Here is a 54378-nt window from a genome sequence, read left to right as displayed (position 1 = left end):
CCAGCGGCAGCAGGAGCAGCTTCGGGACCATCGAGCAGGCGAGCACGAGCGCGAGCGCGGAGGTGGAGCCGGTCGCCTTCAGGACCGCGAGGGCGAGGGCGGCGGGGATGACGGCGTCGCCGAGGAGGGAGAGCGCGCGGCCGGCGAAGAGCAGTCGGAAGGAGCGGGTGCGCAGGGGATGGGGGGCGGGCGTGGTGAGGGCAGCCATGGGCGGAGACTATTTCGGTACCGAATAATTCGTCAACGAAATACTTTGCGGGCGTCCTCGGGTGGCGGCCCGCACCGCGACGTACGATCACTTCATGGCACCCCCCGAGGAACCGCGCGCGACCCCGCGCGAGGCCCCCCGCGACTGGACCGACGAGCACGTGGCCCGCTGGCGTCCCGTCCTGCCCGGCCTGGACCCGGTCGTCGAGGGCGCCGTCACCCGCATGAAGAAGCTCTCCGTCCACCTGCGCCGGGTGCGCGAGCAGTCCCTCGTCGACTTCGACCTCGAACGCCACGAGTTCGACACGCTCCACAAGCTCGCCGGCCGCGGCGGCAGCGCCGCCCCCTCCGAGCTCGCCCAGGACCTCGATCTCGCCCCCGCCTCCGTCACCGGCCGGCTCGACGCCCTGGAGAAACGCGGTTTCGTACGGCGCACGCAGTCCACGACCGACCGCCGCCGTGTGATCGTCGAACTCACCGCCGGTGGCCGTGAGACGTGGCTCGGCGCCATGGACGTCCTCGGCCACGAGGAGGAACGCCTCCTCGGCGTCCTGCGGCCCGAGGAGCGCGAGAAGCTCAACGACATGCTCCGCCGCATCATGGTCGTCGCCGAGCAGGACCCCTCCGTCCCGCCCTGGCACGGCTAGGGCCTGGCTTTCGGATCATGCCGGGCTCGCGGCGTGATCCGAAAGACAGACCCTAGGCCCCACCCCGGTCCGCGCGGCCGGCCAACGGGCCCTGTGCGCCCGGGGGTTCGTCACGGCTCACGGCTCCGCGCGGCCGGGCCCCCGGACCCCCGGGGACGCCCCTGGCGCCCCGGAAGGCGAGGGGGAGCCCACCCGGAGCCCTCGGGCCCCGGGCCCATCGGGGCCCTGAGTGACCCTCAGACGCTCAGCGAGCGCGCGTAGTTCAGCTGTCCCATCACCCAGTGGATGGTGTCCGGTCCGGTCGCCGGGACCATCGTCGCGTGGTGCCGGCCGCCGCTGGTCACCGTGACCTGGATGAAGCCGGTGGTCTGCTTCTCCTTCATCAACAGGAACAGCAGACCCAGCAGACAGAGCACGAAGAAGATGATGGCGAGCACGATCGCGACCGTCGGGATCTTCTCCTCGGTCCGCGACATGTCCATCGCGTTCCACACCGCGCCCTTCAGCGGCAGCGCCCCGGCCGGCGTGATGATCTGGTCGCCGACCACGGTGATGTCCCCGAGGCTCAGCAGTGGTGCCCCGGCGCCGCCCGCCGGCAGGCCGGCGCCCGGCCCGTACTGCGGCGGCACCGGCACCCCGCCCGGCAGGGTCGGCTGGTACGGGGGCGCCTGCGGGTAGCCGTAGCCCGGCCCCGCCTGCGGATAGCCGTAGCCCGGCGTGCCCGCCTGCTGTCCCGGCCCCCACTCGTAGGAACCCGAGTCCTCCGGCTTGTAAGGGTTCGGCTCGCTCATCAGTCCCCGTCCTCCACTGCGTACGCATGCGAAAAGCCCGCCTCTGCACGTCGCAGCGTACAGAAGCGGGCTCGGCCGCAGTGACCAGGCGTCAGAAGCGACGCGTGATCAGCGCGCGCTTCACTTCCTGGATCGCCTTCGTGACCTCGATGCCACGCGGGCAGGCGTCCGTGCAGTTGAACGTCGTGCGGCAACGCCACACGCCGTCCTTGTCGTTCAGGATCTCCAGGCGCTGCTCGCCCGCCTCGTCACGCGAGTCGAAGATGAAGCGGTGCGCGTTGACGATCGCGGCCGGACCGAAGTACTGGCCGTCGTTCCAGAAGACCGGGCAGGACGACGTGCACGCGGCGCACAGAATGCACTTGGTGGTGTCGTCGAAGCGCTCGCGGTCCTCGGCGGACTGCAGGCGCTCACGGGTCGGCTCGTTGCCCTTGGTGACCAGGAACGGCATGACGTCCCGGTACGCCTGGAAGAAGGGCTCCATGTCGACCACGAGGTCCTTCATCACCGTGAGGCCCTTGATGGCCTCGACGGTGATCGGCTTCTCGGGGTTGATGTCCTTGATCAGCGTCTTGCAGGCGAGCCTGTTCTTGCCGTTGATCCGCATCGCGTCCGAGCCGCAGATGCCGTGCGCGCACGAGCGGCGGAAGGTCAGCGTGCCGTCCAGGTCCCACTTGATCTTGTGAAGGGCGTCGAGCACACGCTCCTTCGGGTCGATCTCGATCTGGAAGTCCTCCCAGACCGCCGCGTCCGAGATCTCGGGGTTGTAGCGGCGGATCCGGAGGGTGACCGTGATGTACGGGGAGGCGGCGGACTCCGCCTCGACCTTGTCCAGTACGGGGGTAGCCATCAGTACTTACGCTCCATCGGCTGGTAGCGGGTCTGGACGACCGGCTTGTAGTCGAGACGGACGGTCTCGGAGCCGTCCTCGCCGACCTCGCGGTACGCCATGGTGTGGCGCATGAAGTTGACGTCGTCGCGGTTCGGGTAGTCCTCGCGGTAGTGACCGCCGCGGGACTCCTTGCGCGCCAGGGCCGAGACGGCCATGACCTCGGCCAGCTCGAGCAGGTTGCCCAGCTCGATGGCCTCCAGGAGGTCCGTGTTGAAGCGCTTGCCCTTGTCCTGGATGGACACGTTCTTGTAGCGCTCGCGCAGCTCGGCGATCTTCTCGACGGCCGTCTTGATGGTCTGCTCCGTACGGAACACCATCACGTTGGCGTCCATCGTCTCCTGGAGCTCACGGCGCAGGTCGGCGACCCGCTCGTTGCCCGTGGAGTTGCGCAGGTTCTCGATCTGCGCGACGACGAAGGCCTCGGGGTTCTCGGGCAGCTCGACGAAGTCGGCCTTGGCCGAGTACTCGGCGGCGGCGATGCCGGAGCGCTTGCCGAAGACGTTGATGTCGAGCAGCGAGTTGGTGCCGAGACGGTTGGCGCCGTGCACGGAGACACAGGCGACCTCGCCGGCCGCGTACAGGCCCGGGACGACGGTGGTGTTGTCCGACAGGACCTCACCCTCGACGTTGGTCGGGATGCCGCCCATGGCGTAGTGCGCGGTGGGCTGGATCGGGATCGGGTCCGTGTAGGGCTCGATGCCGAGGTAGGTCCGCGCGAACTCCGTGATGTCGGGCAGCTTGGCGTCCAGCTGCTCCGGCGGGAGGTGCGTCAGGTCCAGGTAGACGTGGTCGCCCTCGGGACCGCAGCCGCGGCCCTCGCGGATCTCCGTGTAGATGGAGCGGGAGACGACGTCACGGGACGCGAGGTCCTTCATGACCGGCGCGTACTTCTCCATGAAGCGCTCGCCGTCCTTGTTGCGCAGGATGCCGCCCTCACCGCGGGCGCCCTCCGTGAGCAGGATGCCCATGCGCCAGATGCCCGTCGGGTGGAACTGGAAGAACTCCATGTCCTCCAGCGGCAGACCGCGGCGGTAGCACGCGGCCTGGCCGTCACCGGTCAGGGTGTGGGCGTTGGACGTCACCTTGAAGAACTTGCCGGTGCCGCCGGACGCGTAGATCACGGCCTTCGCCTGGAAGACGTGGATCTCGCCGGTGGCCAGCTCGTAGGCGATCACACCGGCGGAGTGCTTGACCCCGTCGACCTCGGTGATCAGCTGGTCCAGGACGTAGAACTCGTTGAAGAACTCCACGCCCTCCTTGACGCAGTTCTGGTACAGCGTCTGGAGGATCATGTGGCCGGTGCGGTCCGCGGCGTAGCAGGACCGGCGGACCGGGGCCTCGCCGTGGTTGCGGGAGTGACCGCCGAAGCGGCGCTGGTCGATGGTGCCGTCCGGGGTGCGGTTGAACGGCAGGCCCATCTTCTCCAGGTCGAGGACGGCGTCGATGGCCTCCTTCGCCAGGATCTCGGCGGCGTCCTGGTCGACCAGGTAGTCACCGCCCTTGACCGTGTCGAAGGTGTGCCACTCCCAGTTGTCCTCCTCCACGTTCGCCAGCGCGGCGGCCATGCCGCCCTGCGCGGCGCCCGTGTGGGAGCGGGTGGGGTAGAGCTTCGTCAGCACGGCGGTGCGGCTGCGCTTCGTCGCCTCGATGGCGGCGCGCATGCCGGCGCCGCCGGCGCCGACGATGACGGTGTCGTACTTGTGGAACTTCATGACGTGGTTACCTCAGCCCCGTGCCTAGCGGATGTTCGGGTCGAAGGTGAAGATCACCAGCGTGCCCAGAAGGATGGTGAACACCGTGGCGGTGTACAGCAGGCCCTTGAGCCACAGGCGCGTGTTGGCGCGCTCCGCGTAGTCGTTGATGACCGTGCGGAGGCCGTTGGCGCCGTGCAGCATCGCGAGCCACAGCATCAGCAGGTCCCAGACCTGCCAGAACGGGGACGCCCAGCGGCCGGCCACGAAGGCGAAGCCGATCTTGGAGACGCCGCCGTCCAGGAAGAGCTGGATCAGCAGGTGGCCGAGGACCAGCACGACGAGGACCACGCCCGAGAGGCGCATGAAGAGCCACGCGGCCATCTCGAAGTTGCCGCGGGTCGCGCGCGGGGTCTTCCCGGTGCGCTTGCGGGGGGCCTCGATGTAGGGGGCCGGGTTGTCCACGCCGTAGGCAGCGCCCTCGACGGGACCGATGGCGGAAGTGGTGTCAGCAGACATGTCTGGCGTCAGCTCCCGAACAGTTCACGTGCGGCGTGGCCGAGGACGGGGTACAGCGAGCCCGCCATCAGCACGACCCAGATGCCCACGACGGTCCAGAGCATCTGCTTCTGGTAGCGCGGGCCCTTGGACCAGAAGTCCACGGCGATGACACGGAGACCGTTCAGCGCGTGGAAGAGGATGGCGGCGACGAGGCCGTACTCGAGGAGTGCGACGATCGGCGTCTTGTACGTCGCCACGACATCGTCGTACGCCTCGGGGGAGACGCGGACGAGAGCGGTGTCCAGCACGTGTACGAACAGGAAGAAGAAGATGAGGACGCCGGTGACTCGGTGAGCCACCCAGGACCACATTCCTTCCCGGCCGCGGTACAGCGTTCCAGCCGGCACGGAAAAACCCTCCGGGAGCGGGGATCAGGGCCGGCCGGCTTCTCTGTCGGTCAGACCCGGCCGGGTACGGTCCACCGGCCCCGGTCATCGTAGCGACGACTCGCCGGTTCGCTCGCGCGGGGTCCATCGGTGTGATCAAACAGGCACGGACGGGCTAGCGTTCGAACCCGAATCGCCGCATTAAGGACGAACTCACCGTCCGGCGATCGAACGGGTGAGCCTCGTACGGGCGAGTCGGCGGAGTTCGTCGGCGGCGACGACCCTTTCCTCCTCCCTTTCGTTGCCGAGACGTGACCGGATGCCCGCGAGGACCCGGTCGAGCCGCTCGCCGGCCGGCACGCCGTCCAGGCTGATCACGAAGGCGTGCCCGAAGCTGCTCTCGTACGCGGCGAGGGCGGCGCGCAGCGCGGTCCGGGCGGCCGGCGGCGCGTCCGGGTGCGGCAGGTCCGAGGTCTCGTGCGCGAGCGCCTCGTCGAGATCGGGCCCGGACAGGTCGTACCCCGCCTCGTCGGCCGCGGCGAGCAGGGCGTCGAGGGTCGGATAGGGCCGGTGGGCCGCCACGCGCTCGGCCCAGCGGCGGCTGCCGCAGCAGTCGAGCAGCAGGCCCTCGGCGAGCTCGGGGGCGGCCGCGTTGAAACGCACGAGGCCGGTGAGGTGCCGTACGGTGCCCTGCTGGGCAGGTAAGGCGGGGGAGGCCGGGGTCTGACAGGGGGCGGCGTGGATGTCGCTGGTCAGCGGGGACTCCGGAGCGCTGGCGAGGAGGGAAACCGATGGGGTGGATGTGACGCCACGCTATCGGCGGGAAGGGGGAAGCGTCCGACGGATGCGCGAATTTCACCTGGACGAGTGGGTTTCGTCCACGGGGTGGACGGAAGAGCCGGAAAAACCCGGGATGCCGTGATTCGCGCGGTGAGGGAGGATTTCCGAGTGATGCGGTACTCCATACGAGGGCCCCTCAGGGGCCCTGCACTGATGGCGGCAGCGTTGGCACTGGTCACCGTGGCGGCCTGTTCCGACGGTTCCTCCCCGGCGACGCCCGCCGCTTCCGGCACGGGCTCCACCGCCTCGACGGCCGCGCCCACCCAGGCCGCGCCGCCGCCGAGCCCGACGCCCACGAGGACCTACCCCCTCTCCACCGCGCCCCGGGTGATCCCGGCCGTGCGCGCCCACGAGGCGGCCCGCGGCCCCGGCTGGAAGCCCGGCCCGGACGCCGGCGTCGTCGTGGCGGCGAAGGACGAGGCCGCCCTCGCCGACGAGGCGCGGCTGATCGCGGGCGAGCTGCGCGTCCCGTACCGCGGCACCGCCGCGGCCCGCCCCGGCGACGTCGCCCTGGCCCTCGGCGGACCGGGCGCCCGCGAGTCGTACACCCTGACCGTCCGCGACGGCGGCGTCCGGATCACCGGCCCGGACCAGGCCGGCGTCTTCTACGGCACCCGCACGCTCAAGCAGTCCGTCAGGTCCACCGGCGCGATGCCCGAGGGCGTGGTCACCGACGCCCCGGCGAAGCCCGAGCGCGGACTGTTCGTCGACATCGCCCGCAAGTACTTCACCGCCGGGTGGATCGAGGCCCGGGTGCGCGAGATGGCCGACCTCAAGCTCAACGAGCTCCAGCTGCACTTCTCGGACGACCAGGGCTTCCGCATCGCCTCGGACAGCCACCCCGAGGTGGTCTCCGCGAAGCACCTCAGCAAGGCCGAGGTGCGGCGGATCGTGGATCTCGCCGCGAGCCTGCACATCACGGTGGTGCCCGAGATCGACTCGCCGGGACACCTGGGCGCGGTCATCGACGCCCATCCCGAGCTGCAGCTGGTCAGCGCGAGCGGGCGCACCCCGCGCGGCGCGGTCGACATCTCCAAGCCCGCCTCGGCGAAGATCGTCGACGATCTGCTCCGCGAGTACCAGGGCCTCTTCCCCGGCGCCTTCTGGCACCTGGGCGGCGACGAGTACGTGGCCCTGATGTCGAAGAACCCCGAGGCGACCTATCCGCAGCTGGCCCGCGCCGCGACCGCGAAGTACGGCGCCTCCGGCCGCGTCCAGGACCTCGCGACCGGGTGGCTGAACGACCGCGCCGCGGTCGTCCGCCCGAGCGGCAGGGCGCTGCGCGCCTGGAACGACGGCTTCTTCACCGGCGGCGTGGTGAACGCGGCCGGGGACCTCCAGGTCGCCTACTGGACCGGCAGGGAGATCGGCGCCCGCCGGCCCGACTCGTACCTGAGCGCGGGGCGGAAGCTGCTCAACTACAACGACGAGTACCTCTACTACGTCCTCGGGCAGCCGAACGGCTTCACCTACCCGACCGGCCGCCGCATCTACGAGCAGTGGACCCCGCTCGTGGTGCGCGGCAGCACCCCCGTCCCCGCGCGCTACGACTCCCAGATCCTCGGCGGGAGCTTCGCGGTCTGGTGCGACTTCCCCGGCGCGCAGACCCAGAGCCAGGTGGCGGACGGCATCCGCATGCCCCTGACGGCGACGGCCCAGAAGCTGTGGGACGCGCGGAAGCCGGCGCTGACCTGGACGGCCTTCCGGGACCTGGCGGGGCAGGTGCGCTGACGTACCCAGGGGTACTCAGGCCCGCCTGGGTGTTTTCGCCGTGGTGGCGGGTTCCCGGCGGCCCGTACGTTCCGGCCATGCACCGAACGAACGCGGGCGGCCGGGTGTACGCCGTCGCCCCCCTGCTCCTCGCCGTCGCGGCCGCCGACGTCCTGGCCGCGTGGGCGGCCTTCGACGTCCGCGCCCTGTTCCTCGGCCCGCTCGCGGACCACTCCGACCCGGCGGGCTTCGGCGACCTGGACCTGGCGATGGCCGGGACCGCCCAGTGCGTGGTGCTGCCGGCGACCGCCGTGCTCTTCGCGCTCTGGTTCCGCGGCCGGGACCGCAGCGCGCGGGCGGGCTGGACCGGGCGCGTGTGGTGGGCGTCCCTCGCCCTCGCCGCACTCGTGCTGGCCGCCGGGACCTGGCGCTACGCCTCCGCCACGACGGTGCCCGGCTTCGTGACGGGCTCGACCTGGCTGGGCGTCGCCGACGCCCTGAACGCCGCCGTCGCCCTCTTCGGGATCCTCTACGTGCGCCGCCTGACCCCTATGCAGGGCCGGAGCGGCACTGGCATGATTCCGGCCGCGCAGTGACGAAAAAGCGTCGGGCGGCGCAGTAGGGGAAGTACGGCGTCCGCAGCGTTGGCGAGGAGGCGTCCATGACGTCCGTGACGAGCACGACCCTGCAGGAACTGATCGACCGCGCCGATGCGCGGGGTCTCGCGGCCGCCGGGCTCGCGTGCCTGGACCGCTGCCTGCCGCTGCTCGCGCCCGAGCGCTCCGAGGCGCTTCGGCCGGTGTGGGCCGCGGTGGCGCGCGGGGACGGCGGGGCCTGGACCGAGGCGGTCGGCAAGGCGCGGGTCGAGCTGGACGGCGCGGGCGACGCGTCGGACGAGGCCGCCGTGCTGGTGCGCGGGATGCTGGACGGCGTGCCCGGCGAGTGGGCCGAGGGCCCGCTGCGGGTCTGGGCCGGGCAGTGCGCCGCGGCGGCCCTCGCGGCGCACGCGCGCTACGACGCGACCGAGGCCGGCCCGCTGCACGCCGGCGAACTCCGCCGGCAGCAGGCGGTCCTCGAAGCGGCCGCTCACGGGCCGACCGGTCTGCGCCGGGCCCGCGAGCTGTCCATCGAGGGCGGGCGGGTGCTGCGCGCGGTCGTCTCGCGCCGGGCCCGGACCGCCTGAGCCGTGCGGCGGCACGGCCCGTCCGGGCCGTGCCGGTCCTCGCACGAAGAAGCGGTCGGCCCCGGTCGCTTCTTTCCCCGGCCGCAATCCGGGTGTCAGGCCTCCGGCTCCGGCTCCCGGAGGTGCAGCGAGGCGATCGCCTCGGCGATCTCCCGCTCGGCCCTGGCCTTGTCGAGACCGAGGCCCGTGAGCGGGCCCTCGCCGTGCTCGAACTCGAGCAGGGCGAGCAGGATGTGCTCGGTGCCCACGAAGTTGTGCCCGAGGCGCAGGGCCTCGCGGAAGGTGAGTTCCAGGACCTTCTTGGCGTCCGCGTCGTACGGGACGAGCGCGGGCACCTCGTCGGCGGCCGGCGGCAGGGTCGGGGTGACCGCCTCGCGGAGCCGCTCCGGGGCGACGCCCTGACCGGCGATCCAGCGGCCGGCCAGCCCGTCGGGCTCGGCGAGCAGGCCGAGGGCCAGGTGGGCCGGGACCGTCTTGTCGTTGCGGGCCGCGGAGGCCTCGTTCTGCGCGGCCATCACGACGTTCCGGGCCCGCGGGGTGAAGCGGCTGAAGCCGGCGTTCGGGTCCATCCTGGCCGCGTCCGCCTCCTTGTCGTCCTTGGGGACGAAGCGCTTCTGGGCGGCCTGCCGGGTGACGCCCATGCTCGCGCCGATCTCGGTCCAGGAGGCGCCGGCCCGGCGGGCCTGGTCCACGAAGTGGCCGATGAGGTGGTCGGCGACCTCGCCGAGGTGGTCCGCCGCGATGACCGCGCCGGAGAGCTGGTCGAGGGCGTTCGGGTGGGACTTCTTGATTGCGTCGATCAGGTCGTCGAGGCGCACCGGGTGGGTCATGCCGAGAGGATTCGTCATGAGGCAACCCTAGGTTGACACCCCGAGGGTGTCAACCCGTGGTTGACACTCGACGTCGTACGCGCCGGAGGGTGCGGGAGGGAAAACGGGGGTGATCGGCGGGCCAACGGGGGCAGACGGAAAAAGGGCGCCCCTCAGGGCGCCCGAAAAGGAAGACGACCGGGGCCGCCACCCCCCACAGGAGAGGCCCCGGTCGTCGTCCGCGGAGCCGCAGCACGGCCCCGTATTCCTAACAGCGCCGCGCATGCGTTTTCTGTCACACCACCGTGGGCCCCGGTGAGGGGTACGAAGTTGCGAGTTGTACAAAGAACCGGACCCGCGTGGACGCGGCGCCCGAAAAGGACGTAGCGTTCTGCTGCGCCCAGGCGGCGTGGCGGTGGCGACCAGCCGCGATGAGCGTGACGACGAACAGGTGTGGGGAGTGCTGGGGGACGAGGCGGAGCTGACGGCCGCAGTGCTCGCCGCGCAGGACGGTGACGAGGACGCCTTCCGCGCCGTGTACCGGGCGGTGCATCCCCGGCTCCTCGGCTATCTGCGCACCCTCGTCGGCGAGTCCGACGCCGAGGACGTCGCCTCCGAGAGCTGGCTGCAGATCGCCCGCGACCTCGACCGCTTCGCCGGCGACGCCGACCGCTTCCGCGGCTGGGCGGCCCGGATCGCCCGCAACCGCGCCCTCGACCACCTCCGGATGCGCGGCCGGCGTCCCGCCGTCGGCGGCGACGAGACCGAACTCACCGACAAGCCCGCCGACTCCGACACCGCGGACGAGGCGCTGGAAGCCCTGGCCACCGGCCGCACCATGCACCTCATCGCACAGCTTCCGCAGGACCAGGCCGAAGCCGTCGTCCTGCGGGTCGTCGTCGGACTGGACGCCAAGACCGCGGCCGACACGCTCGGCAAGCGCCCCGGCGCCGTCCGCACCGCCGCCCACCGCGGCCTCAAGAAGCTGGCCGAACTCCTCGGCGTGCCGGGTCCCGACGAGGACGCCTCTCCCCTGGACGGTGTCCCTCCGCAGCGCGGCCGACGCCCGGGGGTCACGGCTCCCGGCAGTGTGACGCAATCGCGCGCGTGGACGCAGAAGGACATGTGATGGCCGACGAGCGGTACCAGTGGCTCGACCAGGAGGCCGCGGAGCGGCTGCTGCGCGGAGAACCGGTCGACCCCGTCGACGACGCGTCCCGCGCGCAGGCCGAGATCCTGGCGCGGGCCCTCGCCGCGGCCCGGACGCCGATGGCCGCCGCCTCCGACGGCGAACTCCCCGGAGAGGCCGCCGCCCTCGCCGCCTTCCGCAAGGCCGTCGCCGAGCGCGCGGCGGACGCCGTCCTGCCCGGACCGGCGGGCCGCGCCCCGACCGACCTCGGCGCCGTCCGTCTCGTCCCCGTCCACGGCGGCCGCCGTTGGGGCCGCTCCCTGCGGTACGGCCTCGCCGCCGCGTTCGCCGCCGTCACGGTCGGGGGAGTCGCCGTCGCCGCGGGTACGGGCGTGCTGCCGCTGACCGCGGAACCGGCACCCGGAGGCTCGGTCACGACCGTCGACACCGGCACGCCCGCCGCGTCCGGCTCGCCGACCGCCGGCACCGGGGTGCCCGCCGTGCCCACCGGCCCCGGGGTCCGCACCACCACCCCCGGCGCCACCGGCGGGCCCACCACCGCCACCGCGGGGCCGGGCGGGAAGGACGGCGCGACCGCCACCCCCGGCGGGACCCCGAGCGAGTCGCCCAGGACCAGGGACGAGGAGCGCCTCAAGGTGGTCAAGGCCTGCCAGGACTTCCGGTCGGGCAAGCTCTCCGGCAGCGGCCGGGACCGACTCGTGAACGCGCTCCGCAACGGCGAGACCGTGAAGCGCTACTGCGACCGGATCCTCTCCGGCGTCCCGGCCACCGCCACCACCCGGCCCACCTCCGGCCGCACGCCCTCGGGCGGCGGGTCCGGAAGCGGCGGGTCCGGCGGAGGCGCCGACTCGGGCAGCTCCGACGGCGACGACAAGAGCGATCGAGGCGGCAAGGACCACGACCGCGACAAGGGCCGCGGACACGCGGACCGGGACCGGGGGCAGGGCTCCCAGGCACCCGGGAAGCACGGCACCGACCGCTCCCGTTCATAGCGCCGAAAGGCGGGTGTGACACTTTTCGACCCGCCGACGCTGTACTGAGTGAGCCGACTGGTCATCGGCGAGCGCACAGAGCCGGGGTTCCCCCCGTACCTTCGGCTCGGCGCACCGGCGCGGGTGGGACACGTTCCCCCGGTCCCACCCGCGCCCTCTCCGCTCTCCTCCGCGTGCGGCGCCTACCAGTGCACGACGACCTTGTCGCCCACCTTCACCGCGTCGAAGAGCACCGCGAGCTTCCCCTTGTCACGGACGTTGACGCAGCCGTGCGAGGCCCCCGCGTAGCCGCGGGCCGCGAAGTCCGCCGAGTAGTGCACGGCCTGGCCGCGGCCGAAGAACATCGCGTACGGCATCGGCGTGTGGTAGATCGTCGACGTCCACTCGCGGGCCTTCCACTCGACCTTGAACTCGCCCTCGCGGGTCGGCGTGTTCTCCGAGCCGAAGCGCACGTCGAGCGAGGACACGACCTTGCCGTCGATCATCCAGGCCAGCGTCCGGCTCTCCTTGCTGATGCACAGGACCCGCCCCGTCAGGCAGCGCGGGTCGGGCGCGTCCAGCTTGTTGGTGGTGGCCGGACGCAGTTCGTCGGCGGTCGGCTCGTGCGTCAGGGCGACGAGCTTCCGCCAGGTGGTCTCGTCGACCGTGCCGGTCTGCGGCAGGCCGCGCTTCTTCTGGAAGCCCTTCACCGCGCCCGCGGTCATCGTCCCGTAGAAGCCGGTGGGCGCCCGGTCGAAGTAGCCGACCTGGCGCAGCCGCGCCTGGAGCTCGCGCACCTGCGTGTTCTCGTCGCCGTCGTCCATCAGCACCTTGGCCCCGGGCGGCTCGCCGGTGGCCGGGTCCGAGGCCGAGGGCGTGCCGGTGGACGGCGTGGCGGACGAGGACGGCTTGTCGTCGCCCGTCGCGCTCTCCGTGGGCGCCGGCGCGGCGCTGGTGGGCGCGGGGCTGACCGTGCCCTTCCCGGTGTCTCCGGCCCGGGCCGTACAGCCCGCGGCCAGGACCACGGCCGTGGCCACCAGAACGGCTCTGCGTATGACGGACGAACTCTTCATCGGTGCCCCCCGGGAACGACGTGTGTACCCAGGGGATGTCTGCCCGTGCCCGGGTGGTTGCGCACGTGACCGAAAAGAGACGTGCATCCTGTGAGGAAGGTCCCAGCGGACTGCACTCCTCCGCGCCGTACGGGCGCCACTACAGTCCGTCGCGAGGGTCGGTACCGCTCAGAGCAGGTCTTCACGGGAGGCACACCATGGCGCGCGAGTCGGAGTCCGGACTGCCCATCGAGCCCGTCTACGGGCCGGCGGCCCTGGAGGGCTGGGATCCGGCGGAGAAGCTGGGCGAGCCGGGCGCCTACCCCTTCACGCGCGGCGTGTACCCGTCGATGTACACCGGACGCCCGTGGACCATGCGTCAGTACGCCGGTTTCGGCACCGCCGTGGAGTCCAACGCCCGCTACAAGCAGCTGATCGACAACGGCACCATGGGCCTCTCGGTCGCCTTCGACCTGCCGACCCAGATGGGCCACGACTCCGACGCGCCGATCGCGCACGGCGAGGTCGGCAAGGTCGGTGTCGCCATCGACTCCCTCGACGACATGCGGGTCCTCTTCGACGGCATCCCGCTGGACAAGGTCTCCACGTCGATGACGATCAACGCCCCCGCCGCGCTGCTGCTGGTGCTCTACCAGCTCGTCGGCGAGGAGCAGGGCGTCCCGGCGGACCAGCTGACCGGCACGATCCAGAACGACGTGCTGAAGGAGTACATCGCCCGCGGCACGTACATCTTCCCGCCCCAGCCCTCCCTGCGGCTGATCGCCGACATCTTCAAGTACTGCAGGGCCGAGATCCCGAAGTGGAACACGATCTCGATCTCCGGTTACCACATGGCCGAGGCGGGCGCCTCTCCCGCTCAGGAGATCGCGTTCACCCTGGCCGACGGCATCGAGTACGTCCGCACCGCCGTCGCCGCGGGCATGGACGTGGACGACTTCGCTCCGCGCCTGTCCTTCTTCTTCGTGGCCCGGACGACCATCCTGGAGGAGGTCGCCAAGTTCCGTGCCGCGCGCCGGATCTGGGCGCGGGTGATGAAGGAGGAGTTCGGCGCCAGGAACCCGAAGTCGCTGATGCTCCGCTTCCACACCCAGACCGCCGGCGTGCAGCTCACCGCGCAGCAGCCCGAGGTCAACCTGGTCCGCGTCGCCGTCCAGGGGCTCGCCGCCGTCCTCGGCGGCACGCAGTCGCTGCACACCAACTCCTTCGACGAGGCCATCGCCCTGCCGACGGACAAGTCCGCCCGGCTGGCCCTGCGGACCCAGCAGGTCCTCGCCTACGAGACCGACGTCACCGCCACCGTCGACCCCTTCGCGGGCTCCTACGTCGTCGAGAAGATGACCGACGACGTCGAGGCCGCCGCCCTGGAGCTGATGGCGAAGGTCGAGGACCTGGGCGGCGCGGTCCACGCGATCGAACGGGGCTTCCAGAAGAACGAGATCGAGCGCTCGGCCTACCGGATCGCGCAGGAGACCGACTCCGGCGAGCGGGTCGTCGTCGGCGTCAACCGCTACACGGTCGACGTGGAGGAGCCCTACGAGCCGCTGCGCGTCGACCCGGCCATCGAGGCCCAGCAGGCCGAGCGTCTCGCCAGGCTGCGCGCCGAGCGCGACGGGGCGGCCGTGGAGGCGGCGCTCGCCGAGCTGAAGAAGGCCGCCGAGGGCACCGACAACGTGCTCTACCCGATGAAGGCCGCGCTGAAGGCGCGGGCCACGGTCGGCGAGGTCTGCAACGCGCTGCGCGAGGTCTGGGGCACGTACGTCCCCACCGACGCGTTCTGACGCCCGACGCGTTCCGGCGCCGCGCGGGCGCGTTCCGGTGCCCGGTCCGCGCGGCGGATCTTCCGCGATGCGAAACACCCGAGCGGAGTGTCGTACCCCCGTGCGACACTCCGCTCCATGCTGGGTGTCATCGATCTGCCGACCTATCTCGCGGGCCTCGTCCTCATCATTCTGCTGCCGGGGCCGAACTCGCTGTACGTGCTGTCCGTCGCCGCCCGCAAGGGCACGCGCACGGGATACAAGGCCGCGGCCGGGGTGTTCACCGGCGACACGGTCCTGATGACCCTCGCCGCGCTCGGCGCGGCCTCGCTGCTGCAGACCACCCCGCTGCTCTTCATGATCGTGAAGTACGCGGGCGCGGGCTATCTGGCCTGGATGGCCTACGGGATGCTGCGCTCCGCCCACCGCATGTGGCGCTCGCGCGGGCAGGCCGTGGCCGACGAGCCGGCGGCCGCCGGGGAGACCGGGCCGGTGGAGCGTCCGTACCGCCGGGCGCTGGTCATCAGCCTCTTCAACCCCAAGGCGATCCTCTTCCTGATCTCCTTCTTCGTGCAGTTCGTGGACCCGTCCTACGCCTACCCGGCGCTGTCCTTCCTGGTCCTCGGCACCCTGCTGCAGCTCGGCAGCTTCCTCTACCTGACGACCCTCATATTCGGCGGCACCCGCCTGGCCGCCGCCTTCCGCCGCCGCAAGCGCCTCTCGGCGGGCGCGACCTCGGCCGCCGGCGCGCTCTTCCTCGGCTTCGCGGTGAAGCTCTCGCTCAGCAGCGCCGCCTGACCGTTGACCCTCCCACCGTGTGAGGCCGTTGGGTAGGAGGCGTCATGTTCACCATCGGAGACTTCGCCCGGCACGGGCGGGTGTCGGTCCGCATGCTGCGTCATTACGACGCCATGGGACTGCTGCGCCCGGCCCACGTCGACCCGCACAACGGCTACCGCTTCTACTCCGCGGACCAGCTCGCCCGGCTCAACCGTGTCATCGCGCTCAAGGACCTCGGCTTCACCCTCGAACAGGTGGGGGCGATCCTCGACGAGCAGGTGGGCCCGGAGCAGCTGCGCGGGATGCTGCGGCTGCGGCAGGCCGAGCTGGAGACGGCCGCCGCGGAGGCGGCGGCCCGGCTCGCCCGGGTCGGTGCGCGGCTCCGAGCCATCGAGAGCGAGGGACGCATGTCCGCGCAGGACGTCGTCGTCAAGGAGATCCCCGCCGTCCGGCTCGCCGAGCTGAGCGGCATCGCCGCGAGTTTCGGACCGGCCGACATCACTCCCGTCATCGGCCCGCTGTACGACGAGCTGTGCGCCCGGCTTGAGGGCGCCGGGCTGAAGCAGTTCGGGCCCGGCATCGCCCACTACGAGGACGCCGGCCGCGGTGACGGCTCGGTCGTCGTGCACGCCGGCATGACCGTTCCCGAGGGAACGCGGGTCGACGGCGTCGACGTCCTCGTGCTGCCCGGCATCGAGGAGGCGGCCACGGTCGTGCACCGCGGCTCGATGGACGAGATCCTGCCGACCGCCCAGACCCTGGCGAGCTGGATCGACACCAACGGCTACACCTCCGCCGGGTACGCCCGCGAGCTGTACCTGGAGGCGCCGGACGACCCGGCCGGCTGGGTGACCGAGCTCCAGGAGCCGGTCATCCGCGCCTGACCGGCGCCGTCCCCGCCGTCACCGGCCGCCCAGGGCGCGCCGCTTCAGTTTCAGCGCACGGCGGGCCAGGCGGCGCAGACCCGGGTGCCGGGGGACCGGCAGGCCGCCCGGCAGGCCGAGCGAGGTGAGCCGACGGCGCGTGAAGTGGTGCCGGGTGGGCGCGGCGAGCGGGCCGGACAGATGCCGTACGGCCGCGTCCCGCAGGTCGGGCCGGATCCTCGGCTGCATCGCGAAGCCGACCGCGGTGACCAGGCTCTCCAGGTGGGGCAGCTCCATCGGTCCCCGGCCGGGCTCCTCCAGGCCGGGGATCAGCGCGTCCACGAGGACCAGCGGCACCCGGTTGCTGTTCTGGTACGGCGAGAGCCGGGCGAGCAGGGGCCGGGTGCCGACCCGGGCGGCCTCGATCCCGTAGAAGGCGCTCGCGGTGAACAGGGCGGTGGAGAAGCAGCCCACCACGAGCGCGGGCCGCACCTCCCGGTAGAGCACCTCGGCGAGCACCGGCCGGTCCAGCACCGTCAGTTCGGCGCCGAGCGCCTCGGCCTCCCGTGCCAGCGCCGTCGACCAGGCGTCGGGGGCGGTCGGATGCGGCTTGAAGACGAGCCGGCGGTGGCCGCGGGCGACCGCGCCGCGGACCATGCGCAGATGCAGTTCTCCCTCCTCCTCGGGGGTGAGGAGGGAGAGCGCCGCCAGGTACTGGCCGAGCAGCAGGGCGGGGCCGGGCTCCGGAGCGGGCTCTGCGGGGGCCGGCCCCGACAGCTCCTCGACCACCTTGGTGAAGGCCTCCGTCGGCACGGTCTCGGCGACCGCCCCGAACTCGGCCAGCAGCAGCGGCGCGAGCCCCGGCACCAGGTCCAGGTGGAGCAGCCGGCGCACCCGCTCGCCCACCAGCGGGTCGATCTTGTTGCGGGTGGGGCCGTAGCTCATCAGCCCGTCCGCGTACACGTCGATCGGTGCGTCCGGGAAGAGCCGGGCGATCGTGAGGGCGGGCGCCACCTGGAGCGACTCCACGACGAGTTCGACCCGGTCGGTGCCGAGGGCCCAGAGCCGCCGCAGGTGCCGCTGGAGCAGCGGCAGGTCGTCCGGGCGGGGCGTCCAGCCGCCCGGGTGGAGCGGCTCGATCGTCTCGTTCCAGTCCAGCACCTCGTCGAAGCGGCCGCGCAGCCGCTCGAAGCCGGGCATCCGGTGGAGCGGCGTGGTCGTCTCGGGCACGGCCGCGTTGGTGGAGACGAGCAGGACGCGCCGTTCCGCCGGGCGGAAGCAGCCGCTGTCGATCGCGGCGGCCAGGGTGGCCGCCCCGTAGAGGGTGGAGGCGTAGAAGAGCTGCGTGGTGCCGCCGTTCATGCCGCGCTCACCTCGGAGGAGTTCGAAGCCGCACCCGGGGCCGAGCCGGAAGCCGTACCCGGAGCCGGGCCGGTGGCCGAGCCCGGAGCCGGGACGGAAGCCGCGGCCGCGCCCGCGAGCGGGTGCGCCTCCGGGGCGGTCGGGGCCGGGGCCGGGCGGCGGCGCTTCAGCCGGCGCAGCGGGGCGGCGCGGTCCTGGCCCATCGCCGTCAGCGCCTCGGCGAGCACGTCCTGCGGCATCCGCCGCAACGCCCCCGCGCTCATCGCCCGCAATGTCCGGCCCACTTCCGGTTCGAATTTCGTCATGTTCCCGATGTGGTGAGAAATCACGGCGCAATAGGTCCGCACGGCCTTCGGCAGCAATCGGTCCGCATCCGGATCTCTCTTCGTCTCCTCGATCACCTGGTCGAATGCCCGAATGAAATCGAGTTGCCGCACGTCCCCGATCTGGGTCAGTGAGGTGGCGATCCCGCGCCGGTAGAAGATTCCGAGATCACCGGTGACCGCGAAGGATTCCGCCTCGCGGTGCAGCCGCCAGATCCACGGCCGGTCCTCGGCCGTCCGCAGCCCGTGCGGGAAGTGCAGCAGGCCCCGGTCGAGCAGCCGCCGGTGGTACATCCCGGCCCAGGCGTACGGATAGTCCACGGAGGTGGTCCGGTCGGCCGGCAGGATCGCGTCCCGCGGCCGCAGCAGCTCGTTCCGGCGTCCGACCGGCGCCCGCCGCACCGACCTGTTCCGGCCGGTCACCCGGACGTGGTCGGTGCGCAGGAAGTCGCAGTCGAGCTCCTCCATGGTGGCGACCAGGCCCGCGTAGAAGCCGGGGGAGAGCCAGTCGTCCCCGTCGAGAAAGGCCAGGTAGGTGCCGCGGGCCGCGTCCAGGCCGGTGTTGCGGGCGGTGGCGAGGCCCTCGTTGCGCGGGTGCCGGATCAGCCTCGCTCCCGGGATCTCGCGCTCCGCGCGCGCCAGGAGCTCCGGGGTCCCGTCCGTCGAACAGTCGTCGACCAGCAGGAACTCGAAGTCCTCGCGGGCGTTCGCGCGCAGGCTTCTGAGGGCGTCGGGGGCGTATGTCTGCACGTTGTAGAACGGCACGACGACGGAGAGCTTGACCACGCGACCGACGCTAGGCGCCGCCCCGGCATTCGTCCTGACCGACAAGGGGATGCGCGGTGAACACGAAGCGGCGGGCCCCTTAACCACCCCGGACCCCTTCCCCTTTCTGTCCGTTTCCCGCAATGCGTCATGGTGCTGTTAACCATTTGTTGTGGCCCAGTTGGGCCGCGAATCCCCCGGCCCTCCTAGCGTCCTCGACGTGCCATCACGTACCGAACGAGCGGCGCGGGTCGCCGTACTCGCCGACTCCGACACCCGGTGGAAATGGGGCGTGCTCACCGCACGCAGAATCACCGCGGAATCCGCCGCGAAAGACGCTCCCCGCGGATTCGTGCTGCGCGGCCGCGCCACCCCCACCGCCCGCCAGCTCGCCGAGACCGCGGTGTCCGACACCGCCCCGCGCGAGGTGACGGGCGCGGAGTTCCTGCGCGAGGTCCGGGACGCCGCGGCGCGCGGCGAGGGATACGACGTCGTCGTCCTCGCCCTGGTCGGCGGCACCGTCCGCGCCATGCTCCACGGACTCGCCGAACTCTCCCTCGACCGCCGCCCGGTGCTCGTCACCGGCTACGTCGGCGTCGTCTACGAGAAGCTCGCCGACGGACTCCTGCTGCGCCACGGCGCCGACGTCGTGCTCGCCAACTCCCGCCACGACGCCGAGCGCTTCCGTGCCGTGTACGAGGGCGTCGGCGCCGACCCGGACGCCGTCGTCGAGGCCGCGCTGCCCTTCCTGGGCGGCGCCCCGTACGCCCCCGAGCCCGGTCGCGACACCCTCGTCTTCGCCGCCCAGCCCTCCGTGCCCGTCACCAGGGCCGAGCGCGTCTACGTGCTGCGCCGGCTGGTCGAGCACGCCCGGGCCAACCCGGACCGCGAGGTGCTGCTCAAGCTGCGCTCCCGGCCCGGCGAACACACCACGCACCTGGAGGAGTTCCCGTACCAGAAGCTGGTGCGCGACCTGTCCGTGCCGCCCAACTTCCGTCTGGTGTACGGGCACATGGGCGAGGTCCTGGACCGCACCGACCTGCTGGTCACCGTCTCCTCCACCGCCGCCCTCGAAGCCCTGCACCGGCGGATCCCCACCGCGATCCTCACCGACCTCGGGATCCGCGAGGCGCTCGGCAACCACCACTTCCTCGGCTCCGGCCTCCTCACCTCCTTCGACCGGCTCGACCGGGGCGGCGCACCGGTGCCCGACGAGGAGTGGCTGGCCCGGCAGGGCGTCGGCGCCGACGGCGGCTACGAGAAGGCCTTCGACGCCGCCGCCGAGCGCGTCGCCGCCCTCCTTGCCGGCCCCGCGCTGCCGCCGATCGCCCCCTACTACACGGCCGGGACCGCCGGGGGCTACCTGCCCGGCATCCTCGCCCGCCACCGCCTCGACGTCACCGCGCCCGAGCCCCGCGAGAGCCGGGCGCGCCGGGTCGTCCGCGAGGCCGCGCGCGGCGCCTACCGCCACGGCGTGCAGCGCGTCGCCCCCGTCATCCGCCGCCTGGGAGAACTGTGATGCCCACCCCGACCGTGCTCGCCGTGATCCCCGCCCGGGGCGGATCCAAGGGCGTCCCCGCCAAGAACACCGCTTCCGTGGCCGGCATCCCGCTGGTGGGCCGCGCGGTGCGCGCCTGCCTCGCCGCCCCGCACGTCACCGACGTCGTCGTCTCCACGGACGACCCGGGCATCGCGGCGGCCGCCCGCGCCTTCGGCGCGGAGGCGGTCCGGCGTCCCGCCGAGCTCTCCGGCGACACCGCCACCAGCGAGTCGGCCGTCCTGCACGCGATGGACGCCTTCGAGGCCACCCACGGCCGCGCCGCCGACGTGGTCCTCCTCGTCCAGTGCACCAGCCCCTTCCTGACGCCCGGCGAGGTCGGGGAGACCGCCGCGAAGGTCGTCTCGGGCGAGGCCGACACGGCCTTCACCGCCGCGCCCAGCCACGGCTTCCTGTGGAAGGACACGGCGCAGGGCGCCGTCGGGGTCAACCACGACGAGGCCCACCGGCCGCGCCGCCAGGACCGCGAGGCCGAGTACCTGGAGACGGGCGCCGTGTACGGGATGGCCGCCGAAGGCTTCCGCACCGCCCGGCACCGCTTCTTCGGCCGCACCGCGCTCGTCGTCACCGACCCGGCCCGCGTCCTGGAGATCGACGACCCGCACGACCTCGCCCGGGCCCGCGCCCTGGCACCGCTGCTCGACGCCCCGGCCACGCCGGCGCTCGCCGATGTCGACGCCGTGGTCCTCGACTTCGACGGGACCCAGACCGACGACCGCGTCCACATCGACGCCGACGGACGCGAGTTCGTCTCCGTGCACCGCGGCGACGGCCTCGGCATCGCGGCCCTGCGCAGGGCCGGCGTCCCGCTGCTGATCCTCTCCACCGAGCAGAACCCCGTCGTCGCCGCCCGCGCCCGCAAGCTCCGGATCCCGGTGCTGCACGGCGTGGACCGCAAGGACCTCGCCCTCAAGCAGTGGTGCGACGAGCAGGGCATCGACCCGCAGCGGGTGCTCTACGCCGGCAACGACGTCAACGACCTGCCCTGCTTCCACCTCGTCGGCTGGCCCGTCGCGGTGGGCAGCGCCCACGACTCCGTACGGGCCGCCGCCCGCGCGGTCACCGACACCCCCGGCGGCTCCGGAGCGATCCGCGAGATCGCCGCCTGGCTCCTCGGACCCGAGCTCCGCATCCCCGAGCCCCACACCCCCGACGCATAAGGAACCACCATCATGAGCAACCGCCTCCGCACCCTCGGCAGCAAGACCGCCGGCCCGGGCCGGCCCGTCTACATCACGGGTGAGATCGGCATCAACCACAACGGCGACCTGGACAACGCCTTCGCGCTCATCGACGTGGCCGCCGAGGCGGGCTGTGACGCCGTCAAGTTCCAGAAGCGCACCCCCGAGATCTGCACCCCGCGCGACCAGTGGGACATCGAGCGCGACACCCCCTGGGGGCGGATGACGTACATCGACTACCGCCACCGCGTCGAGTTCGGCGAGGACGAGTACCGCGCCATCGACGAGCACTGCAGGAAGCGCGGCATCGACTGGTTCGCCTCCCCGTGGGACACCGAGGCCGTCTCCTTCCTGGAGAAGTTCGACCTCCCCGCCCACAAGGTGGCCTCCGCCTCCCTCACCGACGACGAACTGCTGCGCGAGCTGCGCGCGACCGGCCGCACGGTGATCCTCTCCACCGGCATGTCCACCCCGAAGCAGATCCGCCACGCGGTCGAGGTCCTGGGCAGCGACAACATCCTGCTCTGCCACGCCACCTCCACCTACCCGGCGAAGGCCGAGGAGCTCAACCTGCGCGTGATCCAGACGCTGCAGGAGGAGTACCCGAACGTCCCGATCGGCTACTCCGGCCACGAGACGGGCCTGCAGACCACCCTCGCCGCCGTCGCCCTCGGCGCGACCTTCGTCGAGCGCCACATCACCCTCGACCGCGCCATGTGGGGCTCCGACCAGGCCGCCTCCGTCGAGCCGCAGGGCCTGCAGCGCCTGGTCCGCGACATCCGCACGATCGAGGCCGCGCTCGGCGACGGCGTCAAGAAGGTCTACGAGTCGGAGCTCGGCCCGATGAAGAAGCTCCGCCGGGTTCCGGGACTCGTCGCCGCATGACCGGCCAGCTGGCGTTCGTCGAGAGTCCGGTCCAGCTCCTGAACGTCCTGGAGTGGGCCCACGCCGCGGCCCTCCGGGGCGCCCCGGCCCGCCTCGGCGCGGTCCCGCCCCAGCCGGACCGGCGCCACGGCGCGGCCGCGCCGGTCCCGCCGGCCGTCCCCCCGCTCGCGCACGCCGGCCTCACCGTGGTCGTCCTCTCGCCCACCGACCCCATGTCCCGTGGCCAGCTGCGCAGGATGGCGCAGCTGGCCAGGGACGAGGGGGTCACGGTGCGGTGGCAGGACGCGCGGCAGGGCAGGGGAGCCGTGGCGAGGACGCTCAGAGAGCTCTCGGGGCCCCTGCGGACCGCCGAGCGCGTGATCGTCGGGGACCCCTTCTCGCGCTACGTCCAGCTGCTGCTCAGCCTCTTCGGCCCCCGCCGGGTCACCGTCGTCGACGACGGCACGGCCACCATGGAGTTCGCCGCCCAACTCGCACGCGGCGAGCGGCTGGTGCGCTGGCACCGGCGGGGCGGCGGGGGCCCGCGTGAGCTGGTCCTCGCCCCCGTGACCTCGCTCGCCCGCCGCAAGCTCGCGCCGGGCCGGCACCGGACCGTGGAGATCTTCACCTCGCTGCCGGTCGAGCCGCCGCCTGGCACCACCGTCACGGCCAACGACTTCGCCTGGACCCGCTCCCGCTTCGGCCCGCCCCGGCTCACCCGCGGCGCCGACCTGGTCGGCACCTCGCTCGTGGAGACCGGGGTCGTGGATCCCGACGAGTACCTGCGGGCCGTCGCCGTCCTCGCCGGCACCCACGGCGCCACCCGTTACTTCGCCCACCGCCGCGAGAGCGCCGAGAAGCTGCACCGCATCGCCGTGGAGACCGGCCTGGAGGTGGTCCGTCCCGATCTGCCGCTGGAGCTGATCGCCCGCCGCGGCCCCATCGGACGCACGGTCGTCAGCTTCCCGTCGACCGTCGTGCACACCCTGCCGCTGGCCCTGGCCGGCACGGGGGTGAAGGTCGCGGTCTGCGAGATCGCCCCCGAATGGCTCCGCGACAACGCGTCCCCCCGCGCGCAGGGCTTCCTGGCGGGCGTCGCGGGCTCCGCGACCCTCACGGAAAGGCTCGAATTCGGCTAACCATACCCACAGAGGGTGACGGTCATGCCCGGGAAACAAGATTTCTTTCCCCTAACGGGCTGAACTTTTCGTGATCAACGGGCAGTTGATCTCCCTGGGGGCCTACCCTTCAAAAGGTGAACCAGTTGAAGTCCCGTGAGCCCGGCCCCGGGGCGGCGCCCGCAGCGCTGCCCGGAACGCTGTCCGAACCCCTGCGTGCCGAACTGATCGCGTTCCGCAGGGACTTGCACATGCATCCCGAGCTCGGCAACCAGGAGTTCCGTACCACCGCCGCGCTCAAGGCCCGCCTGGAGGCGGCCGGGCTGCACCCGAAGGTGCTCCCGGGCGGCACCGGGCTCATGTGCGACATCGGGACCTGGGACGGCGTCCGGCCCGTGCTGGCGATCCGCGCCGACCTCGACGCGCTGCCCATCCCGGACGTCAAGACCGTCTCGTACCGGTCCACCGAGCCGAACCGCGCCCACGCCTGCGGCCACGACGTCCACACCACGGCCGTTCTGGGCGCCGGACTGGTGCTCGCCGACCTCGACCGCCAGGGCCGGCTGCCCGCGGCCGTACGACTGGTGTTCCAGCCCGCGGAGGAGGTCCTTCCGGGCGGCGCCGCCGACGCCATCGCGGCGGGCGTCCTGGACGGCGTCGGGCGCATCATCGCGGTGCACTGCGACCCGAGGGTCGACGCCGGGAAGATCGGCCTGCGGGTCGGGCCCATCACCTCCGCCTGCGACCGCCTGGAGATCACGCTCGACGGCCCCGGCGGCCACACCGCCCGCCCGCACCTGACCACCGACCTGGTGACGGCCGCCGCCCGGGTCGCCGTCGACGTCCCGGCGGTGCTGGCCCGCCGGGTGGACGCCCGGTCCGGCCTCTCGGTCACCTGGGGCCGCATCGAGGCCGGTCACGCGCCGAACGTCATCCCGCAGCACGCCGAGCTGTCCGGCACCGTCCGCTGCCTGGACCTGCCGTCCTGGCGCGACGCCCCCGACATGGTGCACGCGGCGATCGACGAGGTCGCCGCCCTCCACCGGGCCAAGTCGACCGTCGAGTACGTCCGCGGCGTGCCGCCGGTCGTCAACGACCCGGTGATCGTCGAGCTGCTCCGCGACGCCATGACCGCCCGGCGCGGGCCGTACGCGATCGAGGACACCGAGCAGTCCCTCGGCGGCGAGGACTTCTCCTGGTACCTGGAGCACGTCCCCGGCGCGATGGCCCGGCTCGGCGTCCGCGCTCCGGGCGACACCCGGGTCCGCGACCTGCACGCGGGCGACTTCGACGTCGACGAGCGGGCCATCGGGGTCGCGGTCGAGCTCTTCACCGCCGCGGCGCTCATCGACGCCGAGCCGAAGCGCTGATCCGGACGACGCGCCGCTGATCCGACGCGCCGATCCCGTGTCGAAGCAACCGTCGAAATCCGGACTTTAAGTACGACTTTTAGGTGGCCGGGCGGCGTTCATCCGTCCGGCCCCTCACTCGGCGTGTCGATTCGGGGCCCGGTCCGCGGGCCCGCACCAGCGTGTATGACGGGCCGTATCGGGCCGGACGCCGGGGGTGGTCCCCTGGCTGGTTCGCGTCGATCCGATAACGACTCATGAACGGGTCTTTAACTGACATCTACGCGCGTTACGATCGCCGCGAAACCAGCGCCGGAAGAGGCGCTTTCGGTCAGTCTTGAAGGGACCCTCCTCTTGCGCCGGATCACCAGGATCACGACCGTGGGCATCGCCTCCGCGGCGCTCGCCCTGTCCGCCACCGCGTGTGGCAAGTCGTCGTCGGACGCCGGCTCGAGCTCCAGCAGCTCCAGCGCCGGCGCCACCAAGGCCGCCATCGCCTACGACATCGGCGGCCGCGGCGACCAGTCCTTCAACGACGCCGCCTACGAGGGCCTGAAGAAGGCCGAGGACGAGCTCGACGTCAAGGGTGCCGAGGCCGAGCCGTCCGCGGGCGAGGGCGACGCCGACAAGGTGCAGCGCCTCACCGCGCTGGCCCGCGCCGGCAACAACCCGGTCATCGGCGTCGGCTTCGCCTACGCCCCGGCCATCGAGAAGGTCGCCAAGGCCTACCCGAAGACCACCTTCGGCCTCATCGACGACACGTCGAAGACCGGCAAGAACATCGCCAACCTGGTCTTCAACGAGGAGCAGGGCTCCTACCTGGCCGGCGTCGCCGCCGCCAAGGCGACCAAGAGCAACAAGGTCGGCTTCATCGGCGGTGTCGAGGTTCCGCTGATCAAGAAGTTCGAGGCGGGCTTCACCCAGGGCGTCAAGGACACCAACCCCAAGGTCCAGGTGCTCACCCAGTACCTGACCCAGCCGCCGAACTTCGACGGCTTCTCGAAGCCCGACCTCGGCAAGGCCGCCGCGCAGGGCCAGCTCGACCAGGGCGCCGACGTGATCTACGCGGCCGCCGGTCTCGCCGGCTCCGGCGCGATCGAGGCCACCGCCAAGGCCGGCAAGTGGGCCATCGGTGTGGACTCGGACCAGTACAACCAGAAGGGTCTGGCCGCCTACAAGGACCACATCCTGACCTCGGTCACCAAGGACGTCTCGGACTCCGTCTACAACCTGATCAAGTCGGTCAAGGACGGCAAGCCGCAGAACGGTGAGATCCGCTACGGCCTCGCCACGGACGGCGTCGGCCTGGCCACGTCCAACCCGGCGTACTCCAGCATGACCGACATGGTCGCCGCGGTCGAGGCCGCGAAGAAGAACATCGTCGACGGCAAGATCACCGTCAAGACCACGCCGTAAGGGCGCCCAGGTCCTGACCTGAGCCCAGGGCCCGGCGGCGGTGGGAGCCCCCACCGCCGCCGGGCCCCGGCTCCATTCCCGTACGGGTTTTCAATTTTCGGCAGTGCTACGCGTGTAGATGTCCCAGCGGCACGATAACTTCGCCCCGCCCTGCCCGTCCGCTCCCGCTCCTTCCGGCCAAGGAGAGTGCGCCATCAACGCGTCCAGCCCCCCTGCCGTAGAACTTCACGGCATCACCAAGCGATTCCCCGGCGTCGTCGCCAACAAGGACATCGCCATCACCGTCCGCAAGGGCACCGTGCATGCCCTCATCGGCGAGAACGGTGCCGGCAAGTCGACCCTGATGAAGATCCTCTACGGCATGCAGAAGCCGGACGAGGGCACCATCGCCATCGACGGGGAGCAGGTCACCTTCTCCAGCCCCGGCGACGCCATCGCGCGCGGCATCGGCATGGTGCACCAGCACTTCATGCTCGCCGACAACCTCACCGTCCTGGAGAACGTCGTCCTCGGCGGCGAGAAGCTCCACGGCATCGGGGCCAAGGCCCGCAGGAAGATCAAGGAGATCTCCGAGGCGTACGGCCTGGGGGTCCGCCCCGACGCGCTGGTCGAGGACCTCGGGGTCGCCGACCGGCAGCGCGTGGAGATCCTCAAGGTCCTCTACCGCGGTGCCAAGATCCTCATCCTCGACGAGCCGACCGCCGTGCTCGTGCCGCAGGAGGTCGACGCGCTCTTCGACAACCTGCGCGAGCTCAAGGCCGAGGGCCTGACCGTCATCTTCATCTCGCACAAGCTGGGCGAGGTCCTGAAGGTCGCCGACGACATCACCGTCATCCGCCGCGGCACCACCGTCGGCACCGCCGACCCGAAGACCGCCACCACCAAGCAGCTCGCCGAGCTGATGGTCGGCACCGAGCTGCCGTCGCCGGAGACCCGCGAGTCGACCGTCACCGACGTGCCGATGCTCCAGGTCGAGCGGCTGACGCTCACCGAGGCCGGCGCCGCGGCCGCCGTCCCGCTCACCACCGCCGCCCCGCCGGACCCGTCCGGTTCGGTCGGTCTCCAGGAGGTCGGCGAGGGCCGCAAGCTCCTCGACGACATCTCCCTGACCATCCACAAGGGCGAGATCCTGGGCATCGCCGGCGTCGAGGGCAACGGCCAGACCGAGCTCATCGAGGCCCTGATGGGCATGAACAGCCCCGACGCGGGCGTCATCACCCTCGACGGCGAGGACATCTCCGCGGTCTCGGTGCGCAAGCGCCGCGAGGGCGGCATCGGCTACATCCCCGAGGACCGCCACCGCCACGGCCTGCTCCTCGAAGCCCCGCTCTGGGAGAACCGCATCCTCGGCCACGTGACCGAGGCGCCCAACTCCCGGCGCGGCATCCTCGACCCGAAGGCCGCCCGCAAGGACACCGAGCGGATCGTGCGCGAGTACGACGTGCGCACCCCCGGCATCGACGTCACCGCGGCCTCGCTGTCCGGCGGCAACCAGCAGAAGCTGATCGTCGGCCGCGAGATGAGCCACGGCCCGAAGTTCCTGATCGCCGCCCACCCCACCCGCGGTGTGGACGTCGGCGCCCAGGCGCAGATCTGGGACGCGATCCGCGACGCCCGCCGCGAGGGCCTGGCCGTGCTGCTGATCTCCGCCGACCTCGACGAGCTCATCGGCCTGTCCGACACCCTCAAGGTCATGTACCGCGGCAGGCTCGTCGCGGACGCCGACCCCGCCACCATCACGCCCGAGCAGCTGGGCTCCGCCATGACCGGCGCCGCCACCGGCCAGCTCGAAGGCGCCGAAGAGCAGTCCGAAGACGGTGACGCCCGATGATGAAGATCGACAAGGACAAGCTGATCATCGGGGCCGCGGGCCCCGTGCTGGCCCTGGTCACCTCGTTCGTGCTCACCGTGCTGGTGCTGCTCGCGACCGGCCTCGACCCCATCGAGCCGATCCGGCTGATGATCGAGAACGCCGGGTACTCGGACATCCAGGTCCTGATCGTCAACTACACCGGAATCCTCTACCTGGCGGCGCTCGCCGTCGCCATCGGCTTCCGGATGAACCTCTTCAACATCGGCGTCGACGGCCAGTACCGGCTCGCGGCGATGGTCTCCGCGGTGATCGGTGCCTCGATCGAGCTGCCCGGCCCGCTGCACATCCTCGTGATCGTGCTGGCCGCCATGCTCACCGGCGCCTTCTGGGCCGGCATCGCCGGCATCCTGAAGACCACCCGCGGTGTCTCCGAGGTCGTCTCCACGATCATGCTCAACGCCATCGCCACCTCGCTGGTGGCCTGGCTGATCCTGCCGAAGAACTTCGGCGTCCAGCCCGAGGGCTCCAACAACCTGACCACCGGTGAGATCGCCGAGTCCGGCTGGTTCCCCGGCCTCGACATGGGCGAGGGCAACGGCGAGATCTACGGCTTCACCTTCGTCGCGCTCGCGCTCGGCGTCGTCTACTGGTTCGTCCTCAACCGCACCAAGTTCGGCTTCGACCTGCGCGCCACCGGCGCCAGCGAGTCCGCCGCCCAGGCGAGCGGTGTCGACGCCAAGAAGATGGTCCTCACCTCGATGCTGCTCTCCGGCGCCCTCGCCGGCCTGTCCGGCATGCCGACGCTGCTCGGCGAGACGCACACGTACAGCCTCGACTTCCCCGTCGGGGTCGGCTTCACCGCCATCACCGTCGCCCTGCTCGGCCGCAACAACCCGGTCGGCATCCTCTTCGCTGCTCTCCTCTTCGCCTTCCTGGAGAAGGCCTCGTCGTCGCTCGACATCGCGGGCTACCCGAAGGAGATCACGCAGATCATGCAGGGCATCATCGTGATCGCCGTGGTCGTCTCCTACGAACTCGTCCGCCGTTACGGCCTCCGCCGCCAGCAGCAGAAGGTCGGCGAGCAGCTGGCCGCCGGCGGCGCCCTCAAGACCGACAAGGAGGTTGCGGCATGAGCACCGGCACCGCCACCAAGCCGAGCGCCGCGCCCAAGAAGGCGGGCGGCCGCCGCAAGCTGACCTGGCCCTGGATCCTGCTGATCGTCGCGGCCGGTCTCGTCCTCTTCTCGCTGGTCCGGGTCATCTCCGGGGCCAACGACCTCACCTCGGTCGGCCAGGTCTCCGGCGCGCTCCAGCTCGCCGTGCCGATCGGACTCGCCGGTCTCGGCGGTCTGTGGTCCGAGCGCGCGGGCGTCGTCAACATCGGTCTCGAGGGCATGATGGTCCTCGGCACCTGGTTCGGCGCCTGGGCCGGCTACCAGTGGGGCCCGTGGACCGGTGTCGTCGTCGGCATGCTCGGCGGCGCGCTGGGCGGCCTGCTCCACGCGATCATCACCGTCACGTTCAACGTGAACCACATCGTCTCCGGTGTGGCGATCAACATCCTCGCGGTCGGCTTCACCCAGTACCTGTCGAACTTCACGTTCGCCGAGGCCGAGGGCGGCTCCTCCAAGCAGTCGCCGCGCATCGACCAGATCACCGACATCACCGTCCCAGGGCTCTCCAGCGGGCTGGCGGACCTCCAGGGCAAGCACTGGTTCCTGATCTCCGACCTGGCCGGCATCCTCGGCGGCCTGGTGACCAACCTGTCGCTGCTCACCATCGTCGCGATCCTGCTGATCCCGCTCACCTGGTGGGTGCTGTGGCGGACGGCCTTCGGCCTGCGGCTGCGCTCCTGCGGTGAGAACCCGGTGGCGGCCGAGTCCCTCGGCGTCAACGTCTACAAGTACAAGTACATCGCCGTCGTGATCTCCGGTGCCCTCGCGGGCCTCGGCGGCGCGTTCCTGGCGATCGTCTCCACGGGCATCTACCAGGAGGGTCAGACCGGCGGCCGCGGCTACATCGGTCTCGCCGCGATGATCTTCGGCAACTGGATGCCGGGCGGCATGGCGATGGGCGCCGGACTGTTCGGCTTCACCGACAGCCTCAAGCTGCGCGGCGGCGCCGAGAACGTCCACGCCCTGCTGCTGCTGGTCGCGCTGCTGCTGGTGATCGCCGCGCTGTGGCAGATGTACCGGAAGAAGTGGGTGGTCGCCGCGATCGGCGCCGTCTTCGCCGTCGGCTTCTTCTTCTGGTACGTGCTCACGGACGAGGTCCCGAGCCAGTTCGTCGACGCCGCCCCGTACGTCACCACGCTGCTCGTGCTGGCCCTGTCGGCGCAGCGGCTGCGGATGCCGAAGGCGGACGGTCTGCCGTACCGGAAGGGCGAGGGCAAGTGACCCCGGCGCCCGCCGAGCCGGACTGGGAGCTGCTGCGGAGGACGGCGCGCGAAGCGATGTCCCACGCGTACGCCCCGTACTCCGGCTACCCGGTCGGCGCGGCGGCCCTCGTCGACGACGGGCGGGTGGTCTCCGGCTGCAACGTCGAGAACGCCTCGTTCGGACTGGGGCTGTGCGCCGAGTGCGGCCTGGTCTCGGAGCTCCAGGCGACCGGCGGCGGCCGGCTGACGCACTTCGTGTGCGTGGACGGCAGCGGCGGCCCGCTGGTGCCGTGCGGCCGGTGCCGGCAGCTGCTGTACGAGTTCGGGGGACCCGAGCTCGTCCTGGAGACGCCCGCCGGGCTGCTGACCCTGGCCGAGATGCTGCCGCAGGCCTTCGGCCCGGACCATCTGGCGAAGTAGTACCGAGGAGCGGCCCTTCCGCCACCATGGAGGGGCCGCTCCCGTCTTCCTCACCGCACCACCCTCTATGCGCGTAGAAAGAGGCACCACCATGGACGTCATCTCCGTCATCCGCACCAAGCGCGACAAGGGCGAGCTGAGCCCGGAGCAGATCGACTGGGTCATCGACGCCTACACCCGCGGCGTGGTCGCCGACGAGCAGATGTCCGCCCTGGCCATGGCGATCCTGCTGAACGGCATGAACCGCGACGAGATCGCCCGCTGGACCGCCGCGATGATCGCGAGCGGCGAGCGCATGAACTTCGACTCGCTCTCCCGTCCCACCGCCGACAAGCACTCCACCGGCGGCGTCGGCGACAAGATCACCCTCCCGCTCGCCCCGCTGGTCGCCGCCTGCGGCGCCGCCGTGCCGCAGCTCTCCGGCCGCGGCCTCGGCCACACCGGCGGCACCCTCGACAAGCTGGAGTCGATCCCCGGCTGGCGCGCGCTGCTCTCCAACGAGGAGATGCTGAACGTCCTCGACACGACCGGCGCGGTCATCTGCGCGGCGGGCGACGGCCTGGCCCCGGCGGACAAGAAGCTCTACGCGCTCCGCGACGTCACGGGCACGGTCGAGGCCATCCCGCTGATCGCCTCCTCCATCATGTCGAAGAAGATCGCCGAGGGCACCGGCTCGCTGGTCCTGGACGTGAAGGTCGGCACCGGCGCCTTCATGAAGAACATCGAGGACGCCCGCGAGCTCGCCTCCACCATGGTCGCGCTCGGCACCGACAGCGGCGTGAAGACGGTCGCCCTGCTGACCGACATGTCCACCCCGCTCGGCCTCACCGCCGGCAACGCGCTCGAGGTCCGCGAGTCGGTCGAGGTCCTCGCGGGCGGCGGCCCGGCGGACGTCGTCGAGCTGACCGTCGCCCTCGCCCGCGAGATGCTCGCGGCGGCCGGCATCAAGGACGCCGACCCGGCGAAGGCCCTCGCCGACGGCTCCGCCATGGACGTCTGGCGCCGCATGATCGCCGCACAGGGCGGCGACCCGGACGCGACCCTCCCGGTCGCCCGCGAGCAGCACGTCGTGACGGCCCCGACCTCCGGTGTCCTGACTCGCCTCGACGCCTACGACATCGGCATCGCCGCCTGGCGCCTCGGCGCCGGCCGCGCCCGCAAGGAGGACCCGGTGCAGGCCGGCGCGGGCGTCGAGCTCCACGCCAAGCCGGGCGACACGGTCACGGCGGGCCAGCCGCTCCTGACGCTCCACACGGACACCCCGGAGAAGTTCGACTACGCCCTGAAGTCCCTGGACTCGTCCTGGGACATCGCCCCCGCGGGCACGACCTTCACGCCGAACCCGATCGTGCTGGACCGCATCGCGTGACGCGGTGATCGCCTCCGGCATGTGCCGGTGACACCTTCGGGTGAACGGGGTCGATGGACGTCCATCGACCCCGTTCGGCATGCTGGGATCGGTGACGACCGATGGAGGAGCACACCATGGGCGCACTCGCCGTCGAGGCCGGACAGGGTTGGGACGATGTCGTCCGCCTCTGGCACGAGATGGAATGGCCCGAGGGCTGCAAGGTGGAGATCATCGAGGGGATCATCACCGTGGCGCCGTCACCCGCCAATCAGCACAACAGCATCGCCGAGCGGATCCAGCGCCGCTTGTACACGGTGGTTCCCGAGGACTGGGGCATCTACCAGACCCAGGCGGTTGCCGTTCCGGCCCGGGCGGGCATGTTCATCCCCGACCTGCTCGTGGCGCCTGAGGCCGCTCTGAGGGAGCCCGGCCACTACATCCCGGCCACGACCGCCGAGCTCGTCGTGGAGATCACCTCGCAGTCGAGCGCGAACCACGACCGCATCGCGAAGGCTGCCGGCTACGCGATGGCCGGAGTGCCGCTCTGTCTGCTGGTCGACCGATGGGCGCCGGGCGGTCCGACGGTGACCCTCTACGGTCAGCCGAAGGGGGGCGTCCACCGCGTCCTGGGTGCCGTCCCGTTCGGCGAGGAGATCCGCCTTCCCGCCCCCTTCGACCTCACCCTCGACACCCCCGACTTCCCCGTCAGCTGACCGCCCTCGCTCCCGCCCCCAGCAGCCCCGGCGGCTCCCGCGTGTGGCCGAAGACCCGGGTGCCCGGGCCCTCCAGCCGTTCCGCCCTCGTCAGACCTCCGCAGTAGCCGAACGCGCGCATTCCGGCCGCGCGGACCCACGGGGCGATGAGTTCCGGGCGTCCCGGCGGTCTGCCTGGTGTGGACACCTCGCGCACCCTCGAACTGCGGCTCTCCGGGCGGCCCTCCCCGGACGACGTCGGCCGGCTCTGTGCCCTGCTCGACGCGGCCGAGCCCTGCCTGGTCCGGTGCGAGATCGGCGGGCTGGGGCGGGCCGATCTCGCCGTCGTGGACGCGCTCGCGCGGGTGCGGCTCGCCGCGCGGCGGCGCGGGCACCGGCTGGAGTTCCGGGGCGCCGCGCCGGAGCTGCGCGGGGTGCTCGAACTCGTCGGGCTCGGCGAGCTGCTGTGAGGGTCAGGCGTCGAGGCGCTCCGGAAGGTCGAAGAGCGGGAACCAGCGCTTGGTGTCGAGGAAGAAGTCCATCCCGCCGATCTTCCCGTCGTTCAGCTGGAGGACGATCAGCGCCCACGGCGCGAAGCCGCCCTCCGGGTCCGGGTGGTAGTGCGCGAAGGCCGGCTGGCCGTTCGCCACGGTCGGCACCAGCTTCGAGCCGCGGCACACCTCGCCGACGCCGAGCATCCAGCCCACGATGTCCTCGTGGCCGCGCAGCCACAGGTCGTACGGCGGCATGGACATCGTCGCGTCCTCGTGCAGGAGGGTCGTCAACGCCTGCATGTCGTAGCCCTCGAAGGCCGCCACATAGCGGTCCAGGAGCGCCTTCTGCTCCTCGTCCAGGGGGTTCGCGGCGTCGGAGGTGGCCGGGGCCTGCTCCGCGATGGTCGCCCGGGCCCGCTGCAGCGCGCTGTTGACCGAGGCGACGGTCAGACCGAGCAGCTCGGCGACCTCGCTCGCCTTCCACGCGAGGACCTCGCGCAGGATGAGCACCGCCCGCTGCTTCGGCGGCAGGTGCTGCAGCGCGGCCACGAACGCCAGCCGCACCGTCTCGCGCGAGACGGCCGTCTCCGCGGGGTCGGCCACCGAAGGCAGCACGCGGCCGTCCGGCACCGGCTCCAGCCAGGTGACCTCCGGGCGCTCGTTGAGCCGGGCCTGGGCGACCGGGGTCGGGTCCGTCAGGTCCATCGGACGGGCCCGGCGACTGCCGGCGCTGAGGGAGTCGAGGCAGACGTTCGTGGCGATCCGGTACAGCCAGGAGCGGAGGGACGAGCGGCCCTCGAAGGAGTCGAGCGAGCGCCAGGCGCGGACCATCGTGTCCTGCACGGCGTCCTCCGCCTCGAAGGCGGAGCCCAGCATCCGGTAGCAGTAACCGGTCAGCTCCGTGCGGTACTTCTCCAGGTCCTCGGTCATCTGTGCAGCCATCGGTCCACCCCGCTCGCCCCTCACCGGCGCCCGTTCGACGCCGATGAGGGGAAGCTATCGCAGGGCACCGACAGCCGGGGCCGGTTCCGCTCAGGTGCCCAGCTTGCGCCCGTACACGTAGACGTCGTCACCGTTGCGGAGCAGGCTCCAGTACGCCTTGGCGTCCTTCTGCGTCATGTTGACGCAGCCGGCCGAACCCGGCGGGTTCCACATCGACTTGGTGACCGAGTGGAAGGCCTGGCCGCCGTCGAAGAACTGCGCGTACGGCATCGACACGTTGTAGAGCGTCGACCAGTGGTTGATGTTGCGCCAGTAGATCTTCTTCAGGCCGGTGCGGGTCTCCGAGCCGTCCCTTCCGGTGCGCACCGGCACCGGGCCGTACTTCAGCCGGGAGCCGTCCTGGATCCAGCTGAGCTGGCGGGTCAGGTCGACACAGGCGATCCGGCCCTTGTTCGTCGGGCACTTGCCGGCCTTGTTGGGATTGCTGCCGGCCGCCCGCTGGGTCAGCATCGTGTACATGGTCCGCCAGGTGACCGTGCCGGCGTACCCCTGGGTCGGGGTGATGCCGTGCTTGGCCTGGAAGGCCTGGATGGCCTTGCAGTCGGTGAGCGACTGCTTCCCGTCGACCGGACGGCCGAGGAACTGCTCCACCTGCTTCTGGTACGGGCCGGTCGTGACGTTGCACGACGCGGCCTGCGCCGGGGCGGCGGTGAGCGCCACCGTCATGGGTACCACCAGCGACGTGACCGCGAGCCCGATGCCCGCGCGTCTGCGTATTCCGTTCATGATCGTCAACTCCCCCTAGAGTCCTGACCCGTTTGACGCTCGGGGGAGCCGAACAGTTGCAGTGCCTCAGGCGGCTGTGGCCAGTTCGTGACGCCGCGCCGCGACCCGCGCGGTGTGCGTGCCGTAGAGCGTGATCGACACGACGCCGAGCACCGCCACCAGACCGATCAGGACCGTCCCGGCCCAGCCGCCCGCGTGGAAGGCCACCGCGCCGAGCGTGCCGCCCGCGCTGCTGCCCAGGTAGTAGGCGGACTGGTAGAGCGCCGAGGCCTGGGCGCGGCCCGTCTTCGCCGTACGGCTCACCGAGGACGAGGCGACCGCGTGCCCCGCGAAGAAGCCGGCCGTGATGAGGACCAGACCCGCGAGGACGGCGGGCAGCGCGTCGGCCAGCGAGAGCAGCAGGCCCGCGGCCGTCGTGGAGACGGCGAGATAGAGCGCCCCGCGCCGGCCGAGCCGTCCGACCAGCCGGCCGGCCGCGGCCGAGGAGACCGTACCGACCAGGTAGACCAGGAAGACCGAGCCGACCACGCCCTGCGGAAGCGAGAACGGCGCCTCGACCAGGCGGTAGCCGATCACCGTGTACACGGCGCCGAACACCGTCATGAACAGCGCGCCGATCGCGTACAGGCGCAGCAGCAGCGGATCCGCGAGGTGCCCGCGGACCGACCTGGCCAGTGCCCTCGGGTCGAGCGGTCCGGGCGTGAAGTGCCGCGCCTTCGGCAGCAGCGCCCGGAAGGCGAGCGCGCACACCGCGGCCAGCAGGCCGACGGCCGCCAGGCCGGCCCGCCAGCCCCACATCTGGGCCACCCAGCCGGTGACGATCCGGCCGCTCATGCCGCCGATGGAGTTGCCCGCCACGAACAGGCCGATCGCCGCGATCAGCGCCCTCGGCCGCACCTCCTCGGCCAGGAACGCCATGGCCGAGGCCGGCACGCCGGCGAGGGCGGCGCCCTGCACCGCGCGCAGCGCGACCAGGCTCTCCAGGTTCGGGGCCAGGGGCACGAGCAGACCGACGGCGACGGCGACGGCGAGCGAGGCGGTCATCATCGAGCGGCGCCCGAAGCGCTCGGACAGCGCGCTGAGGGGGAGGACGCACAGGGCGAGCGCCGCGGTCGCGGCGGAGACCGTCCAGGAGGCGGCCGACGCGGTGGCGCCGAACTCGGCCGAGACGGCGGGCAGGAGCGCCTGCGTGGAGTAGAGGAGGGCGAAGGCGGCCACTCCGGCGGCGAACAGCGCGAGGCTCATCCGGCGGTAGCCGGGGGCGCCGGGGGCGAGACGGGAATCGGTGGAGCGGGAGTCGGCGACCGTGCTGGTGGCGGCCGCCTTGGTACTGGCGTCAGGCATGCCTCGAACGTAGGCCGCCCCGTTTCATGCGTCCAATGCACGGAACTGCTGTAATCGTTCCCATGGTGCATGAGTACAGGTCACAGCCTCGCCTGTCACCGAACAGTAACGAAGAAGACATGGGACTGCTGCTCGCGCCCCGGCTCGCGTACTTCGCCGCCGTCGCCCGGCACGAGCACGTGACCCGCGCCGCGGCCGAGATGGGCGTGCCGCAGTCGACCCTCTCCCGGGCCGTCGTCCGGCTGGAGGAGGACCTCGGCGTCACCCTGTTCGCCCGCCGCGGCCGTACCGTCTCCCTCACCCCGGCCGGCCGCCGCTTCCTGGCCTCCGCCGAACGCGCCCTCGCCGAGGTCGAACGGGCCGCCGACTCCGTACGGGCCGACGCCGACCCCACCGCCGGCCGGGTCGCCTTCGGCTTCCTGCACACCATGGGCTCCGAGACCGTGCCCGGCCTCATCCGCGCCTTCCGGGTCGACCACCCCCGGGTCCGCTTCACCCTGGTGCAGAACTACGGCGAGGCGATGATCGAACGACTCCGCGCCGGCGAACTCGACCTGTGCCTCACCTCGCCGGTGCCGGACGCCCCCGACCTGGTCGCGCGCCGCCTGGACGAGCAGCGGCTGCGGCTCGTGGTCCCCGACGACCACCGCCTCGCCTCGCGCAAGCGCATCCGCCTGGCCGAGGCCGCCGACGAGACCTTCGTGACCCTGGAACCCGGCTACGGGCTCCGCCGCATCACCGACGACCTGTGCGCCCAGGCCGGCTTCACGCCCCGCGTCGCCTTCGAGGGCGAGGAGGCCGAGACGCTGCGCGGACTCGTCGCCGCCGGGCTCGGCGTCGCCCTCCTGCCGCCCCCGGCCGTCGCGCGGCCCGGCGTCGTCGAACTCGGCGTGACCTCGCCGCGCGCGGCCCGCGAGATCGGCGTGGCCTGGCTCGACGGCCACCCGGACACCCCGCCCGTCGCCGCCTTCAAGAAGTTCCTGCTCGGCAAGCGGGGCAGCCTGCTGCCGGAGTGACCCGGGACGGCCCGCCACGCCCGGGAGGGCGGGGAGCCGCGGTCAGCGGAGCGACCGCCCGAAACCCGCCGCCAGCGGCATCCGCAGACCCAGCGGCGGCGGCGCCGCCATGGCGTCCGCGAGCGGCCGGCTCGGCACGTGCCCGAACAGCGTCGAGAGCACGAAGTCGGCCGCCAGGGCGTGGACTTCCTCGTGGTACTGGCGCAGCGCGTGCCCGTCGGCGTGCACCTCGAAGCGGCAGGTGTCGCGGTTCGACTTCTTGGCCCGCTCGGCGAAGCGGTAGGACAACTCCGGGTCGGTCCGGGCGTCGTTGGTCCCGTGCACGATCAGCACCCGCCGGCCGACCAGCTGCCGCACCGGCTCCGGCTCGGCCGCCCGGTCGTCCTCCGGCAGCCACGGGGCGACCGCCAGCACCGCCGCCACCGCCGCGTTCCCTGCCGCGCGCAGGGCCGCCCGGGCGCCCATGCCCCGCCCCACGAGACACACCGGCACGTCCCCGTACCGCCGTACCGCCTCCGCCACCGCCCAGGACGCGTCCGCCGCCAACTGCGCGTCCGCGCCGTTCCATCCGCGCCCCCGGTAGCGGACGACATGCGCCACCAGTCCGTCCTCGCGGCCCGCGCGCACCAGCTGCCGGCCGAGCGGCAGCGCCGTCACGTGCGCCCGCACCGAGGCCCGCCGTCCCGACACCGGCTCGCCGTCCGGCAGCAGCAGAACCACCCCGCCGGCCTCGGTCACCGGGTTCGTGGCTCCGACGGGCCGACCGAGCCGGGGTGTCCGGGAGTCGGCCGGCCCCACGAGTGCGAAGTGCGCCATGGCAGAACAGTCTCAGAAGCCGAGGTGTACAACACCCGTCCGGGCAGTCAATTGATGGTGAAAGTTGCCCGGTTTTCCGACGCGCGCAAGGTCCACGCAGCCCCTCGCACACCCGGGCCCCCGGAACCGGCCAACGCCCGAAACCCGCCCGCGCCGTTCCAGGGGGCGGCGCCGCTAAGGGCGTTCGAAGCAGTGCACCTCGCCCACCGGCGCGAAGCCGCGGCGTGCGTACCAGTGGCGCGGCCAGTCGTCGGCGAGGGCGGTGAGGAAGACCGTGGTGCAGCCGGCCGCGTCGGCCAGGCGCAGGGCGGTGTCCAGGACGACCCCGGCGTGGCCCCGGCCGAGGTGGGCCGCGGCCGTGACGAGGTCCTCGATCTGGGCCACTCCCGTGCCCCGGTCGACGTAGAGGTCGGCCCACGAGGCGACCTCGCCCCACTCGTCGTGGGAGGCGAGGAAGTGCACGTCGTCGGCGCCGCGGCGGCGGGCCGTGCGGCGTTCCACCAGGGCGTGGACCACGTCCGCCCCGGCGTCCGGCAGGAAGCGCCGCCAGCTCTCGGCCAGGGGTGCGCGCAGGGCCGGCAGGTCCACCTCGCGCGCGCCGCCCCTTTCCGGGACCGGGCCGGTGTGGCGCATGAGGAGGACGCTGCTGCGCCGGTAACCCGCCCGGGCGAGAGGGCCGGAGCAGGCATCGGCGACCGTCGGGTCCAAGATGTAGACGCTGCGGTGCGACAGATGGGACATGGCCTCGTCGACCAGGGCGGGCAGGCTCCCGGGGTCGGGCGCGCCGTCCACCAGGACGTGGTTGTTGCCGTGGGACAGCGCGAAGGTGTCGTCGAGCGCGGCGAAACCACCGGGGAAGTCGACCGTCCGCTCGGCCTGCCGGCGGGAGAACGCGGACAGGAAGCCGTGGATCCGGCGCAGTTCGTGGTCGCCCCGGGCCGCGTCCGATGGAGTGGTCATGACGGCAGGCTAGGCGTGTGCGGGGGGTGTCCGCACCGGAGATTCGGGGCGCGCGGTACGGTGCCGAGGGGCGCGCTCTACGCGCGTAGGGGCTAGAGTGCGGCAATGACGAGCCAGATCCCCAGCACCCCCTCGGCGGACCAGATCCGCCGCGCCCCGAAGGTCCTGCTGCACGACCACCTCGACGGCGGTCTGCGCCCCGGCACGATCATCGAACTCGCCCGTGCGCAGGGCTACGAGAGCCTCCCCGAGACCGAGCCCGACAAGCTCGGCATCTGGTTCCGCGAGGCCGCCGACTCCGGCTCCCTGGAGCGCTATCTGGAGACCTTCGCGCACACCTGCGCCGTCATGCAGACCCGCGAGGCCCTCGTCCGCGTCGCCGCCGAGTGCGCGATCGACCTCGCCGAGGACGGCGTCGTCTACGCCGAGGTCCGTTACGCCCCCGAGCAGCACCTGGAGGGCGGCCTCACCCTCGAAGAGGTCGTCGAGGCCGTCAACGAGGGCTTCCGCGAGGGCGAGCGGCAGGCGCGCGCCGGCGGGCACCGCATCCGGGTCGGCGCCCTGCTCACCGCGATGCGGCACGCCGCCCGCGCCCTGGAGATCGCCGAACTCGCCAACCGCTACCGCGACTCCGGCGTCGTCGGCTTCGACATCGCGGGCGCCGAGGCCGGCTTCCCGCCCACCCGCCACCTCGACGCCTTCGAGTACCTGAAGCGGGAGAACAACCACTTCACCATCCACGCCGGCGAGGCCTTCGGCCTGCCGTCGATCTGGCAGGCCCTCCAGTGGTGCGGCGCCGACCGGCTCGGCCACGGCGTGCGGATCATCGACGACATCGAGGTCGCCGACGACGGCACCGTGACCCTCGGCCGGCTCGCCGCGTACGTCCGGGACAAGCGCATCCCGCTGGAGATGTGCCCCACCTCCAACCTGCAGACCGGTGCCGCCGCCTCGTACCAGGAGCACCCCATCGGGCTGCTCCGCAAGCTGCACTTCCGTGCCACGGTCAACACGGACAACCGTCTCATGAGCGGCACCAGCATGAGCCGAGAATTCGAATTGCTGGTCGACGCATTCGATTACACGCTCGACGACATGCAGTGGTTCACGGTCAATGCGATGAAATCAGCGTTCATTCCTTTCGATGAACGACTGGCGATGATCAACGACGTGATCAAGCCCGGTTATGCCGAGCTGAAGTCCGAATGGCTGTTCCAGCAGACGGCTGCCACCAGCGACTCTTCCCGTCAGGGCGGCTGACGGGCGGTCGCGGGACGCGATGCGGAGCGGCCGGGCCGGCCACGCCCGGCCGCCATTCGGTGTTTGCGGTGCGCACGTTTGCTGGCTAGTTTGCAGAGCCACCCTGCATTCCCCGAATTCCCCATGCTCTCCGGGCCTTCCCCGACGCCCGAGAGGCACCCGAGATTCCTGAGGAAGTTTTTCTGATGAAGCAGTCTGCCGCCAAGACGCTCGGTGTCGCCGCGCTCGGTGCCGCTTTCGCCGCTGCCGCCGCCGGAACGGCCACGGCCGCCCCGGCCTCGCTGCCGGTCGGTCCCGACGCGCTCGGCCTGGTCACCAGCGCCGTGCCGCTGGGTGACGGTGTCACCGAGCTCCCGGACGGCGCGGGCGCGGCCCTCGGCGGCGGCGAGACCGCCCTCGGCTCCGGCGTCGAGCAGGGCGTGAACGCTCTTCCGGGTGCCGCCGCGCAGGCCGGGAACCTCCCGGGCGAGGTGCAGAAGCAGGCCCAGAACCTTCCGCTCGACGGGGCCCAGAGCGGCCTCGCCGCCACCCCGCTCGGCGCGGCCGGCGGCCTCCTCGGCGGTCTGCCGGTCGGCTCCGTCCTGGGCGGCGGCCTGGGTGGCGGTCTGCCGCTGTAGGGCATCGCGCACACGCCCGAGGGCGCCCCGTCCCGTGACCGGGAGGGGGCGCCCTCGGCGTTGTCCGGCGGACGCGGCCGCGGTTCGTGCGGGCGGGCGTCCCGGCGTGCGCAGCGACGGTGCGTGCCGACGTGCGTTCCGGCGCCGCGTACCGACGTGCGTACCGGCGTAGTGCGGCGGCTACCAGGCCGTGCTCGGCGACTTCTCCGCCGGCAGCAGCACCCACAGCGCCAGGTAGAGCAGGAACTGCGGGCCGGGCAGCAGGCACGAGACCAGGAAGATCACGCGCATCGTCCAGGCGGATATGCCGAAGCGCCGGGCCAGCGCCGCGCACACTCCGCCGATCACGCGTCCGTCACGGGGGCGGGTCAGTGCGGCCATGGTGGGCTCCCTCGGAGTTTCGCGGGGGCCGTCCGTCCGGCCCCCGATCTGTCTCCATCCTGCCCCTGGACGCCGGACAAAACGTCGGTCTACGGGGCGATCCCGACCCTGGGAATCGTCGGGGTCGCCCCCTGAGAGGACGGCTTCTTGCTCCTCCTGCCGGAGGAGGAGCCCCGGGCGGAGCCGCCCACGGAGCCCCGGGCGGAGCCGGCCACGACGCTCGGGGCGGAGCCGCCCACGGAGCTCCGTGCGGATCCCCGGCGGGAGCCCTGCGCGGGCCCCTGCGAGGGCCCCGAGGAGGACCCCCGGGAGGCGTCCGCCCGGGGGCCGCGGCGCAGGCGGGCCCGCGCCGCGGGGACGATCAGGGCGTGCGCCAGTGCCACGCCCGCCGTGTTCAGGAGCACCGAGTCCACGTCCACGACCTGCCCGGGCACCGCCGTCTGCAACAGCTCGACCGCGAGCGACACCAGCGCACCCGCCGCCGTCGTACGGGCCAGGGAGGCCCACGGCGAGACGGAGAGCCGGCCGTCGGCCATCGGGAGCAGCACCCCGAGGGGTGCCAGGAGCAGCAGCCCGCCGCCGATCCGCCGCACGGCCTCGACCGGGCCGAGTGCCAGGTCGCCCCTGATCCCGGCCAGCGGGGTCAGGTTGGGCGCGGTCACCCAGGCCACGTCCCGCGCGCGGAGCGTCACCCAGGCGACGAGCAGCAGATGCGCGAGGAGCAGGAGGAACCCCGCCACGCGTAGGACCATGGCGACACTGCCGCCGGAACTGCCCGAACCTTGACGCTGCACGCCCCCCAAGACGACAGCTCCGGCGGAATCGGTTCCGCCGCGCACCCGACCGGGTTCCCCGCGGGCGGCGAAGGAGGTTTACGGCAAGGTCAGGAAGCCGCGGCCGCGGCCGACGGGACCGCCGACTCCGGGCGCTCCTTCAGCTCCCGCGGGCAGCTGTAGCGGCGCGGCTCGTACGTGCCGGGGCCGCCCAGGACGACGGAGTCGCCGCCGGTGGAGGACGCGCCGGCCGCGCTCTCCGCGAAGGTGCACACGATCTGCGCGAGGGCCGTCGGCGGCAGGTCCTCCGGCTGGCGGCTCAGCCGCAGCGTGCCGGCCGGGTCGCCCCGGTGGCCTGCCGTCACCACCAGCGGGCCCTTCACCGCGGTGCTGAACCCGGCCTCCCGCTCCGCGTCCGACGGCTCGCTCTCCAACTGGCCGAGCAGCGCCGAGGCGGTGCGCACCGGATCGCCGGAGACCTTCTCCTCCGGCAGCGGCGTCCTGCGGTCCACCGCCTCCAGCTGGGCCCCGCACAGCAGGTACACCCGCAACGGCACCCCCTGGGCGGCGGACACGTCCGCGCCGCCCCGGACGCTGCACGGCACCCGTGAGGGCGCCGCGCCGGCGTCCACCGGGACGGAGGTCGTCCTGATGCCACAGCCGGTGACCAGCCCGGCGGCCAGGGTCGCGCCCAGGGCGAGCAGGGCACTCGCACGCCGACGTCTCAACTCTCCTCCACCTCGCCCTGGCTGCTGCGGGTCTGCAGCTCCCGTGCGATCCCCGAGGCGTCCCGGGGCAGTCGCAGCACGAACACGGCGCCGTCCACCCGGCCCTTCTCGTCCGTCGAGTTGGCGGCCGTGATCGAACCGCCGTGGATCAGCGCGTTCTCCATGGCGATCGACAGGCCCAGACCGCTGCCGTCCGAACGCGGCCGGGAGGCGCTGGCCTTGTAGAAGCGGTCGAAGACGTGCGGCAGGACCTCCACGGGGATGCCGGGCCCGTGGTCGCGCACCGCGATCACCAGATCCTCGGTGCTCTCCCCGGTCTCCGCGTCCTCCGTCCGCTCGGTGCGGACCGCGACCCGCACCGGGGAGCCGCCGTGCTTGAGCGCGTTGCCGATCAGGTTGGCGAGGATCACGTCGAGGCGGCGCGGGTCGAGCCGTGCCACGATCCCGCGCTCGGCGTCCAGGTCCACCGCGTCCAGCCAGGCCCGCGCGTCGATGCACGCGGTGATCTGGTCGGCGATGTCGACGTCGTCGAGGACCAGCCGGGCGGTGCCCGCGTCGAAGCGGGTCACCTCCATCAGGTTCTCCACCAGGTCGTTGAGGCGCCGTGTCTCGCTGACCACGAGCGCCACGGCCGGGGCGATCATCGGGTCGAGCGTGTCCTGCTCGTCCTCCAGGACCTCCGTGACGGCGGTCAGCGCGGTGAGCGGGGTGCGCAGCTCGTGCGACATGTCGGCGACGAAGCGCGCGCTCGCCTCCTCCCGCGCGCTCATGTCCGCGACCTTCTTCTGCAGGGACTCGGCGGCGCTGTTGAACGTACGGGAGAGGTCGGCCAGTTCGTCGTTGCCGGAGACCCGCAGGCGGGTGTCCAGCTTGCCCTCGCCGAGCTGCCGGGCCGCCTCGCCGAGCCGGTGCACCGGGCGCAGCACGGTCGTCGCCGCGACCTGCGCGAGCAGTACGGAGCCGATCACGGCCAGGCCGGTGGCGATGCCGAGGGACCAGGACAACGAGTTCAGGTCCGCCTTCTCCGCGGCGAGGGACTTGAACATGTAGCCCGTCGGTCCGCCGCCGTCGATCTTCGTCCCGCCGACCAGGTACGGCGTCGAGCCGCGCTGGGTCCGTTGCCAGAACAGGTGGTACGGGTAGGCGTTGTTCTCCGACACCGGCCGTTCGGTCCCGACCGCCGTCTGCAGCGAACGCGGCACGTCGGTGAGCGTGAACCTGTCAGGGTCGGAAGCGCCGACGATCGGCTTGCCCGCGTCCCGCTCGCCGATCAGCAGCACGCTGTAGCCGGCGCTGCCGCTCGCCATCTGCTCGGCCGTGCGCCGCAGCTCGTCCTCGGTGGGCCGCAGCGGCAGGGACGCCGCCCGGTTCTGCATCTCCTGGCGGAAGTCGTTGAGCGCGCTGTCCTGGGTGCGCTTGAGCACGGCCTCGCGGTTCAGCCAGTAGGCGATGCCGGAGGCCGACACGGCCGCGGTGAGCGCGACCAGGGCGAAGACGACGACGAGCCGGAGGCGCAGGCTGGTGAACCTGAGCACCGAGATGATCCCTGTGCTCACGCAGGGACGTCCAGCCGGTAGCCCACACCGCGTACGGTCCGGATCAGCGTCGGCGAGGACGGCACGTCCTCCACCTTGGCGCGCAGCCGCTGCACACAGGCGTCGACGAGTCGCGAGTCGCCCAGGTAGTCGTGCTCCCACACGAGCCGCAGCAGCTGCTGGCGCGACAGGGCCTGCCCGGGCCGCCGGCTCAGCTCCAGGAGCAGCCGCAATTCGGTCGGCGTGAGCTGAAGGTCCTCGCCGTTCTTCGTCACGGTCATCGCCGAGCGGTCGATCACCAGCGAGCCGAAGGTCGCCGAGTCGGTGGACTCCCGCTCGCCGCGGCGCAGCACGGCGCGGATCCGGGCGTCGAGCACCCGGCCCTGGACCGGCTTCACCACGTAGTCGTCCGCACCGGACTCCAGGCCCACGACGACGTCGATGTCGTCACTGCGGGCCGTGAGCAGGATGATCGGCAACTGGTCCGTGCGCCGGATGCGGCGGCACACCTCGAAACCGTCGATGCCGGGCAGCATCACGTCCAGTACGACCAGGTCGGGCCGCTGCTCCTTGAGGAGCTTCAGGCCGTCCTCTCCCGTCGCCGCGGTGGCCACACGGTGGCCCTGGCGGGACAGCGAGAGTTCGAGGGCCGTGCGGATGGCGTCGTCGTCCTCGATCAGCAACAGGAAAGGCACGGCCTCATTCTGTCGCATGCGGCCGTCCGAGTTCGACCGTCCGGTCGGTCCTCCGTCTCCGAACCTCGCAGGCTCCCCGGCCGGACCCCGCCCTGTGACACGCCTGTGACAGTCGGCGGACACCGCCATGAAGTGGGCCGGGCAGGCTTTTCGACATCAAGGACCTACGGACTCCAACCGACGGGGGGCGCGAGATGAACGCACTGCACAGCACCACCTCAAGCGCAGTTGTCACGCGCCTCCACGACGTCACGCGGAGCACCGAGAAGTCCGGCGCGGTGAACGGGCGGGGGTGCGTTCGCAGCGTCGGGCGTCAGCACAAGGCGCCGTACATGGTCGCCGTGGCTGACGGGGGAGCGGCGTACGGGGAGGTCACGGGGGAGCGTTCCTGCTCGGAGGCCGAGTTCACGGCCTACGTCCAGGAGCGCCGGGCCTCCCTGTACGCCACCGCCTACCACCTGACCGGTGACCGTTTCGAGGCCGAGGACCTGCTCCAGAGCGCGCTGTTCTCCACGTACCGCGCCTGGGACCGGATCAGCGACAAGGCCGCGGTCGGCGGCTACCTGCGCCGCACGATGACGAACCTGCACATCAGCGCGTGGCGGCGGCGCAAGCTCAACGAGTACCCGACCGAGGAGCTCCCGGAGACGGTGGGCGAGACGGACGCGATGCGCGGCACCGAACTGCGCGCGGTCCTCTGGCAGGCGCTGGCCCGTCTGCCCGAGCTCCAGCGCACGATGCTGGTCCTGCGCTACTACGAGGGCCGGACCGACCCGGAGATCGCGGAGATCCTGGACATCAGTGTCGGCACGGTGAAGTCGAGCATCTGGCGCTCGCTGCGGCGACTGCGCGAGGACGAGGTGCTGAGCTTCGGCCGTGACGAGGAGGAGTCCTTCGGCGAGCTCGTGGCCTGAAGGCGAGGGGGAACACGGGGGATCCCACGGGGGATACGGGGATCCCACGGGGAACACGGGGGACGTACGGGGGTACGGGGGTGAACCGGCGAGGGCCGGACAGGATCGGGGGATCCTGTCCGGCCCTCGGCGTGTCCGGGGCCGGGTGCGTGGCCGGCGCCCGGGGCGGGCGGCCACGAGGGCACGGTGCGGGGGTGGCGCCGTGCGTCAGCGGGGCACGGGGGTGCGGCGACGGCCGGCCGCCGCCGCGGCCAGGCGGCCCAGGGCCTCGTCCCGGGCGCAGGGGTGGGCGCCCAGCGCGGTCTGGCGGGCCACGATCGAGCGTTCGGCGCGCATCAGCCGCCAGCCGCGGCGCAGCAGGAACGGCACCGACTTGCGGCCCTCCCTGAGGTCGCGCAGCAGCCGGCGGCGGAAGGTCGTCGCGGGACGGCCGCGCAGGCACAGCGCGTCGGCGAGGACACCGAGCTCACGGCAGCGCTCCACGATGTCGGCGGCGAAGATGCCCTCCGCCACGAAGAGCGGGGTCCGCTCGATGTCCAGCGTCTCGCGGTCCACGCGGGAGCTGGTGGCGATGTCGTACACGGGCACGAGGGTCCGTCCCGTACGGCACAGCTCGGTGATGGCGGCGACGGCGGCGTCGGAGTCCCAGGAGAGCGGGGAGTCCCAGTCGATGTCCGAACTGCCCTCGACCGTGGGCAGGGAGGGGTCGTCGCACTCCTTGTAGAAGTCGTCGAGGCGCAGGACCGGCAGCCCGGTGCGGGCGGCGAGGGACGACTTGCCGGAGCCGGAGGGGCCCGCGAGCAGGACGACCCGGGTCGGGATCGGTTGGGAACTCACGGGACACCAGTGTGAACCATTACCCCGTAAAGGGGACCCCCGAGGTGACCCGTTGGTATCGAGCATCACACCTCCGCTACCGTCTGTGGCCGCCCTGTCACCCCATGAAGCCGTTGGAAGGAACTCCATGGCGCGTCACGCACAGCCCCGCAACCCCCGCCGCAGCACCCTGCTGAAGGCCGGGCTCACCGTCACGGCGGCCGGTGCCGCCCTGCTCGGAGCGGGCGCAGCCGCCCAGGCCGCCGACGGGACGGCGGTGCCGCTGCCGGTGGACTCCCTGACCCGGACGGACGGCGCCGCCGCGCTCGCGGGCGTCGCGCACGGCGTGGCGCCGCTGACCCGCCTCCAGATCGACCCGCTGGCCAACACGGGGGTGGACCCGCTCGACAACGGTCTGGGCACGCAGGTCGCCGACTTCAAGCCGGTGGGCACGAACCTGGTGACCGACCACGTCACGAAGGGCGGCGCGCTGGCCGACCTGCCGGTGGCCGGGCCGCTGACGCAGGGGCTGCTGCCCTAGGTTCCGCCTTCCGGATCAGGCCGTGGAGCCGGACACGCCGAACGGGCCCCCGGGTGTCCGCTCCCGGGGGCCGTTCGGTGCGCCGTGACCAGTACGCCGTGACTAGTACGAGGAGCCGCTCGCGCCCAGCGAACCCGTGGGGTGCCAGACGGTCTTGGTCTCCAGGAACGCGGTCATGCGGTCCGTGCCCGGGGACCGGGTGAAGTCCTCGGCGCGCGGGCGCAGGACCCGCTTCAGGTTGTCGGCCGCGGCGATCTCCAGGTCGCGGGCCAGCTCGGCGTCCGCGCCCGTCAGGTCGATCGCGTTGACGTCGAGGTGCGCCGCCAGGTGCGGGCCCATCTCGGCGGCCTTGCCGGACAGGATGTTGACCACGCCGCCGGGCAGGTCGGAGGTGGCGAGCACCTCGCCGAGGGAGAGCGCCGGGAGGGGCGCCTTCTCGCTCGCGATGACGACGGCGGTGTTGCCGGTCGCGATGACCGGGGCGATCACCGAGACCAGGCCCAGGAAGGAGGATTCCTGGGGGGCCACGACCGTGACGACACCGGTCGGCTCCGGGGTCGACAGGTTGAAGTACGGGCCGGCGACCGGGTTGGCGCCGCCGACGACCTGGGCGATCTTGTCGGTCCAGCCCGCGTACCAGACCCAGCGGTCGATCGCGGCCTCGACGACCTCCGCCGCCTTGTTCTTGGACAGGCCCTCGGCCTGCGCCACCTCGTGCACGAACTGGCCCTTGCGGCCCTCCAGCATCTCGGCGACGCGGTAGAGGACCTGGCCGCGGTTGTACGCGGTCGCGCCCGCCCAGCCGCCGAAGGCCTTGCGGGCGGCGACGACCGCGTCACGCGCGTCCTTGCGGGAGGACAGCGGCGCGTTGGCCAGCCACTTGCCCTTGGAGTCCGTCACCTCGTACACCCGGCCGCTCTCGGAACGCGGGAACTTCCCGCCCACGTACAGCTTGTAGGTCTTGAAGACGCCCAGACGCCCGGGGGCGGAGCCGCCCTTGTCGGCACTGCGATCAGACATCGAGGTAGGCCTCCAGACCGTGACGGCCGCCCTCGCGGCCGAAGCCCGACTCCTTGTAGCCGCCGAAGGGCGAGGTCGGGTCGAACTTGTTGAACGTGTTGGCCCACACGACGCCCGCGCGCAGCTTGTTGGCGACCGCGAGGATGCGGGAGCCCTTCTCCGTCCAGATGCCCGCCGACAGGCCGTACTGGCTGTTGTTGGCCTTGGCGACGGCCTCGTCCGGCGTACGGAAGGTCAGCACGGACAGCACCGGGCCGAAGATCTCGTCGCGGGCGACGGTGTGCGCCTGGGTGACGTTCGTGAAGAGCGTCGGGGCGAACCAGTAGCCGGCGGTCGGGATCTCGCAGGCGGCCGACCAGCGCTCGGCGCCCTCGGCCTCGCCCTGCTCGACGAGCGAGGTGATCCGGGCCAGCTGCTCCTCGGAGTTGATGGCGCCGATGTCGGTGTTCTTGTCGAGCGGGTCGCCCAGGCGCAGGGTGCTCAGGCGGCGCTTGAGGGAGTCGAGCAGCTCCTCCTGGACCGACTCCTGGACCAGCAGGCGGGAGCCCGCGCAGCAGACCTGGCCCTGGTTGAAGAAGATGCCGTTGACGATGCCCTCGACGGCCTGGTCGATCGGCGCGTCGTCGAAGACGATGTTGGCGCCCTTGCCGCCCAGCTCCAGGGTCAGCTTCTTGTGCGTGCCCGCCACCGACCTGGCGATGGCCCGGCCGACCGCGGTCGAGCCGGTGAAGGCGACCTTGTCGACGTCCGGGTGCTCGACGAGGGCCGCGCCCGCGGCGCCGTAGCCGGGGAGGATGTTGACGACGCCCCTGGGCAGGCCCGCCTGGCGGCAGATGTCCGCGAAGAACAGGGCGGAGAGCGGGGTGGTCTCGGCGGGCTTGAGGACGACCGTGTTGCCGGTCGCGAGCGCCGGGGCGATCTTCCACGCCAGCATCAGCAGCGGGAAGTTCCACGGGATGACCTGGCCGGCCACGCCCAGCGGGCGCGGGTTCGCGCCGTAGCCCGCGTGGTCGAGCTTGTCGGCCCAGCCCGCGTAGTAGAAGAAGTGGGCGGCGACCAGCGGGAGGTCCGCGTCGCGGGTCTCCTTGATCGGCTTGCCGTTGTCCAGGGTCTCCAGGACGGCCAGCTCGCGGCTGCGCTCCTGGATGATCCGGGCGATCCGGAAGAGGTACTTGGCGCGCTCGGAACCGGGCAGCGCCGACCACTTCTCGAAGGCCTTCCGGGCCGCCCTGACCGCGCGGTCCACGTCCTCGGTGCCCGCCTGGGCGATCTCGGAGAGCACCTCCTCGGTGGACGGGGAGACGGTCTTGAAGACCTTGCCGTCGGCCGCTTCGACGAACTCGCCGTCGATGAACAGGCCGTAGGAGGGCGCGATGTCGACGACGGACCGGGACTCGGGGGCCGGTGCGTACTCGAATGCAGATGCCATGTTGATCAGTCCACCGTCACGTAATCGGGGCCGGAGTAGTGGCCGGTCGCCAGCTTCTGACGCTGCATCAGCAGGTCGTTCAGCAGGCTGGAGGCACCGAAGCGGAACCAGTGGTTGTCCAGCCAGTCCTCGCCCACGGTCTCGTTGACCAGGACCAGGAACTTGATGGCTTCCTTCGTGTTGCGGATGCCGCCGGCCGGCTTCACGCCGATCTGGACGCCGGTCTGGGCGCGGAAGTCGCGCACGGCCTCCAGCATCAGGAGCGTGTTGGCCGGGGTGGCGTTGACCGCGACCTTGCCGGTCGAGGTCTTGATGAAGTCCGCGCCGGCCATCATGCCGAGCCAGGAGGCACGGCGGATGTTGTCGTACGTGGACAGCTCGCCCGTCTCGAAGATCACCTTCAGCCGGGCGCGGTCGCCGCACTCGGCCCTGATGGCGGCGATCTGCTCGTACACCTCCATGTAGCGGCCGGCGAGGAAGGCGCCACGGTCGATGACCATGTCGATCTCGTCGGCGCCGGCGGCGATGGCGTCGGCCGTGTCGGCGATCTTCACCGGCAGGGCGGCGCGCCCGGCGGGGAAGGCGGTGGCGACCGAGGCGACCTTGACGCCGGAGTCCTTCACGGCGGCCTTGGCGGTGGCCACCATGTCGGGGTAGACGCAGACGGCGGCGGTCGTCGGGGTCGTGCGGTCGGTGGGATCGGGATGGACGGCCTTGGCGGCGAGCGCCCGGACCTTGCCCGGGGTGTCCGCGCCTTCGAGCGTCGTCAGGTCGATCATCGAGATGGCCAGGTCGATGGCATAGGCCTTGGCCGTGGTCTTGATCGATCGCGTACCGAGGGACGCGGCGCGCGCCTCCAGGCCGACGGCGTCGACGCCGGGCAGCCCGTGGAGGAAGCGGCGCAGCGTGCTGTCGGACGCGGTTACGTCGGCGAAAGCAGTTGCTGCGTGTGCAGTGGTGGGCATGGTCACCAGTCGAGCATATCTACGCGCGTAGCGGCGTGTACAGGGGCCCGCTCGTCCGTGCGGGCGAAAGCCCAGGTGGGTGCAGAGGGGCGACCGCCGGGTGACTCCTGTCACAGGGCCGTGACAGGGAGCGGACGAGTCCCCGACCCAAGATCCGTAACGTTTCTTCTGCAGCCGGCCAGAACTCGCCGCCCCCGCCCGCACGAGACGTCAGCGGCATGCAGCTCCGCCATCCACGACCTGACCTCAGGAGTTGTCATGGGCACCGCCCTTCGCACCGTCGTCGCCACCGCCCTCCTCGCGGGCCTCGCGATCACCCCGGCGCTCGCCTCCGCCCCCGCCTTCGCGGCGGACGGACCGGCCACCGCCGCGGAGAGCGGCGGCACCCTCGTCCGGACCGAGACCCTCGCCGACGGCACGGTCGTCAAGATCTACAAGCTGGGACCGGCCCGGTACCGCGCCGACGCCTTCGCGCGCGGTCTGCCGGTCATCTCCATCGAGGCGAACGCGCGTCCCGCCGCCGCCAACGACAACGGCCTGTTCCTCGTCCTCTTCGAGGACGGCCGGACGGTCTCGTGGACGGGCAACGTCACCTACCGGACCCCGCTCGGCCTGTACCGGCTGGCCGACGGCACCGTTCTGGAGCTCGGCAGGAACGCGAAGGGCGGGCGTGTGGGCCTGCAGCTGATCGAGAACGGCAAGGGCCGCGGCTTCACGTACACCCACGACCCCGTCCGCACGGTGTGGACGTTCGGGAAGGCCGTCGTCGTCCTGGCGGCCGGCGGCGGCGAGTTCGCCGCCTACGTCCCCGGCTCGGCCGAGCAGGCGCCCCCGGTCCACCTCGGCCCCACGCAGCAGCCGAAGCCCGGGGAGCCGGCCGAGATCATCAGCGGCCCGACCGTCACCTCCATCTGCACCGTCGAGGAGGCGATCCGCTCCTCGTTCGGCGAGGGCTGGGTCGTGACCCTCACCCACGACGTGGACACGGGCCCCAAGGCCGTCCTCCGCAACCGCGGCACCACGGTGGCCACGGTGGACCGTGCGCACCCGCTCGACTCCGTCCACGGCCTGAAGATCGTGGGCGCCGACACCCTCAGCCCGCGCTTCGGCCAGCACACCAACGGAGGCGACGCCGCGCCGTACCGCTGGAACGACTTTCCGAAGATCCCCAAGGGCTGCAAGAAGTCGGCCCCGGCCAAGCCCACCACCCCGCCCACCACCGGTACGGGCACCGGCACCCAGGGCGGCCAGACCAGCGTCGTCCCCAAGGGCGGCGTCGCCGCCGGTGCGGAGTTCGGCAGCGTGGAGCAGGCCAACGACACGGCACTGCTCGCCTCCGGCGCCGGTGCCGCGGTCGTCGTCGCCGGACTGGGCCTCACCGCCCTGCGCCGGCGCGCCGCCGCCCGCGGCTGACGCCGGTCCGGTCACCCGAGCCCCTCCCGCACGGCGCGCACCCCTGACAGCGCCGTCCACCCCGCCGGCGGGCCGCCCTCCTCCTCGGCGGCCCGCCGCACCCCGTTCCGGAGCACGCCATGACCCGCCGCCCCCTCCTCCTCGCGCTGGCCGGCGGGACCGTCGCCCTCGCGCTCTCCGGCTGCGCCGCTCCGGCCGGCGCCGGGGCCGCGCCCGCGCGCCCCACGGTCCCCGCCCCGCGCGTCGCCACGACCGCCGCGTCCGCGCCCGCCGAGCAGCTCGCGACCGCGCCGCTGCCCCGCTCCGAGCCCGTGCGGGTCCGGATCCCCGCCGCAGGCGTCGACACCGGCCCGGTCCTGAGGCTCGGCCTCCAGCAGGACGGCAGCGTCCAGGTGCCCTCGGTGGCCCAGGCCGACCGGATCGGCTGGTACGACAAGGGCGTCACACCCGGCGAGACCGGCCCCGCGGTGCTCATCGGGCACTACGACACCGTCGAGGGCCCCGCCGTCCTGCGCGGCATCGGCCGCGTCCACGTCGGCGACCACCTCACCGTCACGCGTGCCGACGGCACCGACGCGGTGTTCCGGGTGCGCCGGCTCGAACAGGTCGACAAGAAGGTCTTCCCGACCGAGAAGGTCTACGGCGACACCCGGCGCCCCGAGCTCCGCCTCATCACCTGCGGCGGCGAGCTGGTGAACGGGCACCGCCCGGACAACATCGTCGTGTACGCGGACCTGCTGGCACCCGGTGCGGCCTGATGCCGCGGACCCGCGGGAGGGGCGCGGCGGCCGGGAGGGCCCGCGCCGGGCGGCGCGGAGCCGGGCCCGGCGGCACCACCTAGGCTCCCGCCGCGCGGCTGAGGCAGAATCGGGCGCATGACGCCCTCCGAGCCGCCCGCCGCACAGCCCTCCGAGCCCGCCCGGGAGGACCGTGTCTTCCGGTCGCCCCTCGGCATCGCGGGCGGGGTCTTCCTGCTCCTCCTGGCCGTCGTCCTGGGCGGGGACTCGATCATCCGCGGAGAGGGCCGCACGCCCTGGCTGGCGCTCGCCTCGCTGATCCTCGCGATCCCGCTGATCGTGGCCTTCACCATCCGCCCGGTCGTCTACGTCGACGACCGGCGGCTGCGCATCCGCAACCCGTTCCGCACCATCGTGCTGCCGTGGGGTTCGGTCGCCGACCTCCGGGCCGGCTACTCCAGCGAGGTGTTCACGCAGGACGGCGACAAGTACCAGCTGTGGGCCGTCCCCGTCTCGCTGCGCCAGCGCAAGCGCGCCGCGCGCCAGGCCGCCAAGGCCGCGCAGGACGACCCGCACGGGCGCACCTCGGCCACCGCCGACGTCCGGGACAGCAAGGCCCGTACCGCTCCCGCCGACCAGACCGTCGCCGACCTGCGCGAGATGGCCGAGCGTCACGGTGGGAGCCCCGAGGCGCAGGGCGAGCCGCGGATCCGCTGGGCGTACGAGATCATCGCGCCGGCGGCGGCCGGTCTGGTCCTGCTGATCGTGCTCGCCGCGACCGGCTGAGCCGGCCGCCCCTGACGCCCGAGGGCCGGGTGCGCACCGCACGGTGCGCGCCCGGCCCTCGGCCTTGGCCCGGTCCTTCGGCCTCAGGGGCCGTAGAACCCGGCGATGTCGGCGATGAGGTCGAGGGTGCCGTTGCGGTTGTAGAAGGTGACCTTGCCGTCGTGGACGGGGACGACGACGAGGTTGGGGACGGTCTGTCCGGCGGTGACGTTGAGGTGGGAGGCGCTGGTGCGGGTGGTTCCGTACGGGTAGGCGGAGACGAAGGTCGCCGCTGTCGCGTTGGTGGCGGTGACGTTGAGGACGACCGCGGTCACGCCCTCGGCGGGGACGCCGCCCCTGCCCGCCACCGTCAGGGAGACGGTCCGGTCGGCGCCGATCTTGGCCTTGGGGGCCCCGGTGCCGGAGCGGGTGTCCATGAGGCGGGTCGGGGTGAGGGGCTCGTAGAGCGAACCCTTGCCCGAGAGCGTGAAGTAGCCGGCGATGTCGGCGATGAGGTCGAGGGTGCCGTTGCGGTTGTAGAAGGTGACCTTGCCGTCGTGGACGGGGACGACGACGAGGTTGGGGACGGTCT

General features: G+C 72.2%; 55 protein-coding genes and 1 pseudogene (1 of these 56 running past the window's edge). 30 read left to right on the top strand and 26 right to left on the bottom strand.

What is annotated here, in order from left to right:
* Window positions 1-208 carry the start of an MFS transporter gene (locus tag ACGF1Z_RS16845; protein ID WP_393004579.1) on the bottom strand. The gene continues 1004 nt to the left of window position 1, outside the view, so only the first 208 of its 1212 coding nucleotides appear in the window; the start codon lies at window positions 206-208; its stop codon lies off the left edge, out of view.
* 94 nt (window positions 209-302) lie between these two features.
* Between ACGF1Z_RS16845 and ACGF1Z_RS16840 the strand changes: the two genes are divergently transcribed.
* Window positions 303-854 carry a MarR family winged helix-turn-helix transcriptional regulator gene (locus ACGF1Z_RS16840; protein WP_393004577.1) on the top strand — a complete coding sequence of 184 codons (552 nt, stop codon included), beginning with the start codon at window positions 303-305 and terminating at the stop codon, window positions 852-854.
* Between the two features lie 236 nt (window positions 855-1090).
* Here the strand turns inward: ACGF1Z_RS16840 and ACGF1Z_RS16835 are convergent, their stop codons facing one another.
* The 6 genes from ACGF1Z_RS16835 to ACGF1Z_RS16810 all read right to left on the bottom strand — a co-directional run bounded on the left by ACGF1Z_RS16835 (window position 1091) and on the right by ACGF1Z_RS16810 (window position 5778).
* The gene (locus ACGF1Z_RS16835) at window positions 1091-1645 is read right to left on the bottom strand and encodes a hypothetical protein (RefSeq protein WP_393004575.1); all 555 of its coding nucleotides are present in this window, start codon (window positions 1643-1645) and stop codon (window positions 1091-1093) included.
* Window positions 1646-1736: 91 nt separating this feature from the next.
* The gene (locus ACGF1Z_RS16830) at window positions 1737-2495 is read right to left on the bottom strand and encodes a succinate dehydrogenase iron-sulfur subunit (protein WP_393004573.1); all 759 of its coding nucleotides are present in this window, start codon (window positions 2493-2495) and stop codon (window positions 1737-1739) included.
* Complete coding sequence (gene sdhA, locus ACGF1Z_RS16825; protein ID WP_393004569.1) at window positions 2495-4249, bottom strand: succinate dehydrogenase flavoprotein subunit; 1755 nt, start codon at window positions 4247-4249, stop codon at window positions 2495-2497. The genes ACGF1Z_RS16830 and sdhA overlap by 1 nt, the downstream gene beginning before the upstream one ends.
* Before the next feature lie 24 nt (window positions 4250-4273).
* Complete coding sequence (locus ACGF1Z_RS16820; protein WP_046908506.1) at window positions 4274-4747, bottom strand: succinate dehydrogenase hydrophobic membrane anchor subunit; 474 nt, start codon at window positions 4745-4747, stop codon at window positions 4274-4276.
* 8 nt (window positions 4748-4755) lie between these two features.
* Window positions 4756-5136 (bottom strand): succinate dehydrogenase, cytochrome b556 subunit, encoded by a 381-nt coding sequence (sdhC, locus tag ACGF1Z_RS16815; RefSeq protein WP_123954581.1) that lies wholly within the window; start codon window positions 5134-5136, stop codon window positions 4756-4758.
* A gap of 192 nt (window positions 5137-5328) precedes the next feature.
* Window positions 5329-5778 carry a 2-oxo-4-hydroxy-4-carboxy-5-ureidoimidazoline decarboxylase gene (locus ACGF1Z_RS16810; protein ID WP_393004566.1) on the bottom strand — a complete coding sequence of 150 codons (450 nt, stop codon included), beginning with the start codon at window positions 5776-5778 and terminating at the stop codon, window positions 5329-5331.
* A 330-nt stretch (window positions 5779-6108) separates the two neighbouring features.
* On the opposite strand from ACGF1Z_RS16810, the gene ACGF1Z_RS16805 reads away from it, so the two are divergent.
* The 3 genes from ACGF1Z_RS16805 (at window position 6109) to ACGF1Z_RS16795 (ending at window position 8848) form a co-directional block, all read left to right on the top strand.
* Entirely contained in the window at window positions 6109-7686 is a 1578-nt protein-coding gene (locus tag ACGF1Z_RS16805) for a glycoside hydrolase family 20 protein (RefSeq protein ID WP_393004564.1), read from the top strand.
* Between the two features lie 77 nt (window positions 7687-7763).
* Window positions 7764-8261, top strand: a complete 498-nt coding sequence (locus tag ACGF1Z_RS16800; protein ID WP_393004562.1) for a hypothetical protein — start codon at window positions 7764-7766, stop codon at window positions 8259-8261.
* Between the two features lie 65 nt (window positions 8262-8326).
* Window positions 8327-8848, top strand: a complete 522-nt coding sequence (locus ACGF1Z_RS16795; RefSeq protein WP_393004560.1) for a hypothetical protein — start codon at window positions 8327-8329, stop codon at window positions 8846-8848.
* 95 nt (window positions 8849-8943) lie between these two features.
* Here ACGF1Z_RS16795 and ACGF1Z_RS16790 read toward each other — a convergent pair whose 3' ends face one another.
* Window positions 8944-9696, bottom strand: coding sequence for a Clp protease N-terminal domain-containing protein (locus ACGF1Z_RS16790; protein ID WP_393004558.1), 753 nt, complete (start codon window positions 9694-9696; stop codon window positions 8944-8946).
* 421 nt (window positions 9697-10117) lie between these two features.
* On the opposite strand from ACGF1Z_RS16790, the gene ACGF1Z_RS16785 reads away from it, so the two are divergent.
* Together ACGF1Z_RS16785 and ACGF1Z_RS16780 are read left to right on the top strand one after the other, a co-directional pair.
* The gene (locus ACGF1Z_RS16785) at window positions 10118-10786 is read left to right on the top strand and encodes an RNA polymerase sigma factor (protein ID WP_393005624.1); all 669 of its coding nucleotides are present in this window, start codon (window positions 10118-10120) and stop codon (window positions 10784-10786) included.
* Entirely contained in the window at window positions 10765-11799 is a 1035-nt protein-coding gene (locus ACGF1Z_RS16780; protein ID WP_393004556.1) for a hypothetical protein, read from the top strand. The genes ACGF1Z_RS16785 and ACGF1Z_RS16780 overlap by 22 nt, the downstream gene beginning before the upstream one ends.
* A gap of 182 nt (window positions 11800-11981) precedes the next feature.
* Here ACGF1Z_RS16780 and ACGF1Z_RS16775 read toward each other — a convergent pair whose 3' ends face one another.
* Entirely contained in the window at window positions 11982-12851 is an 870-nt protein-coding gene (locus ACGF1Z_RS16775; RefSeq protein ID WP_393004554.1) for a peptidoglycan-binding protein, read from the bottom strand.
* A 197-nt stretch (window positions 12852-13048) separates the two neighbouring features.
* On the opposite strand from ACGF1Z_RS16775, the gene ACGF1Z_RS16770 reads away from it, so the two are divergent.
* The 3 genes from ACGF1Z_RS16770 (at window position 13049) to ACGF1Z_RS16760 (ending at window position 16272) form a co-directional block, all read left to right on the top strand.
* Window positions 13049-14629: a methylmalonyl-CoA mutase gene (locus tag ACGF1Z_RS16770; protein WP_393004552.1), complete on the top strand. Its 1581-nt coding sequence runs from the start codon at window positions 13049-13051 to the stop codon at window positions 14627-14629.
* A 117-nt stretch (window positions 14630-14746) separates the two neighbouring features.
* Window positions 14747-15406: a leucine efflux protein LeuE gene (leuE, locus tag ACGF1Z_RS16765; protein ID WP_393004550.1), complete on the top strand. Its 660-nt coding sequence runs from the start codon at window positions 14747-14749 to the stop codon at window positions 15404-15406.
* 44 nt (window positions 15407-15450) lie between these two features.
* The gene (locus ACGF1Z_RS16760) at window positions 15451-16272 is read left to right on the top strand and encodes a MerR family transcriptional regulator (RefSeq protein ID WP_393004548.1); all 822 of its coding nucleotides are present in this window, start codon (window positions 15451-15453) and stop codon (window positions 16270-16272) included.
* Between the two features lie 18 nt (window positions 16273-16290).
* On the opposite strand, the gene ACGF1Z_RS16755 is transcribed toward ACGF1Z_RS16760, so the two are convergent.
* Window positions 16291-17613, bottom strand: coding sequence for an alpha-2,8-polysialyltransferase family protein (locus ACGF1Z_RS16755; protein WP_393004546.1), 1323 nt, complete (start codon window positions 17611-17613; stop codon window positions 16291-16293).
* Window positions 17610-18722 (bottom strand): glycosyltransferase family 2 protein, encoded by a 1113-nt coding sequence (locus tag ACGF1Z_RS16750; RefSeq protein ID WP_393004545.1) that lies wholly within the window; start codon window positions 18720-18722, stop codon window positions 17610-17612. Before ACGF1Z_RS16750 ends, ACGF1Z_RS16755 begins: the two co-directional genes overlap by 4 nt.
* 199 nt (window positions 18723-18921) lie before the next feature.
* Between ACGF1Z_RS16750 and ACGF1Z_RS16745 the strand changes: the two genes are divergently transcribed.
* The 13 genes from ACGF1Z_RS16745 (at window position 18922) to ACGF1Z_RS16685 (ending at window position 33309) form a co-directional block, all read left to right on the top strand.
* Complete coding sequence (locus ACGF1Z_RS16745) at window positions 18922-20220, top strand: DUF6716 putative glycosyltransferase (protein WP_393004544.1); 1299 nt, start codon at window positions 18922-18924, stop codon at window positions 20218-20220.
* Entirely contained in the window at window positions 20220-21419 is a 1200-nt protein-coding gene (locus ACGF1Z_RS16740; RefSeq protein ID WP_393004543.1) for a cytidylyltransferase domain-containing protein, read from the top strand. Before ACGF1Z_RS16745 ends, ACGF1Z_RS16740 begins: the two co-directional genes overlap by 1 nt.
* Before the next feature lie 12 nt (window positions 21420-21431).
* Window positions 21432-22325: an N-acetylneuraminate synthase family protein gene (locus ACGF1Z_RS16735; protein ID WP_393004541.1), complete on the top strand. Its 894-nt coding sequence runs from the start codon at window positions 21432-21434 to the stop codon at window positions 22323-22325.
* Entirely contained in the window at window positions 22322-23443 is a 1122-nt protein-coding gene (locus ACGF1Z_RS16730; RefSeq protein ID WP_393004539.1) for a hypothetical protein, read from the top strand. Before ACGF1Z_RS16735 ends, ACGF1Z_RS16730 begins: the two co-directional genes overlap by 4 nt.
* A 116-nt stretch (window positions 23444-23559) precedes the next feature.
* On the top strand, window positions 23560-24792 hold the full coding sequence (locus ACGF1Z_RS16725; RefSeq protein WP_393004537.1) for an amidohydrolase: 1233 nt from the start codon (window positions 23560-23562) through the stop codon (window positions 24790-24792).
* A 333-nt stretch (window positions 24793-25125) separates the two neighbouring features.
* A complete protein-coding gene (locus ACGF1Z_RS16720) occupies window positions 25126-26187 on the top strand; it encodes a BMP family protein (RefSeq protein WP_393004535.1) in 1062 nt (353 codons plus the stop codon).
* Window positions 26188-26305: 118 nt separating this feature from the next.
* Complete coding sequence (locus tag ACGF1Z_RS16715) at window positions 26306-28018, top strand: ABC transporter ATP-binding protein (RefSeq protein WP_393004533.1); 1713 nt, start codon at window positions 26306-26308, stop codon at window positions 28016-28018.
* Window positions 28015-29133, top strand: a complete 1119-nt coding sequence (locus tag ACGF1Z_RS16710; RefSeq protein ID WP_393004531.1) for an ABC transporter permease — start codon at window positions 28015-28017, stop codon at window positions 29131-29133. Before ACGF1Z_RS16715 ends, ACGF1Z_RS16710 begins: the two co-directional genes overlap by 4 nt.
* On the top strand, window positions 29130-30395 hold the full coding sequence (locus tag ACGF1Z_RS16705; protein ID WP_393004529.1) for an ABC transporter permease: 1266 nt from the start codon (window positions 29130-29132) through the stop codon (window positions 30393-30395). Before ACGF1Z_RS16710 ends, ACGF1Z_RS16705 begins: the two co-directional genes overlap by 4 nt.
* A complete protein-coding gene (locus ACGF1Z_RS16700) occupies window positions 30392-30796 on the top strand; it encodes a cytidine deaminase (protein WP_393004527.1) in 405 nt (134 codons plus the stop codon). Before ACGF1Z_RS16705 ends, ACGF1Z_RS16700 begins: the two co-directional genes overlap by 4 nt.
* Window positions 30797-30887: 91 nt before the next feature.
* Window positions 30888-32165, top strand: a complete 1278-nt coding sequence (locus ACGF1Z_RS16695; protein ID WP_393004525.1) for a thymidine phosphorylase — start codon at window positions 30888-30890, stop codon at window positions 32163-32165.
* 116 nt (window positions 32166-32281) lie between these two features.
* Complete coding sequence (locus ACGF1Z_RS16690) at window positions 32282-32860, top strand: Uma2 family endonuclease (RefSeq protein ID WP_393004523.1); 579 nt, start codon at window positions 32282-32284, stop codon at window positions 32858-32860.
* A 146-nt stretch (window positions 32861-33006) separates the two neighbouring features.
* Window positions 33007-33309, top strand: a complete 303-nt coding sequence (locus ACGF1Z_RS16685) for an STAS domain-containing protein (RefSeq protein ID WP_393004521.1) — start codon at window positions 33007-33009, stop codon at window positions 33307-33309.
* Between the two features lie 3 nt (window positions 33310-33312).
* Here the strand turns inward: ACGF1Z_RS16685 and ACGF1Z_RS16680 are convergent, their stop codons facing one another.
* The 3 genes from ACGF1Z_RS16680 to ACGF1Z_RS16670 form a co-directional block, all read right to left on the bottom strand.
* Window positions 33313-34275, bottom strand: a complete 963-nt coding sequence (locus tag ACGF1Z_RS16680; RefSeq protein WP_393004519.1) for a sigma-70 family RNA polymerase sigma factor — start codon at window positions 34273-34275, stop codon at window positions 33313-33315.
* A 90-nt stretch (window positions 34276-34365) separates the two neighbouring features.
* Complete coding sequence (locus tag ACGF1Z_RS16675) at window positions 34366-35061, bottom strand: L,D-transpeptidase family protein (RefSeq protein ID WP_393004517.1); 696 nt, start codon at window positions 35059-35061, stop codon at window positions 34366-34368.
* Between the two features lie 66 nt (window positions 35062-35127).
* A complete protein-coding gene (locus ACGF1Z_RS16670) occupies window positions 35128-36405 on the bottom strand; it encodes an MFS transporter (RefSeq protein ID WP_393004515.1) in 1278 nt (425 codons plus the stop codon).
* 62 nt (window positions 36406-36467) lie between these two features.
* Between ACGF1Z_RS16670 and ACGF1Z_RS16665 the strand changes: the two genes are divergently transcribed.
* Entirely contained in the window at window positions 36468-37421 is a 954-nt protein-coding gene (locus tag ACGF1Z_RS16665; protein ID WP_393004513.1) for a LysR family transcriptional regulator, read from the top strand.
* A 42-nt stretch (window positions 37422-37463) separates the two neighbouring features.
* On the opposite strand, the gene ACGF1Z_RS16660 is transcribed toward ACGF1Z_RS16665, so the two are convergent.
* Window positions 37464-38237 (bottom strand): alpha/beta hydrolase, encoded by a 774-nt coding sequence (locus ACGF1Z_RS16660; RefSeq protein WP_393004511.1) that lies wholly within the window; start codon window positions 38235-38237, stop codon window positions 37464-37466.
* Window positions 38238-38411: 174 nt separating this feature from the next.
* On the bottom strand, window positions 38412-39197 hold the full coding sequence (locus ACGF1Z_RS16655) for a GNAT family N-acetyltransferase (RefSeq protein WP_393004509.1): 786 nt from the start codon (window positions 39195-39197) through the stop codon (window positions 38412-38414).
* A 105-nt stretch (window positions 39198-39302) separates the two neighbouring features.
* Here ACGF1Z_RS16655 and ACGF1Z_RS16650 point away from each other — a divergent pair, with 105 nt between their 5' ends.
* Window positions 39303-40457, top strand: coding sequence for an adenosine deaminase (locus tag ACGF1Z_RS16650; protein ID WP_393004507.1), 1155 nt, complete (start codon window positions 39303-39305; stop codon window positions 40455-40457).
* Window positions 40458-40642: 185 nt separating this feature from the next.
* Window positions 40643-41074: a hypothetical protein gene (locus tag ACGF1Z_RS16645; protein WP_393004505.1), complete on the top strand. Its 432-nt coding sequence runs from the start codon at window positions 40643-40645 to the stop codon at window positions 41072-41074.
* Window positions 41075-41254: 180 nt separating this feature from the next.
* Here the strand turns inward: ACGF1Z_RS16645 and ACGF1Z_RS16640 are convergent, their stop codons facing one another.
* From ACGF1Z_RS16640 to afsQ1, 5 genes are all read right to left on the bottom strand, one after another.
* Complete coding sequence (locus tag ACGF1Z_RS16640; protein ID WP_393004503.1) at window positions 41255-41455, bottom strand: PspC domain-containing protein; 201 nt, start codon at window positions 41453-41455, stop codon at window positions 41255-41257.
* A gap of 89 nt (window positions 41456-41544) precedes the next feature.
* Complete coding sequence (locus tag ACGF1Z_RS16635) at window positions 41545-42207, bottom strand: VanZ family protein (protein WP_393004501.1); 663 nt, start codon at window positions 42205-42207, stop codon at window positions 41545-41547.
* A gap of 131 nt (window positions 42208-42338) precedes the next feature.
* A complete protein-coding gene (locus tag ACGF1Z_RS16630; RefSeq protein WP_393004499.1) occupies window positions 42339-42956 on the bottom strand; it encodes a hypothetical protein in 618 nt (205 codons plus the stop codon).
* Complete coding sequence (locus ACGF1Z_RS16625) at window positions 42953-44512, bottom strand: ATP-binding protein (protein ID WP_393004497.1); 1560 nt, start codon at window positions 44510-44512, stop codon at window positions 42953-42955. Before ACGF1Z_RS16625 ends, ACGF1Z_RS16630 begins: the two co-directional genes overlap by 4 nt.
* A complete protein-coding gene (gene afsQ1, locus ACGF1Z_RS16620) occupies window positions 44509-45186 on the bottom strand; it encodes a two-component system response regulator AfsQ1 (RefSeq protein ID WP_181019089.1) in 678 nt (225 codons plus the stop codon). The genes ACGF1Z_RS16625 and afsQ1 overlap by 4 nt, the downstream gene beginning before the upstream one ends.
* A 194-nt stretch (window positions 45187-45380) precedes the next feature.
* Here afsQ1 and ACGF1Z_RS16615 point away from each other — a divergent pair, with 194 nt between their 5' ends.
* Entirely contained in the window at window positions 45381-46100 is a 720-nt protein-coding gene (locus ACGF1Z_RS16615; RefSeq protein WP_365337878.1) for a SigE family RNA polymerase sigma factor, read from the top strand.
* Window positions 46101-46307: 207 nt separating this feature from the next.
* On the opposite strand, the gene ACGF1Z_RS16610 is transcribed toward ACGF1Z_RS16615, so the two are convergent.
* Window positions 46308-47003 carry a uridine kinase gene (locus tag ACGF1Z_RS16610; RefSeq protein ID WP_393004494.1) on the bottom strand — a complete coding sequence of 232 codons (696 nt, stop codon included), beginning with the start codon at window positions 47001-47003 and terminating at the stop codon, window positions 46308-46310.
* 61 nt (window positions 47004-47064) lie between these two features.
* Between ACGF1Z_RS16610 and ACGF1Z_RS16605 the strand changes: the two genes are divergently transcribed.
* A complete protein-coding gene (locus ACGF1Z_RS16605; RefSeq protein WP_393004492.1) occupies window positions 47065-47457 on the top strand; it encodes a hypothetical protein in 393 nt (130 codons plus the stop codon).
* A gap of 102 nt (window positions 47458-47559) precedes the next feature.
* Here ACGF1Z_RS16605 and ACGF1Z_RS16600 read toward each other — a convergent pair whose 3' ends face one another.
* The 3 genes from ACGF1Z_RS16600 to deoC are packed head-to-tail and all read right to left on the bottom strand — an operon-like array spanning window position 47560 to window position 50871.
* Window positions 47560-48477, bottom strand: a complete 918-nt coding sequence (locus ACGF1Z_RS16600) for an aldehyde dehydrogenase family protein (RefSeq protein ID WP_393004490.1) — start codon at window positions 48475-48477, stop codon at window positions 47560-47562.
* A complete protein-coding gene (locus tag ACGF1Z_RS16595; protein WP_393004488.1) occupies window positions 48470-49906 on the bottom strand; it encodes an aldehyde dehydrogenase family protein in 1437 nt (478 codons plus the stop codon). Before ACGF1Z_RS16595 ends, ACGF1Z_RS16600 begins: the two co-directional genes overlap by 8 nt.
* A 5-nt stretch (window positions 49907-49911) precedes the next feature.
* Entirely contained in the window at window positions 49912-50871 is a 960-nt protein-coding gene (gene deoC, locus ACGF1Z_RS16590) for a deoxyribose-phosphate aldolase (RefSeq protein ID WP_393004486.1), read from the bottom strand.
* Window positions 50872-51129: 258 nt separating this feature from the next.
* Here deoC and ACGF1Z_RS16585 point away from each other — a divergent pair, with 258 nt between their 5' ends.
* The 3 genes from ACGF1Z_RS16585 (at window position 51130) to ACGF1Z_RS16575 (ending at window position 53807) form a co-directional block, all read left to right on the top strand.
* A complete protein-coding gene (locus ACGF1Z_RS16585; RefSeq protein WP_393004484.1) occupies window positions 51130-52284 on the top strand; it encodes a hypothetical protein in 1155 nt (384 codons plus the stop codon).
* 119 nt (window positions 52285-52403) lie between these two features.
* Window positions 52404-53042, top strand: coding sequence for a class F sortase (locus ACGF1Z_RS16580; protein ID WP_393004482.1), 639 nt, complete (start codon window positions 52404-52406; stop codon window positions 53040-53042).
* 117 nt (window positions 53043-53159) lie between these two features.
* A complete protein-coding gene (locus ACGF1Z_RS16575; protein WP_393004480.1) occupies window positions 53160-53807 on the top strand; it encodes a PH domain-containing protein in 648 nt (215 codons plus the stop codon).
* A gap of 83 nt (window positions 53808-53890) precedes the next feature.
* On the opposite strand, the pseudogene ACGF1Z_RS16570 reads toward ACGF1Z_RS16575, so the two are convergent.
* Window positions 53891-54378 (bottom strand): annotated as a pseudogene (locus ACGF1Z_RS16570) (PKD domain-containing protein); the annotation flags it as partial.

The sequence above is a fragment of the Streptomyces sp. NPDC048018 genome (assembly GCF_043202995.1).
GTDB lineage: Bacteria > Actinomycetota > Actinomycetes > Streptomycetales > Streptomycetaceae > Streptomyces.
Note: the sequence above shows the minus strand (reverse complement) of the source record. Positions and strands in the feature narration are given on the sequence as shown.

Bases quoted from the DNA above. Each gene is read 5' to 3' on its own strand.
- ACGF1Z_RS16840 (WP_393004577.1), top strand. From the start codon at position 303: ATGGCACCCCCCGAGGAACCGCGCGCGACCCCGCGCGAGGCCCCCCGC.
- ACGF1Z_RS16835 (WP_393004575.1), bottom strand. From the start codon at position 1,645: ATGAGCGAGCCGAACCCTTACAAGCCGGAGGACTCGGGTTCCTACGAG.
- ACGF1Z_RS16830 (WP_393004573.1), bottom strand. From the start codon at position 2,495: ATGGCTACCCCCGTACTGGACAAGGTCGAGGCGGAGTCCGCCGCCTCC.
- sdhA (WP_393004569.1), bottom strand. From the start codon at position 4,249: ATGAAGTTCCACAAGTACGACACCGTCATCGTCGGCGCCGGCGGCGCC.
- ACGF1Z_RS16820 (WP_046908506.1), bottom strand. From the start codon at position 4,747: ATGTCTGCTGACACCACTTCCGCCATCGGTCCCGTCGAGGGCGCTGCC.
- ACGF1Z_RS16805 (WP_393004564.1), top strand. From the start codon at position 6,109: ATGGCGGCAGCGTTGGCACTGGTCACCGTGGCGGCCTGTTCCGACGGT.
- ACGF1Z_RS16800 (WP_393004562.1), top strand. From the start codon at position 7,764: ATGCACCGAACGAACGCGGGCGGCCGGGTGTACGCCGTCGCCCCCCTG.
- ACGF1Z_RS16795 (WP_393004560.1), top strand. From the start codon at position 8,327: ATGACGTCCGTGACGAGCACGACCCTGCAGGAACTGATCGACCGCGCC.
- ACGF1Z_RS16790 (WP_393004558.1), bottom strand. From the start codon at position 9,696: ATGACGAATCCTCTCGGCATGACCCACCCGGTGCGCCTCGACGACCTG.
- ACGF1Z_RS16775 (WP_393004554.1), bottom strand. From the start codon at position 12,851: ATGAAGAGTTCGTCCGTCATACGCAGAGCCGTTCTGGTGGCCACGGCC.
- ACGF1Z_RS16770 (WP_393004552.1), top strand. From the start codon at position 13,049: ATGGCGCGCGAGTCGGAGTCCGGACTGCCCATCGAGCCCGTCTACGGG.
- leuE (WP_393004550.1), top strand. From the start codon at position 14,747: ATGCTGGGTGTCATCGATCTGCCGACCTATCTCGCGGGCCTCGTCCTC.
- ACGF1Z_RS16760 (WP_393004548.1), top strand. From the start codon at position 15,451: ATGTTCACCATCGGAGACTTCGCCCGGCACGGGCGGGTGTCGGTCCGC.
- ACGF1Z_RS16755 (WP_393004546.1), bottom strand. From the start codon at position 17,613: ATGAACGGCGGCACCACGCAGCTCTTCTACGCCTCCACCCTCTACGGG.
- ACGF1Z_RS16740 (WP_393004543.1), top strand. From the start codon at position 20,220: ATGCCCACCCCGACCGTGCTCGCCGTGATCCCCGCCCGGGGCGGATCC.
- ACGF1Z_RS16735 (WP_393004541.1), top strand. From the start codon at position 21,432: ATGAGCAACCGCCTCCGCACCCTCGGCAGCAAGACCGCCGGCCCGGGC.
- ACGF1Z_RS16730 (WP_393004539.1), top strand. From the start codon at position 22,322: ATGACCGGCCAGCTGGCGTTCGTCGAGAGTCCGGTCCAGCTCCTGAAC.
- ACGF1Z_RS16715 (WP_393004533.1), top strand. From the start codon at position 26,306: ATGTCCCAGCGGCACGATAACTTCGCCCCGCCCTGCCCGTCCGCTCCC.
- ACGF1Z_RS16710 (WP_393004531.1), top strand. From the start codon at position 28,015: ATGATGAAGATCGACAAGGACAAGCTGATCATCGGGGCCGCGGGCCCC.
- ACGF1Z_RS16705 (WP_393004529.1), top strand. From the start codon at position 29,130: ATGAGCACCGGCACCGCCACCAAGCCGAGCGCCGCGCCCAAGAAGGCG.
- ACGF1Z_RS16695 (WP_393004525.1), top strand. From the start codon at position 30,888: ATGGACGTCATCTCCGTCATCCGCACCAAGCGCGACAAGGGCGAGCTG.
- ACGF1Z_RS16690 (WP_393004523.1), top strand. From the start codon at position 32,282: ATGGGCGCACTCGCCGTCGAGGCCGGACAGGGTTGGGACGATGTCGTC.
- ACGF1Z_RS16685 (WP_393004521.1), top strand. From the start codon at position 33,007: ATGAGTTCCGGGCGTCCCGGCGGTCTGCCTGGTGTGGACACCTCGCGC.
- ACGF1Z_RS16680 (WP_393004519.1), bottom strand. From the start codon at position 34,275: ATGGCTGCACAGATGACCGAGGACCTGGAGAAGTACCGCACGGAGCTG.
- ACGF1Z_RS16675 (WP_393004517.1), bottom strand. From the start codon at position 35,061: ATGAACGGAATACGCAGACGCGCGGGCATCGGGCTCGCGGTCACGTCG.
- ACGF1Z_RS16670 (WP_393004515.1), bottom strand. From the start codon at position 36,405: ATGCCTGACGCCAGTACCAAGGCGGCCGCCACCAGCACGGTCGCCGAC.
- ACGF1Z_RS16665 (WP_393004513.1), top strand. From the start codon at position 36,468: ATGGTGCATGAGTACAGGTCACAGCCTCGCCTGTCACCGAACAGTAAC.
- ACGF1Z_RS16660 (WP_393004511.1), bottom strand. From the start codon at position 38,237: ATGGCGCACTTCGCACTCGTGGGGCCGGCCGACTCCCGGACACCCCGG.
- ACGF1Z_RS16655 (WP_393004509.1), bottom strand. From the start codon at position 39,197: ATGACCACTCCATCGGACGCGGCCCGGGGCGACCACGAACTGCGCCGG.
- ACGF1Z_RS16650 (WP_393004507.1), top strand. From the start codon at position 39,303: ATGACGAGCCAGATCCCCAGCACCCCCTCGGCGGACCAGATCCGCCGC.
- ACGF1Z_RS16645 (WP_393004505.1), top strand. From the start codon at position 40,643: ATGAAGCAGTCTGCCGCCAAGACGCTCGGTGTCGCCGCGCTCGGTGCC.
- ACGF1Z_RS16640 (WP_393004503.1), bottom strand. From the start codon at position 41,455: ATGGCCGCACTGACCCGCCCCCGTGACGGACGCGTGATCGGCGGAGTG.
- ACGF1Z_RS16635 (WP_393004501.1), bottom strand. From the start codon at position 42,207: ATGGTCCTACGCGTGGCGGGGTTCCTCCTGCTCCTCGCGCATCTGCTG.
- ACGF1Z_RS16615 (WP_365337878.1), top strand. From the start codon at position 45,381: ATGAACGCACTGCACAGCACCACCTCAAGCGCAGTTGTCACGCGCCTC.
- ACGF1Z_RS16610 (WP_393004494.1), bottom strand. From the start codon at position 47,003: ATGCTCGATACCAACGGGTCACCTCGGGGGTCCCCTTTACGGGGTAAT.
- ACGF1Z_RS16605 (WP_393004492.1), top strand. From the start codon at position 47,065: ATGGCGCGTCACGCACAGCCCCGCAACCCCCGCCGCAGCACCCTGCTG.
- ACGF1Z_RS16600 (WP_393004490.1), bottom strand. From the start codon at position 48,477: ATGTCTGATCGCAGTGCCGACAAGGGCGGCTCCGCCCCCGGGCGTCTG.
- ACGF1Z_RS16595 (WP_393004488.1), bottom strand. From the start codon at position 49,906: ATGGCATCTGCATTCGAGTACGCACCGGCCCCCGAGTCCCGGTCCGTC.
- deoC (WP_393004486.1), bottom strand. From the start codon at position 50,871: ATGCCCACCACTGCACACGCAGCAACTGCTTTCGCCGACGTAACCGCG.
- ACGF1Z_RS16585 (WP_393004484.1), top strand. From the start codon at position 51,130: ATGGGCACCGCCCTTCGCACCGTCGTCGCCACCGCCCTCCTCGCGGGC.
- ACGF1Z_RS16580 (WP_393004482.1), top strand. From the start codon at position 52,404: ATGACCCGCCGCCCCCTCCTCCTCGCGCTGGCCGGCGGGACCGTCGCC.
- ACGF1Z_RS16575 (WP_393004480.1), top strand. From the start codon at position 53,160: ATGACGCCCTCCGAGCCGCCCGCCGCACAGCCCTCCGAGCCCGCCCGG.